The sequence below is a fragment of the Marinomonas arctica genome, assembly GCF_003259225.1.
Taxonomy (GTDB): Bacteria; Pseudomonadota; Gammaproteobacteria; order Pseudomonadales; family Marinomonadaceae; genus Marinomonas; species Marinomonas arctica.
On the sequence record NZ_QHJF01000025.1, the window covers coordinates 57,672 to 106,409 of the forward strand.

At 44.4% G+C, this 48,738-nt stretch carries 51 protein-coding genes and 17 tRNA genes (1 of these 68 cut by a window edge); 54 read left to right on the forward strand and 14 right to left on the reverse strand.

Annotated elements, in window-relative coordinates:
- From DK187_RS14780 to DK187_RS14860, 17 genes are all read left to right on the forward strand, one after another.
- Positions 1–493 carry the 3' end of a polysaccharide deacetylase family protein gene (locus DK187_RS14780; RefSeq protein WP_111608123.1) on the forward strand. Its footprint begins 578 nt before the window's first position, so only the last 493 of its 1,071 coding nucleotides appear in the window; the start codon falls outside the window, past its left edge; it ends in the stop codon at positions 491–493.
- A 62-nt stretch (positions 494–555) separates the two neighbouring features.
- Positions 556–646 (forward strand) — tRNA-Ser (locus DK187_RS14785).
- 41 nt (positions 647–687) lie between these two features.
- A tRNA-Asn gene (locus DK187_RS14790) sits at positions 688–763 on the forward strand.
- A gap of 1 nt (position 764) precedes the next feature.
- A tRNA-Pro gene (locus tag DK187_RS14795) sits at positions 765–841 on the forward strand.
- A 27-nt stretch (positions 842–868) separates the two neighbouring features.
- A tRNA-His gene (locus tag DK187_RS14800) sits at positions 869–944 on the forward strand.
- Positions 945–957: 13 nt separating this feature from the next.
- Positions 958–1,033: transfer RNA gene (locus DK187_RS14805), tRNA-Lys, on the forward strand.
- A gap of 41 nt (positions 1,034–1,074) precedes the next feature.
- Positions 1,075–1,150, forward strand: a tRNA-Asn gene (locus tag DK187_RS14810).
- A gap of 1 nt (position 1,151) precedes the next feature.
- Positions 1,152–1,228, forward strand: a tRNA-Pro gene (locus DK187_RS14815).
- Positions 1,229–1,255: 27 nt separating this feature from the next.
- Positions 1,256–1,331 (forward strand) — tRNA-His (locus DK187_RS14820).
- A 13-nt stretch (positions 1,332–1,344) separates the two neighbouring features.
- Positions 1,345–1,420, forward strand: a tRNA-Lys gene (locus DK187_RS14825).
- Positions 1,421–1,461: 41 nt separating this feature from the next.
- Positions 1,462–1,537: transfer RNA gene (locus tag DK187_RS14830), tRNA-Asn, on the forward strand.
- 1 nt (position 1,538) lies between these two features.
- Positions 1,539–1,615, forward strand: a tRNA-Pro gene (locus DK187_RS14835).
- 27 nt (positions 1,616–1,642) lie between these two features.
- Positions 1,643–1,718: transfer RNA gene (locus DK187_RS14840), tRNA-His, on the forward strand.
- Positions 1,719–1,731: 13 nt separating this feature from the next.
- Positions 1,732–1,807 (forward strand) — tRNA-Lys (locus DK187_RS14845).
- A 41-nt stretch (positions 1,808–1,848) separates the two neighbouring features.
- Positions 1,849–1,924, forward strand: a tRNA-Asn gene (locus DK187_RS14850).
- A gap of 1 nt (position 1,925) precedes the next feature.
- Positions 1,926–2,002, forward strand: a tRNA-Pro gene (locus tag DK187_RS14855).
- 28 nt (positions 2,003–2,030) lie between these two features.
- Positions 2,031–2,106, forward strand: a tRNA-Lys gene (locus tag DK187_RS14860).
- A gap of 56 nt (positions 2,107–2,162) precedes the next feature.
- Here the strand turns inward: DK187_RS14860 and DK187_RS21120 are convergent.
- The 7 genes from DK187_RS21120 to DK187_RS14895 all read right to left on the reverse strand — a co-directional run bounded on the left by DK187_RS21120 (position 2,163) and on the right by DK187_RS14895 (position 6,994).
- Positions 2,163–2,771 carry a hypothetical protein gene (locus DK187_RS21120; protein ID WP_162623529.1) on the reverse strand — a complete coding sequence of 203 codons (609 nt, stop codon included), beginning with the start codon at positions 2,769–2,771 and terminating at the stop codon, positions 2,163–2,165.
- Between the two features lie 322 nt (positions 2,772–3,093).
- Positions 3,094–3,177, reverse strand: a tRNA-Tyr gene (locus tag DK187_RS14870).
- Positions 3,178–3,230: 53 nt separating this feature from the next.
- Positions 3,231–4,205: a ProQ/FINO family protein gene (locus DK187_RS14875; RefSeq protein WP_111608125.1), complete on the reverse strand. Its 975-nt coding sequence runs from the start codon at positions 4,203–4,205 to the stop codon at positions 3,231–3,233.
- Between the two features lie 207 nt (positions 4,206–4,412).
- Complete coding sequence (locus tag DK187_RS14880; protein ID WP_111608126.1) at positions 4,413–4,886, reverse strand: hypothetical protein; 474 nt, start codon at positions 4,884–4,886, stop codon at positions 4,413–4,415.
- Positions 4,883–5,113: a cell division protein ZapB gene (locus DK187_RS14885; protein WP_111608127.1), complete on the reverse strand. Its 231-nt coding sequence runs from the start codon at positions 5,111–5,113 to the stop codon at positions 4,883–4,885. The genes DK187_RS14880 and DK187_RS14885 overlap by 4 nt, the downstream gene beginning before the upstream one ends.
- A 60-nt stretch (positions 5,114–5,173) precedes the next feature.
- Entirely contained in the window at positions 5,174–6,364 is a 1,191-nt protein-coding gene (locus DK187_RS14890; protein WP_111608128.1) for a flagellar assembly protein T N-terminal domain-containing protein, read from the reverse strand.
- A gap of 3 nt (positions 6,365–6,367) precedes the next feature.
- Positions 6,368–6,994 carry an LPP20 family lipoprotein gene (locus DK187_RS14895; protein ID WP_111608129.1) on the reverse strand — a complete coding sequence of 209 codons (627 nt, stop codon included), beginning with the start codon at positions 6,992–6,994 and terminating at the stop codon, positions 6,368–6,370.
- Positions 6,995–7,380: 386 nt separating this feature from the next.
- Here DK187_RS14895 and dinB point away from each other — a divergent pair, with 386 nt between their 5' ends.
- The 10 genes from dinB to DK187_RS14945 all read left to right on the forward strand — a co-directional run bounded on the left by dinB (position 7,381) and on the right by DK187_RS14945 (position 14,845).
- Complete coding sequence (gene dinB / locus DK187_RS14900) at positions 7,381–8,442, forward strand: DNA polymerase IV (protein ID WP_111608130.1); 1,062 nt, start codon at positions 7,381–7,383, stop codon at positions 8,440–8,442.
- 74 nt (positions 8,443–8,516) lie between these two features.
- Positions 8,517–9,497 carry a hypothetical protein gene (locus tag DK187_RS14905; RefSeq protein WP_111608131.1) on the forward strand — a complete coding sequence of 327 codons (981 nt, stop codon included), beginning with the start codon at positions 8,517–8,519 and terminating at the stop codon, positions 9,495–9,497.
- A 108-nt stretch (positions 9,498–9,605) separates the two neighbouring features.
- Positions 9,606–10,274, forward strand: a complete 669-nt coding sequence (locus DK187_RS14910) for an alpha/beta hydrolase (protein ID WP_111608132.1) — start codon at positions 9,606–9,608, stop codon at positions 10,272–10,274.
- Positions 10,275–10,305: 31 nt separating this feature from the next.
- Positions 10,306–11,118, forward strand: a complete 813-nt coding sequence (locus DK187_RS14915; protein ID WP_111608133.1) for an inositol monophosphatase family protein — start codon at positions 10,306–10,308, stop codon at positions 11,116–11,118.
- Between the two features lie 159 nt (positions 11,119–11,277).
- Positions 11,278–11,736, forward strand: coding sequence for a DUF2489 domain-containing protein (locus tag DK187_RS14920; RefSeq protein ID WP_111608134.1), 459 nt, complete (start codon positions 11,278–11,280; stop codon positions 11,734–11,736).
- Positions 11,736–12,107 carry a hypothetical protein gene (locus DK187_RS14925; protein WP_111608135.1) on the forward strand — a complete coding sequence of 124 codons (372 nt, stop codon included), beginning with the start codon at positions 11,736–11,738 and terminating at the stop codon, positions 12,105–12,107. The genes DK187_RS14920 and DK187_RS14925 overlap by 1 nt, the downstream gene beginning before the upstream one ends.
- Before the next feature lie 69 nt (positions 12,108–12,176).
- Positions 12,177–13,007, forward strand: a complete 831-nt coding sequence (locus DK187_RS14930) for a mechanosensitive ion channel family protein (protein WP_111608136.1) — start codon at positions 12,177–12,179, stop codon at positions 13,005–13,007.
- A 111-nt stretch (positions 13,008–13,118) separates the two neighbouring features.
- Entirely contained in the window at positions 13,119–13,628 is a 510-nt protein-coding gene (gene greB / locus DK187_RS14935; protein ID WP_111608137.1) for a transcription elongation factor GreB, read from the forward strand.
- Positions 13,625–14,488: a DUF72 domain-containing protein gene (locus tag DK187_RS14940; RefSeq protein WP_111608138.1), complete on the forward strand. Its 864-nt coding sequence runs from the start codon at positions 13,625–13,627 to the stop codon at positions 14,486–14,488. Before greB ends, DK187_RS14940 begins: the two co-directional genes overlap by 4 nt.
- A gap of 48 nt (positions 14,489–14,536) precedes the next feature.
- Positions 14,537–14,845, forward strand: a complete 309-nt coding sequence (locus DK187_RS14945; RefSeq protein WP_111608139.1) for a YqfO family protein — start codon at positions 14,537–14,539, stop codon at positions 14,843–14,845.
- Here the strand turns inward: DK187_RS14945 and DK187_RS14950 are convergent.
- The 3 genes from DK187_RS14950 to DK187_RS14960 all read right to left on the reverse strand — a co-directional run bounded on the left by DK187_RS14950 (position 14,826) and on the right by DK187_RS14960 (position 17,488).
- A complete protein-coding gene (locus DK187_RS14950) occupies positions 14,826–15,371 on the reverse strand; it encodes an NUDIX hydrolase (RefSeq protein ID WP_111608140.1) in 546 nt (181 codons plus the stop codon). The two genes, DK187_RS14945 and DK187_RS14950, sit on opposite strands and share 20 nt — an antisense overlap.
- A 10-nt stretch (positions 15,372–15,381) precedes the next feature.
- Positions 15,382–16,638, reverse strand: a complete 1,257-nt coding sequence (locus tag DK187_RS14955; protein WP_111608141.1) for an HlyC/CorC family transporter — start codon at positions 16,636–16,638, stop codon at positions 15,382–15,384.
- A gap of 82 nt (positions 16,639–16,720) precedes the next feature.
- Entirely contained in the window at positions 16,721–17,488 is a 768-nt protein-coding gene (locus tag DK187_RS14960; protein WP_111608142.1) for a cytochrome C assembly family protein, read from the reverse strand.
- Between the two features lie 130 nt (positions 17,489–17,618).
- Here DK187_RS14960 and ffh point away from each other — a divergent pair, with 130 nt between their 5' ends.
- From ffh to DK187_RS15010, 10 genes are all read left to right on the forward strand, one after another.
- Positions 17,619–18,995, forward strand: coding sequence for a signal recognition particle protein (gene ffh, locus DK187_RS14965; RefSeq protein WP_111608143.1), 1,377 nt, complete (start codon positions 17,619–17,621; stop codon positions 18,993–18,995).
- Positions 18,996–19,177: 182 nt separating this feature from the next.
- Complete coding sequence (rpsP, locus tag DK187_RS14970) at positions 19,178–19,426, forward strand: 30S ribosomal protein S16 (RefSeq protein ID WP_111608144.1); 249 nt, start codon at positions 19,178–19,180, stop codon at positions 19,424–19,426.
- 15 nt (positions 19,427–19,441) lie between these two features.
- Entirely contained in the window at positions 19,442–19,987 is a 546-nt protein-coding gene (gene rimM / locus DK187_RS14975) for a ribosome maturation factor RimM (RefSeq protein ID WP_111608145.1), read from the forward strand.
- Positions 19,988–20,009: 22 nt separating this feature from the next.
- A complete protein-coding gene (gene trmD / locus DK187_RS14980; protein WP_111608146.1) occupies positions 20,010–20,762 on the forward strand; it encodes a tRNA (guanosine(37)-N1)-methyltransferase TrmD in 753 nt (250 codons plus the stop codon).
- A gap of 69 nt (positions 20,763–20,831) precedes the next feature.
- A complete protein-coding gene (rplS, locus tag DK187_RS14985) occupies positions 20,832–21,194 on the forward strand; it encodes a 50S ribosomal protein L19 (RefSeq protein ID WP_111608147.1) in 363 nt (120 codons plus the stop codon).
- Positions 21,195–21,298: 104 nt separating this feature from the next.
- A complete protein-coding gene (locus DK187_RS14990; protein ID WP_223232239.1) occupies positions 21,299–22,018 on the forward strand; it encodes a thioredoxin fold domain-containing protein in 720 nt (239 codons plus the stop codon).
- A gap of 173 nt (positions 22,019–22,191) precedes the next feature.
- Positions 22,192–23,493 carry a homoserine dehydrogenase gene (locus DK187_RS14995; RefSeq protein WP_111608148.1) on the forward strand — a complete coding sequence of 434 codons (1,302 nt, stop codon included), beginning with the start codon at positions 22,192–22,194 and terminating at the stop codon, positions 23,491–23,493.
- A gap of 12 nt (positions 23,494–23,505) precedes the next feature.
- A complete protein-coding gene (gene thrC / locus DK187_RS15000) occupies positions 23,506–24,891 on the forward strand; it encodes a threonine synthase (RefSeq protein ID WP_111608149.1) in 1,386 nt (461 codons plus the stop codon).
- 106 nt (positions 24,892–24,997) lie between these two features.
- Complete coding sequence (locus DK187_RS15005) at positions 24,998–25,717, forward strand: 16S rRNA (uracil(1498)-N(3))-methyltransferase (protein ID WP_111608150.1); 720 nt, start codon at positions 24,998–25,000, stop codon at positions 25,715–25,717.
- Positions 25,718–25,837: 120 nt separating this feature from the next.
- Complete coding sequence (locus tag DK187_RS15010) at positions 25,838–26,944, forward strand: GGDEF domain-containing protein (protein ID WP_111608151.1); 1,107 nt, start codon at positions 25,838–25,840, stop codon at positions 26,942–26,944.
- A 75-nt stretch (positions 26,945–27,019) separates the two neighbouring features.
- On the opposite strand, the gene DK187_RS15015 is transcribed toward DK187_RS15010, so the two are convergent.
- Positions 27,020–28,252 carry a sugar MFS transporter gene (locus tag DK187_RS15015; protein ID WP_111608152.1) on the reverse strand — a complete coding sequence of 411 codons (1,233 nt, stop codon included), beginning with the start codon at positions 28,250–28,252 and terminating at the stop codon, positions 27,020–27,022.
- A gap of 362 nt (positions 28,253–28,614) precedes the next feature.
- On the opposite strand from DK187_RS15015, the gene recJ reads away from it, so the two are divergent.
- The 9 genes from recJ (at position 28,615) to DK187_RS15060 (ending at position 39,677) form a co-directional block, all read left to right on the forward strand.
- Positions 28,615–30,342, forward strand: coding sequence for a single-stranded-DNA-specific exonuclease RecJ (gene recJ, locus DK187_RS15020; RefSeq protein WP_111608153.1), 1,728 nt, complete (start codon positions 28,615–28,617; stop codon positions 30,340–30,342).
- Positions 30,343–30,464: 122 nt separating this feature from the next.
- On the forward strand, positions 30,465–31,307 hold the full coding sequence (gene folD, locus DK187_RS15025; RefSeq protein ID WP_111608154.1) for a bifunctional methylenetetrahydrofolate dehydrogenase/methenyltetrahydrofolate cyclohydrolase FolD: 843 nt from the start codon (positions 30,465–30,467) through the stop codon (positions 31,305–31,307).
- 79 nt (positions 31,308–31,386) lie between these two features.
- On the forward strand, positions 31,387–31,977 hold the full coding sequence (locus tag DK187_RS15030; RefSeq protein ID WP_111608155.1) for a UPF0149 family protein: 591 nt from the start codon (positions 31,387–31,389) through the stop codon (positions 31,975–31,977).
- Between the two features lie 65 nt (positions 31,978–32,042).
- Entirely contained in the window at positions 32,043–33,350 is a 1,308-nt protein-coding gene (locus DK187_RS15035) for an aminopeptidase P N-terminal domain-containing protein (RefSeq protein ID WP_111608156.1), read from the forward strand.
- A 45-nt stretch (positions 33,351–33,395) separates the two neighbouring features.
- Complete coding sequence (locus DK187_RS15040) at positions 33,396–34,601, forward strand: UbiH/UbiF/VisC/COQ6 family ubiquinone biosynthesis hydroxylase (RefSeq protein WP_111608157.1); 1,206 nt, start codon at positions 33,396–33,398, stop codon at positions 34,599–34,601.
- Positions 34,602–34,776: 175 nt separating this feature from the next.
- Complete coding sequence (locus DK187_RS15045) at positions 34,777–35,604, forward strand: HDOD domain-containing protein (RefSeq protein WP_111608158.1); 828 nt, start codon at positions 34,777–34,779, stop codon at positions 35,602–35,604.
- A gap of 286 nt (positions 35,605–35,890) precedes the next feature.
- Positions 35,891–36,886 carry a Fe(3+) ABC transporter substrate-binding protein gene (locus tag DK187_RS15050; protein WP_373289539.1) on the forward strand — a complete coding sequence of 332 codons (996 nt, stop codon included), beginning with the start codon at positions 35,891–35,893 and terminating at the stop codon, positions 36,884–36,886.
- Positions 36,887–36,933: 47 nt separating this feature from the next.
- Positions 36,934–38,598: an ABC transporter permease gene (locus tag DK187_RS15055; RefSeq protein WP_111608160.1), complete on the forward strand. Its 1,665-nt coding sequence runs from the start codon at positions 36,934–36,936 to the stop codon at positions 38,596–38,598.
- 8 nt (positions 38,599–38,606) lie between these two features.
- The gene (locus DK187_RS15060; protein WP_111608161.1) at positions 38,607–39,677 is read left to right on the forward strand and encodes an ABC transporter ATP-binding protein; all 1,071 of its coding nucleotides are present in this window, start codon (positions 38,607–38,609) and stop codon (positions 39,675–39,677) included.
- Positions 39,678–39,721: 44 nt separating this feature from the next.
- Here DK187_RS15060 and DK187_RS15065 read toward each other — a convergent pair whose 3' ends face one another.
- Positions 39,722–40,588: an HDOD domain-containing protein gene (locus DK187_RS15065; protein WP_111608162.1), complete on the reverse strand. Its 867-nt coding sequence runs from the start codon at positions 40,586–40,588 to the stop codon at positions 39,722–39,724.
- Positions 40,589–40,692: 104 nt separating this feature from the next.
- Here DK187_RS15065 and DK187_RS15070 point away from each other — a divergent pair, with 104 nt between their 5' ends.
- Positions 40,693–41,889: a class I SAM-dependent rRNA methyltransferase gene (locus DK187_RS15070; protein ID WP_111608175.1), complete on the forward strand. Its 1,197-nt coding sequence runs from the start codon at positions 40,693–40,695 to the stop codon at positions 41,887–41,889.
- Positions 41,890–41,952: 63 nt separating this feature from the next.
- On the opposite strand, the gene DK187_RS15075 is transcribed toward DK187_RS15070, so the two are convergent.
- Positions 41,953–42,609 (reverse strand): histidinol-phosphatase, encoded by a 657-nt coding sequence (locus tag DK187_RS15075; protein ID WP_111608163.1) that lies wholly within the window; start codon positions 42,607–42,609, stop codon positions 41,953–41,955.
- 145 nt (positions 42,610–42,754) lie between these two features.
- Between DK187_RS15075 and DK187_RS15080 the strand changes: the two genes are divergently transcribed.
- From DK187_RS15080 to DK187_RS15110, 7 genes are all read left to right on the forward strand, one after another.
- The gene (locus DK187_RS15080; protein ID WP_111608164.1) at positions 42,755–43,258 is read left to right on the forward strand and encodes an RNA pyrophosphohydrolase; all 504 of its coding nucleotides are present in this window, start codon (positions 42,755–42,757) and stop codon (positions 43,256–43,258) included.
- Positions 43,259–43,290: 32 nt separating this feature from the next.
- The gene (gene ptsP, locus DK187_RS15085; RefSeq protein WP_111608165.1) at positions 43,291–45,579 is read left to right on the forward strand and encodes a phosphoenolpyruvate--protein phosphotransferase; all 2,289 of its coding nucleotides are present in this window, start codon (positions 43,291–43,293) and stop codon (positions 45,577–45,579) included.
- 27 nt (positions 45,580–45,606) lie between these two features.
- Positions 45,607–46,416, forward strand: coding sequence for a prolipoprotein diacylglyceryl transferase (gene lgt, locus DK187_RS15090; protein WP_111608166.1), 810 nt, complete (start codon positions 45,607–45,609; stop codon positions 46,414–46,416).
- Positions 46,417–46,569: 153 nt separating this feature from the next.
- Positions 46,570–46,875: a type II toxin-antitoxin system RelE/ParE family toxin gene (locus DK187_RS15095; protein ID WP_111608167.1), complete on the forward strand. Its 306-nt coding sequence runs from the start codon at positions 46,570–46,572 to the stop codon at positions 46,873–46,875.
- Positions 46,872–47,156, forward strand: a complete 285-nt coding sequence (locus DK187_RS15100; RefSeq protein WP_111608168.1) for an addiction module antidote protein — start codon at positions 46,872–46,874, stop codon at positions 47,154–47,156. The genes DK187_RS15095 and DK187_RS15100 overlap by 4 nt, the downstream gene beginning before the upstream one ends.
- A 16-nt stretch (positions 47,157–47,172) precedes the next feature.
- Entirely contained in the window at positions 47,173–47,685 is a 513-nt protein-coding gene (locus DK187_RS15105; protein WP_229676495.1) for a GNAT family N-acetyltransferase, read from the forward strand.
- Positions 47,669–48,169: a GNAT family N-acetyltransferase gene (locus DK187_RS15110; protein ID WP_111608170.1), complete on the forward strand. Its 501-nt coding sequence runs from the start codon at positions 47,669–47,671 to the stop codon at positions 48,167–48,169. Before DK187_RS15105 ends, DK187_RS15110 begins: the two co-directional genes overlap by 17 nt.
- Positions 48,170–48,247: 78 nt before the next feature.
- Here DK187_RS15110 and DK187_RS15115 read toward each other — a convergent pair.
- On the reverse strand, positions 48,248–48,738 hold a 491-nt coding region (locus tag DK187_RS15115; RefSeq protein ID WP_239494818.1), incomplete at its 5' end, for a thymidylate synthase.

A 48,738-nucleotide genomic window follows, 5' to 3' on the forward strand; every position in this document is an offset into this window, starting at 1 on the left:
TTACCCTTATGGCGAATCAGATCGTCAAATTCGCACCATGATGAAGGAAAAAGACATTATTGCTTTTGGGCAGCAATCTGGCGTCGTTAGCGCGGATTCTGATTTTGAAAACTTGCCTCGTTTTCCGGCTGCTGGCTCCTATGCTAATTTATCGACATTAAAAACTAAGTTAGACGCAAAGCCGATGCCTTTACTGTCAGAGAAGACGGGAGGGGATTATGCAACCGATCAGCCTGTTTCTATTCAGTTAACTTTCAAGGAAGGGAAATATCGTTTTAAGGATTTAACCTGTTACGTGTCTGGACAGGGTAAGGCGACATTAGATTGGGTTTCAGATGTTGAGGTGGTTGCCACTGCTGATAAGCCGTTTGGCGTGGGCAGAGGCCGTATTAACTGCACTATGCCGGATGAATCAGGACAGCATTACTACTGGTATTCTAATGTTTGGATACGTTCTTCCCCTGAACAAGGCTACGTAAGTGAAAAAAGTTAAACTTTTTTAAAAAAAATGTTGCACTGAAATTTCAAATCAGTATTATACACCTCGCTCGCAACGGAGGGGTGGCAGAGCGGTTTAATGCACCGGTCTTGAAAACCGGCGTAGGTTAGTAGCCTACCGAGAGTTCGAATCTCTCCTCCTCCGCCATCTTCCTTCGGGAAGTATGTTGCAGCAAAGATAAAATTAGTTCCTCGATAGCTCAGTTGGTAGAGCAAATGACTGTTAATCATTGGGTCACTGGTTCGAGTCCAGTTCGAGGAGCCATCGGAGTATAGCGCAGTCTGGTAGCGCGCCTGCTTTGGGAGCAGGATGTCGGGGGTTCGAATCCCTCTACTCCGACCATTAATTTTATCATCACCATTAGTAATGGTGGGCGTAGCTCAGTTGGTAGAGCTCCGGATTGTGATTCCGGCGGTCGTGGGTTCAAGCCCCATCGTCCACCCCATTACTTGATAGTTGGGTCGTTAGCTCAGTTGGTAGAGCAGTTGACTTTTAATCAATTGGTCACTGGTTCGAATCCAGTACGACCCACCAACTATCTCACAAAGCTTTTATTCTGTACTAGCCTGATTAATTCCTCGATAGCTCAGTTGGTAGAGCAAATGACTGTTAATCATTGGGTCACTGGTTCGAGTCCAGTTCGAGGAGCCATCGGAGTATAGCGCAGTCTGGTAGCGCGCCTGCTTTGGGAGCAGGATGTCGGGGGTTCGAATCCCTCTACTCCGACCATCAATTTTATCATCACCATTAGTAATGGTGGGCGTAGCTCAGTTGGTAGAGCTCCGGATTGTGATTCCGGCGGTCGTGGGTTCAAGCCCCATCGTCCACCCCATTACTTGATAGTTGGGTCGTTAGCTCAGTTGGTAGAGCAGTTGACTTTTAATCAATTGGTCACTGGTTCGAATCCAGTACGACCCACCAACTATCTCACAAAGCTTTTATTCTGTACTAGCCTGATTAATTCCTCGATAGCTCAGTTGGTAGAGCAAATGACTGTTAATCATTGGGTCACTGGTTCGAGTCCAGTTCGAGGAGCCATCGGAGTATAGCGCAGTCTGGTAGCGCGCCTGCTTTGGGAGCAGGATGTCGGGGGTTCGAATCCCTCTACTCCGACCATCAGTTTTATCATCACCATTAGTAATGGTGGGCGTAGCTCAGTTGGTAGAGCTCCGGATTGTGATTCCGGCGGTCGTGGGTTCAAGCCCCATCGTCCACCCCATTACTTGATAGTTGGGTCGTTAGCTCAGTTGGTAGAGCAGTTGACTTTTAATCAATTGGTCACTGGTTCGAATCCAGTACGACCCACCAACTATCTCACAAAGCTTTTATTCTGTACTAGCCTGATTAATTCCTCGATAGCTCAGTTGGTAGAGCAAATGACTGTTAATCATTGGGTCACTGGTTCGAGTCCAGTTCGAGGAGCCATCGGAGTATAGCGCAGTCTGGTAGCGCGCCTGCTTTGGGAGCAGGATGTCGGGGGTTCGAATCCCTCTACTCCGACCATCAGTAAATAAAGAATTCTTCATAGAGCGGGTCGTTAGCTCAGTTGGTAGAGCAGTTGACTTTTAATCAATTGGTCACTGGTTCGAATCCAGTACGACCCACCATTCTATTTTATCTATTCTCTTTGTTTTGTCTTTACACCTCTCGTTTTCTCTGTATTTTAAAACTTGCCTTGCCTTGCCTTGCCTTGCCTTGCCTTGCCTTGCCTTGCCTTGCCTTGCCTTGCCTTGCCTTGCCTTGCCTTGCCTTGCCTTGCCTTGCCTTGCCTTGCCTTGCCTTGCCTTGCCTTGCCTTGCCTTGCCTTGCCTTGCCTTGCCTTGCCTTGCCTTGCCTTGCCTTGCCTTGCCTTGCCTTGCCTTGCCTTGCCTTGCCTTGCCTTGCCTTGCCTTGCCTTGCCTTGCCTTGCCTTGCCTTGCCTTGCCTTGCCTTGCCTTGCCTTGCCTTGCCTTGCCTTGCCTTGCCTTGCCTTGCCTTGCCTTGCCTTGCCTTGCCTTGCCTTGCCTTGCCTTGCCTTGCCTTGCCTTGCCTTGCCTTGCCTTGCCTTGCCTTGCCTTGCCTTGCCTTGCCTTGCCTTGCCTTGCCTTGCCTTGCCTTGCCTTGCCTTGCCTTGCCTTGCCTTGCCTTGCCTTGCCTTGCCTTGCCTTGCCTTGCCTTGCTGTTCTTTGTTGTGCCTCGTTAAAAAATCAAACTTTGTATTTGTGGTTTTGAGTTGGGTGCGGGCTCGCCTCTGGCTTCTTGTGTTGCCCTGATTGTTGAGTGGGTAAGCCATTGTTAGTAGCCTCTAGGGTGTTCAGGTGGTCTGCTACAGCGTTTGATCGTGCTTTGTCAGATCGTTAGCTTGCTGTCTTTGGCGGGATTCTTCTTGGGGAGTCTACAGGTGTGGTTTTGCTTGGATGGTATGCAGATATCTTGTTTTGTGGGAGTGGTTTATTGTCTTTTGCTTGTGTGTATTTTTTGGGTGTTGATTTTTGATGTGGTGGTTTTGTGTTGTTTGTGTTTTTTCTGGATGTGGTTAAAGGCTGATGTCTTGAGGATTTTTATTGCAGTATGATTTTATAGATAAAAGATTGATCTATAAAGGAAAGAATTTATGGTGGAGGGAGGTGGATTCGAACCACCGAAACTTTCGTGGCAGATTTACAATCTGCTCCCTTTGGCCACTCGGGAACCCCTCCACAGCAGCGCGGCAAATAATATATGCCGCGCTTCTATCTGTAAACACTTTTTTCTATTTTTTTAATAATTTTTCCAGTTTTGCTTTCATGCGCTCTTCTGGCGATAAATTATCATAGGCTTCATCTTCACGGCTTTTTATTGGCTGTGATTTTTGCGACGGTTTGCCTTTTGGAGATGGGGTGCTTTGAGGTTTTTTATTGTGGGCAGGGCGGTCCGCTTTAGGTCGATCGGTTGTTTTGGGGCGATCGGCTGTCTTAGGGCGGTTGAATGGCTTTTTCTCTTTCTTGGGTATCATGGACTCAGGAAGAGCGGGCTCATCATTTACTGCGATGCCTTCAAGATCAACACGAGGCTGTCCTGATAGTAGACACTTCTTATAGCGATCAGAGCGTGTGTAAGCGGCTAGGGCGCGTTTTTGTTTGCTGGCATTGAAGTCGTCGTCCAATGTCATGTCTTTGTCTATACCAACTTTTAGTGGCTTAGGTTGATTCCAGTCGAACGCTTTAGGATAACGGTCTTCAAGCATTTTTATTAGACGGCGATTATTCTTTTGATTTTTTTGACGCTTTTTTTGCTCTGGCGTCAGAGCCGCAGTCTCTGTAGTGCTGTCACTTGCTTGTTGTACGCTAATGTCGCTATCGACTAGTGTGTCGTCTTCTTGCAAGCCGTTAAGCTCTGTTTGTTGTGTGGTCATGTAATCAATCTGTTCTATTGTCGTGGTTGTGGTGCTGTTATCAGCATGCTCGTGCAATAAATCAAAACTCAGTTGTTGTTCAACTGTATTTGTTTGTATTGCTTGCTCAGGGGTCGATAAGACACCTAAAAGATCAAGAGAGTCTTCGATATAGAGCTGTAGTTGATCTTCAGGTGAGCGATCGGCCATATGTTGCAATAAATCCATTGAGGCGCTGTACTCAATGGGAAGGTCGTTCTTTTCCTTTAGTTTTTGTATTTCCTCGTTTGCATTTTCTAGCTGTTTTGTCAGCCAGTTAATTTTTGCTTCGAGTTTGGCAATAAGTTGTTCCATAAAGACACAAGGCTCAATTTTGTATTGGAGTCAGCGGAATACTGGGGGTATTGCTTGTGCCAATCATCTCTTTTCGCTGATCGTCGCTTGGTAGCGTAACGGTAATAGTTCTATCATTTTGCCACCAAATATAAGTTGTTACGATCACAAAACTTGCGACGAAAATGGGTGTTAATTTCATCTTTTTGGGGTCTTATCTTTATTTAATTAAAAGGTTAACCCCGCGCCAACCATAACATGCTTGTCATAAGTGTCACTGCTACTGTTGAGTACTTTTACAAATACATCCAGTCGAGATGCGTCTGATATGCCGATGCGAAAGCCTGCCTCTGGATAATAGACCGTTTCATCTAAGAATGAGACGCCGCCACCAATAAACGACCACATAGGGATACCAGGTAGGATCTGTAATGCAGGCGTGGCGCTGTAGTAGCGAGAGCCTAAGGTGATGGCGTTTTCGAATTCCTCTCCAATGACAAAAGACAGACCACCATAAAAAGAAATATTTTCTGGTAGAGTGTATTCCATATTGGCTCCGATGATGGAGGTAACGTTTGTTTCTCCATCCGGTGTGGTTGGGCGTGCAGCGGCAGATTCAAAATTTATTAAACTCGCAATTTGACCTTCTGCTGATGCGTTTGCACTGACGAGAACTAAAGCTGCAAGTAAGAGTGGTCTCATTGTTTGTTATCCATTTGGTTTAGGCGATTCAGCATTTGAGAAAGAGAAGATTCCCAATTCGATTGCTGTTCTTTGGTTTGGTTTAGAGAGTTTTGAATCTCACTTTTTTCTTCGCTAAGTTCGTAGTTCTGCATTTCTAATTCTGAAATACGTTTGCGTAGTGAACCAATTTCTTCAACGGCTTCGTTAATACGTTGTTCTAGGTGGTGTAATAGTTCGTTATTCATTGTATCTGTCCTAAAAATAAAAAATCGCCATTTAGTGTGTAGGCGTATCGTTGTGTAAAGTTACCAGGCAATCACGACGTCTTGTTGTTGCACGTTAAGTATATGAGAGTCAACAACGAGCTCTCCAACAGAGAAGTTGGGTTGTACCTGTTTGATTGTAACACTGATATTGGCATTATTCAGCTGTGTTTGGGTAGACTGTAACTGATTAGATACCTCATAGCGGCGATAAATATTGAACTTATCTCCTTGTTTTATACCCGCCAGTGACCCTGCTGATATGTGTATTCTATTGCCTTCTGTGCGGAAAATATTGGCAATAAAAGGCTGGCACCTCAGTTGTTCACTTGCATCTAAGGCGCTTTCTTTTAGAGCTTGCTGAACCACTTTGCCATAATGTACTGACCAAAATTTTGCGCTGCCAAAGCCAATTCTCGCGTGGTCAGATATGTCCCAGTTGCCGATTTCATTGTATCTGTGTTCAAACAAAAGTGCGCCACTAAAACCATCATAAATGTAGATATCGACCACGAAATTTCTTTCTTTATCGATTTCTTCAGAATCGTCTTTTGCATTTTTATCATTAGGGTGTCTAAGATAGACTTCACTAATGTCTCTAATGACACCACTAATGATGTATTGAACACCAAGTTGTTCACTGATTCTAGTGAGGTTGGTCAGTGAGCCATCGTTGTTCGTTGAAGACGGCGCGTTAATAAGATCCGGGTAGATGGCAATGTTAGTGGCCGTTAAGGCTTTTAAGTAGCCTTGTCTGTTTATTTCATCGGCTAATTTCTTGGGCAGCTCTCTTGGGATATTACTAAGCTCACCTAATGCGGCCTGCTGTGGAACTTGCAGCTCAAACCCAGTGACGCCCACAGTTTTTTTGTAATACCGTGTTGGCCCCGAACTGCATTGAGAGTCTGCGGTCACGTCAACACGAGCAATCACTCGAAGAAAGTCACCGTTTTGTTCTTCTGAGAGAATACGTGCTTTTTGAACATAGCCAGAACTGCGTATTTCTAAGTTCGATTCTACTTCGCCGTTGTAGAGTTCGTCTTTCACGTTCACTCTAGAGCCAGACTCTAAAACGGCTTGTTTGATGGCTTGTTGGGTGGCTCTGTAACGAGCATCGGCGATATCATTATCATAAATAATGGCTTCACCAACAGCATCAATGCTTTTGGCAAAAGTGGCAACTGGTAAGATGAGGAATAAGGCGGTAATGAATGCGCGTTTTAAAGTAAACATCGGTTATTCAATACTGTAAAAATTAGTAGTTGGGGTGGCGTTTTGAACATTGATAGCGCGTGACCCCGATTGAACTTTACAATTTGGGTCTGCTTGTACATTGTTTGAGCTTACGCATTGACGAAAGTTTTCTTGCAGTGCCATTTCTACCACCGTTTCAAATGTGCCATCTTCATGCTCTCTTTGGGAAACGACTTTTGCCCCCACTAGATAAGCATCCACATAGGTTCTTAGCTCGTCATTTTGCATGACCATGTTGCTCAAAGAGCTTGAACCATCGATTTTTAGACCATAAACCCGTTCCGATAAATTTCTGTAGGCATCTAACATTGAGCTACGCATGGTCATAATACGAGCTTGAGATTGTGTTAGGCGCTTACTTGTCATCATGGCGGCATAGCCTGTTGCTGTGACAATAATAGGTTCTTGCTTAACAACGATAACCGTATTGTTGGTGTTGGGTGAACCAGTTTGGGTGTATGGGGAGGATGGGCTTCCAACAACATTTCCATTACAAGGCGCAACGGTGGTACAAGGCTGTCCGGTGGCGCTTTGTTGGTTAAGGTTTTGACAACCAGCAAGCGTTATTGCACCTATGGCGATTAAAAGAATGTTAAATGGTCGTGTCATGGTGTGCCCTTTGCCTTTGAGTGTAAGCCTTACGAGACTTTTATCTTTTGTTGAAAAAGCCGATATTTTATTCCCCGGCTCTCACTGGGTAACGTCTTATCGCAAGTAACAATGTACTGGAACGTTTTTCGGCTTTTCAATATGGTTCGTTTAATCAACAAAATGTAAACCATTTTAGGCTCTAGCGTCCATGTTTGCTTGCCTAAAAAGTGTTTTTTATTGGTTTTAAATGGCGAATTTGTTTTTTTGTTGTGTCTATTTCGGTTATATCGAGGATTTTACGTTGAGGAGGTTTTTTCGAGAAGAATCTTTACATGCTTATTTGCTGGATGAATGATAAGCCAAGATAGAATATACTGTTTTTTTGTACAGTAAAATTTGGTGTTATGTCATCGAATCGCAAGATTATTCATATTGATGCCGATTGTTTTTACGCCGCAATAGAGATGCGAGACAACCCTAAGTTGCGTGATATTCCTATTGCAATCGGTGGTGCAGCCAGTGGTCGCGGTGTATTGTCAACGGCGAATTACATTGCCCGTGGTTACGGGGTGCGTTCTGCTATGCCAACATCGGTGGCAATGCGATTATGTCCTACATTGCTTGTTCTTCCTGGTGATATGAATAAATATCGAGAAGCGTCTTCTCAAATGCAGGCTATTTTTCGAGAGTTTACCTCTATTATTGAACCGTTATCGTTAGATGAAGCCTATCTTGATGTGACTGATTCCGACTGTTTCCAAGGAAGTGCAACACGAATAGCTGAGAAAATACGCAGCAGAGTATTAAAAGAGATAGGCATTACCGTGTCTGCTGGAGTGGCGACAAATAAGTTCATTGCAAAGGTGGCCAGTGATTGGGATAAACCGGATGGCTTAACCGTTGTGACGCCAGAAAAACAGTTCGAATTTGTTTCCTCGATTCCGGTTAAGTTTATTTCTGGAATAGGTCGTGTTGCTCAAGATAAGTTGGCGTCGTTAGATGTGTTTACATGCGCTGATCTACAGAAACTGGATTTCGTTGTATTGCAAAAGCATTTTGGCAGCATGGCATTTCGACTGTCTCAATTCGCCTTAGGGATTGATAATCGACCGGTTATGACATCAAGAGAAAGGAAAAGTATCTCTGTAGAGCATACATTTTCGGCTGATTTGCTTGATCTCGCCGCATGCCAAGCCGTTATGCCTGAGCTTTTGGTGGCGCTAGAAAAGCGTATGGCAGGACGACACTTTGAAGCTCAGTTAAGCAAATATTATTTAAAGATAAAGTTTGATAACTTTAAGCAAACTACGATAGAGCTGCCGATAAAAAATAAATTATCTAATGCGATCTTTTTGACCCTTTTAGAGCAAGCTTATGCTCGCTTCCGTCGCCCTGTTCGCTTGATTGGAGTGGGATATCGTTTATCTCCCCCAGAGCCTCATCAACTGCTTTTACCTTTTGTTTGATTGGTTGTGTAAATTATGATCAATTGTCTACTGCTTTACTATACTGAATTTAAGAACAGTACGGAGGGGGCGTTATGTTTAAACAAGAGGGTAAGTTTAACGAAGTAAACCTAAATGTGCCGGGGCCTTTATCTCAGAGATTGCGCTTTGAGGTGGAGCAAACTTTGGGGCGTTTGTATGCTGATCCATCGTTAGTCGATCAATTAGATCGTCTGTATTTGCCTTTTGCGAGTTGGCTAAGTGAGAAGGCTCGTGTTGGGCGCGGACCATTGGTTGTGGGGCTTGGTGGTGCTCAAGGCTGTGGAAAAACGACTTTTTGCAATGTGATAAGTCGAATATTGAATAAAGGCTTTGAGTTAAATTGTATTGTGCTCAGTTTGGATGACTTGTACAGCACTCGTCATGAACGACTTAAATTTGCCAGTCAAACGACTCCTATGTTTTCTGTTCGAGGCGTCCCAGGTACGCACGATGTGAGTCTGGCACTATTGCTTTTTGAAAGATTGAAAAATCTGAAAGATGGCGAAGTAATGAAGTTTCCTTGCTTTGATAAGTCTGTCGATGACCGAAAGCCTGTCCATTTATGGCAGGAAGTTCAGGGTCCAGTGGATGTTGTGTTGTTTGAGGGGTGGTGTGTTGGTGCGCCGCCAATGCGAGGAAATATACAGCATCCAATCAATGCGCTTGAAGCGAATATGGATGCCGATTGCTTGTGGCGCAATAAGGTTAATCAGCTTTTAAAAGACGACTATAAAAAGTTGTTTGCGAAGATAGATCTGATGGTTTGGATGCAAGCGCCGAGTTACGATGTGGTTTATGGTTGGCGAAACAAACAAGAGCGAGTTTTAGAAAGCCATCTCCACGATATACATGGTGTATTATTGGATACCATTGATTTAAAAGTGATGTCATCGGATGAGTTGAAGGAGTTTATGCAGTATTACGAAAGGCTAACTCGACATATGTTAGCGGTCATGCCTGAGCGAGCTGATGTGTTGCTTCGATTAAACAGAGAGCAAGGTGTTGTGGAAATACGTTTTCCTGTAGAGCATTAGGTTTGGCGGTTGAAGGCGATGATTAAGTTCAGATGACAGTCGAGCGATAAATGGCAATATGATAGGCTATGGCAAACTGCGATAGCCTATTTTTTTGGAGTGTTAAAAATGACTGAATTATTGCCATCTGTTCTTGTTGAAACGAGCGATAAACCTGATGCCGCTGTTATTTGGTTACATGGCCTTGGGTCGGATGGTCATGATTTTGAGTCTTTGGTTCCCGCCTTGTCTTTGTTGCCGACGCTGAAGGTTCGTTTTGTGTTTCCTCATGCGCCGCGTCGTCCTGTAACGGTCAACGGAGGGATGATGATGCGAGCTTGGTATGACATTTACGAAATGACATTAGATCGAAAAGTAGATCTGGCTAATATTGCAGAATCCAGTTACCAGATTGAGCAATTGATACAGAATCAAATGGATCAAGGTATCGCCCCAAATCGTATTGTGTTGGCGGGCTTTTCTCAGGGAGGCGTCATTGCTTATCAGACGGCACTTCAATCTAAGCATGTATTGGCAGGTGTTTTAGCATTATCGACTTACTTGGTGAATGCTAATGAGGTAGTTGAAGCGGATATTTGTCCTAATGGTCATACCCCCATTCTCATTCATCACGGTTTGCAAGATCCCGTGGTTGCGCCTGTTTTAGCGGTGCAAGCAAAAGATTGCCTGTTATCCAAGGGGTATTCAGTGTCATATCAGACTTATAATATGCCTCATTCAGTTTGCCCTGAGCAGGTGCAAGATATCTCGCACTGGCTAAATACTGTATTGGCTTAGCGTTCTAAGTAAAAAACGTTAGGAGTTCTTTGTGTCCAGCAACGATACTGAATGGTTAGAGTTTGCGAAAAACCTTGCGATAAAAGCGGGTGATATGATTACGGAAGCGCGTACGAACTCAAGTTTCGTGCGTGATTATAAAATGGATCATGAGTTAGTGACTTCGACCGACATTGCGGTAGATCAGTTTATTTGCGGTCGTATTCGTGAACATTACCCTAAGCATTTTATTTTATCAGAAGAGTCATCTCCTCATATGGATCTTAGCACCATTGCTGACGATGTGCCTGTGTGGGTGATTGACCCCATTGATGGCACGGTGAATTTTGCTCATGGGCATCACCACGTCGCGGTTTCAATTGGTCTTTATGTCGGCAGGGAGCGTATTTTAGGGGTTGTGAATGCGCCATTTTTAGGCGAATGCTTCTGGGCGTTAAAAGGTTCGGGTGCCTTTTGCAATGGCAAGCCTTTGGCTGTTTCAGGTGCAAAACAATTAAGGAATGCGTTGGTCGCAACGGGATTTCCTTATCAAAAAACAGCGTTACTGCCGATTATAGATCGTGTGTCACGTATTCTGCATCATTGTCAGGATATTCGTCGCAATGGCTCAGCGGCTCTGGATTTGTGTTGGGTAGCGGCCGGACGTTTAGACGCTTATTTTGAAAGTGTGAAGCCTTGGGATATGGCAGCGGGTGTCTTGATAGCAGAAGAGGCTGGGGCCACTGTGGGGCATTATTTGTCAGCAACCTCGGCTTGGCCTGAAGTGGTTAATGGGGAAGGGTTGATCGTGTCGACGCCTGATTTGTTTAAAGAGCTTCTGGTCTTGATGCATTGTGAGAAATAGACTGGGGCTTTGAGGGTTTTATGCTTATTAATATGCTGCAAAAAAACAAGTTTACAATACGAGTCTATGTCTGAAGAGCGTGGATGATGAGTTGTATTAATCGCAACTCGGTATGCTTAAGTGTTTGTTTGATTACCATTTATTTTGATTGGATTGATTATGTCTTTTACTGCTTTTTTGATTATGTTGCTGTGCTCATTGCTTGTTATCGTGGCTTCGCTTTGGTTTATTCGGCATCAGCTTAAATTAAATAAAATACGAGAAGAGAAGGTTCAAGCAGGAGAAGACCGCTTTCTTGAAGAGCGTCAGAAAAGGATTGATAGCATCAGAGTGTTGTTGAGTGTGGCGGGGACTGATGAGGTTAATTGGATTGAAGCCAGTATTCGAATCAAAAATTTATTGGATCAGTTGAGTGAAGATTTATCGGAACATGACGATATTTCCGCTTTTTATATTATGGCAGAAAAAACACAACACATTCCAACCCACGAGCAGTGGGGGAGTTTGCCAAAATCTGCGAAAATGAAATTTCGACGAGAAATGGATGGATATGAGGCAGAATACGCTGAGCATTTGCTGCGGGCGAAAACATCGCTAATGGCTCATGATTTCAAATAATGCTCATTCAGCTGCTGGTTTCTATTGTTTTCTTATTTTTGTTGCTGATTTTGTTGGTGTTGTTTTTTATTCGTCATCAATCGAAAGTACCTTATTATAGGTTAACGCAAGAGCAGTGCGTTACTTTGCTTAAAAGGGCGATACAGGGTGTTTTGCCTGAATATGAATGGCATGCCTTTCTTGGTATGACAGTGAGAGACGATGATGCGCTGGATGAATTAAGAGAGCGGTGCTTGCTGATTGGTGAGTTTGGAATAAAAGGGACGCAATTAATAAATGGTCAGTTGTGTATTTCTTTTAACAAAAAAGGGCTATCACAGCTGGAATTGTTACTTGATGAGTGGCAGCATAAATTACACTATTTAGTCTGAGGCCATTGGCACGGTTGTCGTGAAAAAGGTCTAAATTTTAAAAATGGAAGAGCATAGGGTTTAAACATTATGAATGAGTTAGAGGCGTTGTTTGAACAGGGATCTGAGTGGATGCCTTGGTTAGTTGATACAGTGATTAATTTATCGATTGGTCTCATTGTTTTTTTTGTGGGCAAATTGGTTGCCGCCAAAGTGTCTCATTGGTGTGAAAAGCGCTTGCTCAAAGCGTCTGTTGATCAAGCGGTGGCGGGCTTCGCATCGAGTATTTTATATGCCTTGATGTTTGCCGGTGTGGCGTTAATGGCGCTGGGGCAAATTGGCGTTGAAACGACCTCTTTTATTGCCATTCTTGGTGCGGCCGGTTTGGCTGTGGGTTTGGCGTTGCAAGGTTCCTTGTCTAACTTTGCGTCGGGTGTGCTGATTATTTTATTACGTCCGTTTCGCTCAGGTGACTTTATTGATGCTGGCGGTCAAATGGGCACAGTGAATCGTATAGAGTTATTTCATACCTATCTTAAAACACCAGATAATCGCGTTATTATCATGCCAAATTCGTCGATCATGGACGGTTCAATTGTGAACTTTTCACGTGAAGCCACTCGTCGTCTCGACCTTGTAATTGGGATCAGTTATGACGCAGATATCCGTTTGGCAAAACAGATTATGGAAGACATCGTGAGTGCTGACGAGCGTATCTTAAAAGAGCCTTCTTGTTTAATTGCTGTGTCTGAATTGGCTGACAGTTCAGTCAACTTCTTCTTGCGACCTTGGGTGGCTTCTGGCGATTATTGGGCTGTGCGCGCCGATCTCTTAGAGAAAATTAAATACGCTTTTGATGAGCGTGGTGTCGGTATCCCATACCCTCAAATGGATGTTCACGTGCACAAGCAAGAATCTTAAGCTTATATCGTGTAATTTCTTAGCGCTATAACGCTCGTAATGCCGCCAAGTAACCGCTGGCGGCATTTTTGTTTTTACTGTTATTTTTAATCTTTGAAAAGGTGGCTATTAATGAGTCGATATCGTCCCCCTTCACCACCAAAATCTGCTTACATTACTCAAGAAGGCGCTCAGGCTCTGTTGGCAGAACTAAAATATTTGTGGAAAGAGAAGCGTCCTGCTGTGACTGAAACCGTACGGGAGGCTGCTGCACAAGGTGATCGTTCAGAAAATGCCGAATATATTTATGGTAAAAAACAGCTTCGTGAAATTGACCGTCGCGTACGTTATTTAGAAAAGCGTTTAGACGTTTGTACGGTTGTTGATCGCTTTCCTAGCGATCAAGAGCGAGTGTTTTTTGGTGCTTGGGTGACACTGGAAGATGAAGCGGGAAACATGAAAGAGTACCGAATTGTTGGGCCAGATGAGCTGGATCATAATCCAAACTATATCAGTATTGATTCTCCGGTGGCCCGGGCTTTACTCAAAAAGCAAGAAGGGGATGAAGTGGTTATTCGCCTTGCCGGTGGAGAGAAAACCTATCTTATTGACTCGGTTGAGTATCGACAAGTAACAACATGACTATTTATTACGGCATGGCGCAATGGCAACATCCTGCTTGGGTGAATTGGCTTTATCCTGCTTCTTTAGCTGCAGGAGAGAGAATTAGTCGATATTCTCAAGTGTTTTCAACGGTTGAAGTAGGCAGCACCTTTTACACTAAGGTTGATGATGCTCAGTTATTACGCTGGTATAACTCTGTTGGCGAGGGGTTTAAATTTAGCTTTAAAGCACCACAAACAGTGACGCATCGATTATTAGAGCGTCCGTGGCTTGATGTTCAACGTGATTGGTTGGCTTTTATGCTTTCTTTGCAGCCATTTCAAGCTAAGCTTGGGCCGACGATGCTGCAGTTTCCTGCACTATGTGATGAGCGGGCTTTAGACACTATTTTGGCTTTGTGTGATATGTGGACACTCTCCACACCTTTGTCTGTCGAAGTGCGAAACCTTGTCTATTTTGATAAGGCACAGACAGAATCGAGTTTTTTGGCTGAGTTGTCGGTACGTAATGTGAATCGAGTGGTGATGGATTCAAGACCGGTTTTCTCCACAGAGGCTTATTGTGAAAGCCTAGTCGAGGCGCAAAAGAAAAAGCCGAGGGTGCCTTGCCATCCTGTAGCTACTGCCAATCATCCCGTTGTACGTTTCATTGGTCATCCAGAGTTGCCTCGTAATGATGTTTGGTTGGATCAGTGGGCGGCTAAGCTGTCGCAGTGGTTGTCCGCTGGGTTAGTGCCCAGTGTTTTTGTTCATTCGTCTGATAACATTGCCGCGCCTACGTTGGCGGCTCGGTTGGATGAAAAGATACAAGTTCTAATGCCAGACTATCAGTCGCCGTTGCCGCTTCCGCAAAGTCAGGAGCAGGTCAGTCTTTGGTGATCCAAGGCTGCGAGCTGTCAGCTTGTTAGTGTCATTGAAGGAGAGCAAATGTATTCATTGGTTTTTTATGTTCCAGAAACCCACCTAGAGCAAGTTAAGCAGGCGGTATTCTTGGCGGGTGCTGGAGCAATGGGGGATTATGATTCTTGTTGTTGGCAAGTCAAAGGGCAAGGGCAATTTCGTCCGATAGATGGCGCGTCTCCTTTTCTGGGTAAGGTCGGAGAGCTTGAGTATGTTGATGAGTATCGGGTTGAAATGGTGTTGGCAGACGGAGTGAAGTCGGAAGTCATATCGGCTTTGTTGTCAGCGCACCCCTATGAAGAGGTGGCTTATCACCTTATTCCGATACTGTATTAAAGTGAATAGTGTCTTCATGGAAGCCGTATTGGCCTTTTTTGTGGTCTTCGATGAAAAATTCGAGCGTTTTGCTGACGCTACTAAAGGCCAATTCATCCCATGGAATGTCTGTTAAGTCAAAAAGTGCGACTTCTGAACTTTCTTCGGTGGCATGAAAATCATCTTTTTCCAATTCAGCCAGATAAAATAGATGAATTTGGTTAATCCTTGGGATGCTGATCATGCTGAAGGCTTGTTTGCAGATTGCCGAAGAACCGCTTTCTTCTAGTGTTTCACGCAGAGCACCTTCGCGGGTGGTTTCTTGGTTTTCCATAAATCCGGCAGGTAAGGTCCAGAAGCCAAGGCGCGGTTCTATATTGCGTCGACACAATAGGACTTTGCCGTCAAAGATGGGTATTGTTCCTGTTATTAGCCTAGGATTGTCATAATCGATATGCTCGCAATTTGGGCACACCGCTCTGATGCGATTATCACCAGATGGAATGGTCATGTTAACGGAATGACCACATTGCGGGCAGTATCTCATGAGTTTTTCCTTAACGCTTTAATTGGAGTTTTGCGTATTTGACGACTTTGTCTTCAATTTCCTGGATTTCAATCATGTAATGTCCGACCCATAGGCTAATAGGGTGCTCAGGGATAAATTCCAGCGTCTCAATGATAAGGCCATTTAATGTTTTTGGCCCATCAGTTGGTAAGTGCCAATTAAGCGTTTTATTGATTTCTCGAATATGGGTTGAACCTTCTATTCTAAAAGACCCATCATCGAGAGTTTGTATTTCTTCTTCCTCGTCTTGCATTGGTGGGGTGAATTCACCAACGATTTCCTCCAACACGTCTTCTAAGGCAGCGATACCTTGCACGTCTCCATACTCATCTACCACGATGCCCATTTGCTGGTGGTCTTTTTGGAAGTTAAGTAGCACCGTGTTTAATGATGTGCTTTCTGGGATAAAATAAGGTTCAACCGTTGCTTTCAACAAAGCGGCTTTAGACGGCGTTGGGTCGCGTAAAAACATGGCTGCATGTCGTGCGTGCAGGATACCGATTATTTTATTGATTTCGCCATTGTAGACAGGCATGCGCGTGTGTCTGCTTTGACAAATTTGTTCAATGATTTCTTCTATCGAGTCTTCAAGGTCAATGCCGATAACTTCGTTTTTAGGAATCATGATGTCTTCAACAGAGACTTTTTCCAAATCTAAAATAGACAACAGCATTTCTTGGTGCGCGGCCGGTATTAGGCCGCTTGCCTCGTTCACGACTGTCCTTAATTCCTCAGAATCTAAAGTGTCATGATTAGACTGAGAAGCATGGACACCAATTAGACGTAGTAAACCATTTGATAGGAAGTTTACTAGCAATACCAATGGATATAATACTTTTAGAATGATGGCTAATACCCATGATGCTGGGAAAGCGATTTTTTCTGGGTGTATGGCGGCCAGTGTTTTGGGTGTGACCTCAGCAAAAATCAGAATCACCATGGTGAGTGCTCCGGTTGCTATGGCAACACCAGCATCACCCCAAAGACGAACGGCGATAATTGTGGCAATGGCAGAAGATAGGATGTTTACAAAATTGTTACCAATTAATATAACACCAATGAGTCTGTCGGGGCGCTCTAGTAAAGTGCTTACTTTCATCGCGGAACGGTTCTTGCTCTTCACTAGATGTTTTAGTCGATATTTGTTTAACGACAACATCCCAGTTTCGGAACTCGAAAAAAAAGCGGACAGTATGATTAGACAAAAAAGTATTCCACCAAGAACACTTAAGGGGATATCGTTCAAAAAGGGATCGCCTCAGTTATGTAGATAATAGGATTATTCGTATTTAGGATCTTAGTGTCAAATGACTTTGTGTCTTTGTTTATCATGACAATAAAATTTGCAGCACTATTTGGCTGCCAAAATAGCCGAGCATCAATAGAAAAAAGCCACTCAACGTTAGCTTGACAGCTAATTGACCGCGCCAGCCAGCGATGTATCTTCCTAATAATAGCCCTGCAAACACAAACCAAGAAGCGATAGTAAAAAATGTTTTGTGAACAAGGTGTTGGGCAAACATGTCTTCAATAAAATAAAAACCGGTTGCTATTGTGATAGTCAATAAAATGAAAGCAGCCCAAATGAATTCAAACATTAAGCGTTCTAGTACTTGCAGTGGTGGTACTCTGAGTAGTTGCTTTAATTTGTGATGCTTCAATTGATATTCTTGCATGGCAAGTAAAATGCCGACACCGCAAGCGGTCGTAAATAAGCTGTAAGCCACAGATGCGATCAGAATGTGAGCGCTTGTCCCCCAGGAGTTACTGTGTAAGGGGGTTAGGCTCCAGGGTTCGATGGCATTTAGTGCAATAATGATCGAACCGAGGGGGAAGGCCGCGCCAAGCAGCAAAGACAAATCTTTGTCACGATTACTAAACCAAAGTAAGCTATTTCCGATTAATGCAATCAGTAGTCCAATGGTCAAGAAGGTAAAGCCATCTCTACTCAGCAATAATTGTGTGAGTGAGAGGGCGTGCATTGCGATGGCAATCGCCCCAATATATTGAGTGGCACGGTTTCTTGGACGTAGGTAATACGCTGTGCCAGCAATTAAACAAGCGATACAAGCAAGCCAAAGCGATAATTGAGTCATGAAACTAAAGGTTCCGCAGGGTAAAGGTATAGGGTGATAATCATTTATCCGTTATAATAGAGACAATTTCACCTTGGATAAACTGAAACCGTAGGTTTTTTCCATTCAGAGCCAAAATTTGAGGGCAAATATGTTCGACAATTTATCGAATCGCTTAACTTCCTCGCTTGATCGTATTCGAGGTCGAGCAAAATTAACCGAAGACAACATACAAGAAGTGTTGCGCGAAGTGCGCATGGCGCTACTTGAAGCGGATGTTGCGCTGCCAGTTGTTAAAGATTTTATTGCAGCTGTTAAGGCGCGCGCGATAGGGACGGAAGTCTCAAAAAGCTTGAGCCCTGGGCAAGTCTTCCTAAAAATCGTTAAGCAGGAACTTGAGAGCGTCATGGGGCAAGCCAATGATGGTCTTAACCTTCGTGTGGCGCGCCCCGCTATTATTTTGCTAGCGGGTTTGCAAGGGGCGGGTAAAACCACGTCCGCGGCAAAGTTAGCAAAATACTTAAAAGAGCGTGAGAAAAAATCGGTTTCGGTAGTGAGTGCGGATATTTATCGTCCAGCCGCTATTAAGCAGCTCGAAACACTGGCTGGTGAAGTGGGTGTTGATTTCATTCCAAGTGACTTATCGCAGAAACCGATTGATATCGTTAATAATGCGATCGATTATGCCAAAAAAGCCCATAAAGATGTTTTGATCATCGATACCGCGGGGCGTCTCGCGATAGATGATGAGATGATGGCGGAAATTAAGGCCTTGCATGCGGCTGTAAATCCCATAGAAACCTTGTTCGTCGTCGATGCGATGACAGGTCAAGATGCGGCGAACACAGCAAAGGCATTTGGTGATGTGTTACCGCTAACTGGGGTGATATTAACTAAGACCGACGGTGACGCGCGTGGTGGTGCGGCTTTATCGGTTCGTCACATTACAGGTAAACCGATTAAGTTTTTGGGTGTAGGTGAAAAAACCGATGCTCTAGAACCTTTCCACCCTGATCGTTTGGCCTCTCGTATTCTTGGTATGGGGGATATGCTTTCTTTAATAGAGGAAGCAGAGCAAAAGATTGATAAAGACAAAGCTGAGAAGCTTGCCGGCAAGCTGAAAAAAGGCAAAGGCTTTGATCTGGAAGATTTCAAAGAGCAGCTTCAGCAGATGAAAAACATGGGTGGCATGAGTTCCATGCTGGATAAACTGCCGGGTATGGGGCAGTTAGGAAACATCCAAGATAAGGTCAATGACAAGATGTTCGTTCAAATGGAGGCGCTTATTAACTCTATGACGCCCGCTGAACGACGTAACCCAGATGTCATTAATGGTTCTCGTAAAAAGCGCATTTCTACGGGAGCAGGATTGCAAATACAAGACCTGAATCGTTTGTTGAAGCAGCATAAGCAGATGCAAAAGATGATGAAAAAGTTTAGCGCCAAGGGCGGTATGCAAAAAATGATGCGCGGATTAGGTGGAATGATGCCTGGCGGCTTCCCGGGTGGCGGTGGTTTTCCGAAATAATCAACGTTATTTCGTTGTTTTTATTGGAGGTTGTTAAAAAACTTTCAATTAAAGTGTTGGGGCGAGTAAATCGCCCTTTTGTTTTTCTAGTTTATCGACTAGAATATGCCGCCTTCTTGTAGTATGAGTCAAAAATTCGACTCGGCAAGGGGTGTTTCGTTAAGCAATAAGGAACCAATCATATGGTAACTATTCGTCTTTCTCGTGGTGGCTCTAAAAAGCGCCCATTCTATCATTTGAACGTGGCTGATAGCCGTCGTGCTCGTGATGGTCGTTATATCGAGCGTTTGGGTTTCTTTAACCCTGTTGCTCGTGGTCAAGAAGAACGTTTACGTGTTGATCTAGAGCGCGTAAATCATTGGGTTAGCCAAGGCGCTCAACTTTCTGATCGTGCAGCTCAGCTTGTTAAAGAAGCTGGTAAAAACGCTTAATACTGAGGTAGTGCTATGTCTGAATTAAAACAAGCGGCCGCTCCAGAGCAAGCCCTTGTGGTTGGACGCATTACATCAGTTTATGGTGTTAAAGGGTGGGTGAAGTTATATTCGCACACCGATCCAATGCAAGGGATCTTTGATTACAAGCATTGGTGGTTGAAAACTCCTAGTGGGTGGAAGACCGTAGAATTAAGCCAAGGTCGTTTGCAAGGACGGGGCTTGGTGGCATCAGTAAAGGGTTATAACGACAGAGATCAAGTAAAAGATATCTGCGGTATGGACATTTATATAGATGCAGCAGAACTGCCAGAATTGGAAGAAGGTGATTATTACTGGAGCCAACTGGAAGGACTGAGGGTTATTACCAAAGAGGGTATCCTCTTAGGGAAGGTTTCTCAACTTATGGAAACTGGTGCGAATGATGTTCTCGTTGTCCGCGCGTGTGAAGGTAGCTTTGATCGTGAAGAGCGATTGATTCCTTATGCCCCAGGTACTTATGTTCTAAACATTGATTTAGAGCAGCAGGAAATGGTGGTTGATTGGGATCCAGAATTTTAAACCGATAAGCTGAGGTCACAACGTGAAGGTTAGCGTTATATCGCTCTTTCCGGAGATGTTTCAGGCCATTACCCAATACGGAGTAACAGGCAGAGCCATTAAGTCTGGGTTAGTTGAGGTGGATTTTTTTAATCCCCGTGACTTTACGCATGACAAACATAAGACTGTTGATGATCGTCCTTATGGTGGTGGTCCAGGGATGCTGATGAAAGTTCAGCCTCTCAAAGATGCGATTGCGAGTGCCAAGTTATCGGTACCCAATGCAAAAGTTATTTATCTATCCCCTCAAGGGCGTACGCTAACGCAAGAAGGCGTGCAACAACTTGCTAAACAAGCAGAATTTATTCTGGTAGCAGGTCGTTATGAAGGCGTTGATGAGCGTTTGATTCAATCTGAGATTGATGAAGAATGGTCAATTGGCGACTTTGTCCTAAGTGGTGGTGAGTTGCCGGCAATGGTGCTCATGGATGCCGTATTTCGTATGGTGCCAGGGGTGCTGGGAAAACAAGCGTCTGCGGATGAAGATTCATTCTCTGACGGTTTGTTGGACTGTCCGCATTATACTCGCCCAGAAGTGCTTAATGGTGAACCTGTGCCATCGGTGCTACTTAGTGGCAACCACGAGGAGATTAGACGCTGGCGTTTAAAGCAAAAGCTCGGAAGAACTTTTCAGCGCCGGCCAGACCTTCTGCAGAACCTTGAGTTGGACAAGGAACAGCAGTTGCTGTTAGAAGAGTTTATTCGCGAAACTGAAGATTCAACCTCGGCAGAGTAGGAATTGCGAGCTTATCAGAAAGAAGAACCTTCATGCTGATAAGAAACCATATCATTAGGAGTCACATCCATGAGTAATAAAACTAAACTGATTCAGCAGTTAGAAGCTGAACAAATGACAAAAGAAGTCCCAGCCTTCGGTCCTGGTGACACTATTGTTGTTCAAGTTAAAGTTAAAGAAGGTTCACGCGAGCGTCTACAGGCCTATGAAGGCATTGTAATCTCTAAGCGTAACCGTGGTCTTAACTCAGCATTTACCGTTCGTAAAATTTCTAGCGGTGTTGGTGTTGAGCGTGCTTTCCAAACGTACAGCCCTTTGGTTGAAAGCATCGAAGTTAAACGCCGCGGTGACGTGCGTCAAGCTAAGATCTACTACCTACGCGAGCGTTCTGGTAAATCTGCACGTATCAAAGAAAAATTGGCTAAGCGTTAATTTTTCTTATTTAAAAAAGGCGACGCGAGTCGCCTTTTTTTATGGAACTAACCCACCTAGGTATGGCCTAATAGAGACTATTTATCATGTCTTTGAGGTTTTCCATGACGAAGTCTTCTCGTACGTCTTTTCTCGTTACTGCAATGAGTGTATTTTGGTTTTCATTATCAAATACAGTGTTGGCAGATCAATCAGCGGTTTTATCCACGGTACAGGCAGCTTTACCTCAATATGAGATTGAAAGTGCGGAATTGCACCAAGGTGCAGGTTTGTATGTGGTTGTTTTAAAAAATGGTCCTACATTGCATGTGACTCAAGACGGAAAGTATTTTGTTGCGGGAGATCTTTATCGCATAGATGGTACCAAGCTTGAGAACATGACAGAAAAAGCAAAGTTAGCCAAGATTGAAGCGCTTCCTGAATCTCAAATGATCGTCTATAAGGCTAAGAATGAGAAAGCGCATATCACCGTTTTCACCGACGTTGATTGTGGTTACTGCCGAATGTTGCACAAAGAAGTGCCAAAGTTAAATGACGCAGGAGTAACGGTTCGTTATTTGGCCTACCCAAGAGCGGGGGTCGGTTCTGAGGCGTATCGTAAGATGGTGAGTATTTGGTGTTCAGCAGATCCTGAAGAGTGGCTCACTAAGGTTAAACTGGGGGCTGAAATTCCTGAAAACAAGTGTGTTAACCCTGTCGCGGATCAGTATAAACTGGGTAATGAAGTGGGGGTACGAGGTACGCCAAGTATAGTGTTAGATAACGGCGCCTTTTTGCCAGGATATTTGCCTGCCGCCGAGTTGGTAAAAGAGCTTGGTTTATAGTCTTATCGCGAAATATTTCACTAAACATGAGTGTTCTTCAGCTGTTTCTACGTTGGGTTTGAAAATGACAGGCGTTATAATAAATCAGTTTGTTACTTAAGCAGGCACGAACACCTTTCTTTGCGTCAACTAAGTGTTCTATAAAAATTAAATTATCTCTGTGGGGTATTGTTTTGAAACCGGTAAAAGTCGGAATTTGTGGGCTGGGGACAGTGGGATCCGGTAGTTTTAATATTTTGCGTAATAATGCAGAAGAAATTACACGACGCGTTGGCCGCAGCATTGTTATCGAACAGGTTGGTGCACGCCGCGATAATGACGTATGTGATACCACTGGTATAAAAGTCACCCGTGATATTTTCGATGTGGTCAACAACCCAGAGATTGATATTGTTCTTGAGCTGATTGGCGGAACCTCTGTTGCGAAAGAGCTGGTGCTTACCGCCATTGCAAATGGTAAGCATGTTGTGACGGCAAACAAGGCGTTAATCGCAGAGCACGGTAATGAGATTTTTGCCAAGGCCCAAGAGAAAGGCGTTATTGTCGCATTTGAAGCGGCTGTTGCAGGCGGTATCCCGATTATTAAGACATTGCGTGAGGGCTTATCCGCTAATCGCATCGAATGGTTGGCGGGCATCATCAATGGCACAGGGAATTTCATCTTAACGGAGATGAGTGAAAAAAATCGAAACTTTGGTGAAGTGTTAGCTGAAGCACAAGCGCTTGGTTACGCAGAAGCAGACCCTACCTTTGATATTGAAGGAATAGACGCGGCACATAAGCTGACTATTCTGGCTTCCATTGCGTTTGGCATTCCATTGCAGTTTGAAAAAACCTATACCGAAGGTATCAGTCGTATTACCTCTGAAGACATAGAATTCGCTCATCAGCTTGGCTATGCCATTAAGCATCTTGGCATTGCGCGTCGTACCAAGGCGGGTATTGAACTTCGCGTTCACCCTACGCTGATTTCTCGCAAGCAGCTACTTGCTAATGTGAATGGTGTGATGAATGCCATTATGGTTCAAGGTGATGTGGTGGGCCCAACCTTGACCTATGGTGCTGGTGCTGGCGCATTGCCGACCGGCTCGTCAGTGGTTGCTGATGTGATCGATGTTGCTCGTGCCTTGACGGCGGATCCAACTAATCGAGTGCCTCACTTAGCCTTTCAAGCAGACTCTTTGTCTAACATGCAAATTTTGCCAGTAGAGGAAATTGAATGCGGTTTCTTCCTGAATATGACGATTAAAGACCGCGCTGGTGTGTTGGCCAATATTACTCAGATTTTGTCGACGAACGACATTAGTATCGAGTCTCTGATTCAACGTGAACGTGAAGGCAGTGAGTTAGTCCCCTTAGTGGTGATGACGCATGATGTCAAAGAACGCAACATGAATGCTGCAATAGCAGCGATTGAAGCCTTGCCGGATGTTGCGGGAACCGTGCAAAGAATCCGTGTTGAAAACTTGGCGTAAGAGAGAGCAAATATGAAATACATTTCTACTCGTGGTAAAGCGCCAGCGCTTTCTTTTGGTGATGTTTTATTAGCTGGTTTGGCAAATGACGGTGGCTTGTATGTGCCAGAAACTTTGCCTCATTACAGTAAAGAAGAGATCGCTTCTTGGGCGAAGCTAAGCTACCAAGAGCTTGCCTTTAAGGTGATGTGGCCTTTTGTGGAAGGTGATATTCCGGCGGATGCTTTTAAAACCATGATCAATGATGCTTACGCAGGTTTTAATCACAGCGCCATTGCACCCATGGTTCAAGTGGGTAATAACGAATGGATTCTGGAATTATTCCGTGGCCCAACTTTAGCGTTTAAAGATTTTGCCCTGCAGTTACTGGGTCGTCTGATGGATTATGTTCTGTCTGAGCGCAAAGAAAAGCTGGTTATACTAGGCGCCACATCTGGTGACACTGGTTCGGCTGCGATTGAAGGCTGCCGTCATTCAGAGCATCTGAATATTTTTATCTTGCACCCTTACCAGCGTGTTTCAGAAGTACAACGTCGTCAGATGACCACGGTGATTGACGATAATGTATTTAATATCGCAGTAAAAGGTAACTTTGATGATTGTCAAAGTATGGTGAAATCCAGCTTTGCCTATCAGTCTTTCTTGAAAGGTGCTAAATTAGGGGCGGTTAACTCAATTAACTGGGCTCGTATCATGGCTCAGATCGTTTACTACTTCTCTTCTGCCTTGGCTGTGGGCGCGCCGCATCGTAAAGTGTCTTTTTCTGTGCCTACGGGTAATTTTGGCGACATTTTTGCGGGTTATTTGGCGAAGAAAATGGGCTTGCCCATTGATCAGTTAGTGGTTGCAACCAACCAAAACGACATTTTGCATCGTGTGATTGCTGAAAATGACATGAGTCGCCAGTCTTTAAATGTCACCTTGTCTCCAAGTATGGATATCATGGTGTCTAGTAACTTTGAGCGTTTGTTGTTTGATGCTCATGGTCGTGATGGCGCGGCAATTGATGATTTGATGGCGCGTTTTAATAAAGGCGATGTGTCGTTAAACGATCAAGCTTGGTCTTTTGTAAAAGCGAATTTTGACAGTTACAAAGTCGATGATCAGAAAACCTGCGAAGTGATTGCCGATGTGTTTGCTAAGACACAATACCTTCTTGATCCGCATACCGCGATTGGTCTTGAAGCGGCTCGTCATTGCTGGAAAGATCAGTCTGTCCCTATGATTACTTTAGCGACGGCTCATCCAGTGAAATTCCCAGAAGCGGTTGAAAAAGCTGGTTGCGAAACACCAATGTTGCCTGAGCATATGAAAGATCTTTTCGAGCGAGAGGAATCTTATGCCGTGCTAGATAATAGCTTGAGCGATGTTCAGGCCTTTGTTGCGGAAAAAATCTAGTTATAGACAGTAAACTGTCTATAATCTATTTAGATGAAAAACGGCCAATCAAAGATTGGCCGTTTCTTTTTGTTTTGCTTTCATTTTCTCTTTTTGTGCCTTTCCTATGAATATTATTTTACTTGATTCTAACAATACTCTTGCCGACGGTTTCTATGGTCTGACTCCGCGTCAACAAACTCATATTTCAAATGTGATCAAAGCGAAGCAAGGTGATATTTTGCGAGTGGGTATTTTGAATGGAAAGATGGGAGAGGGGGTTTATGAGCCACCAAGCGAAGATCAGGCTGGCTACATTCATTCGTTATCTCTTTCTATGCTCCCGCCAGAGCCTCTTCCTATGGTGTTGGTGATGGCATTACCCAGGCCGAATATGTTGAAGCGTACATTGCAAAATATTACCGCAATGGGCGTAAAACATTTATATTTAATTCACTCGGCAAAAGTGGAAAAGAGTTACTGGCAAAGCCCTGTGTTAGCAACCGAGTCGATCCAGCAATGTTTATTAGAAGGCTTAGAACAAGCAAAAGATACGGTAATGCCTAATTGGTCTTTGATTCCCCGTTTTCGACCTTTTGTTGAAGATCAGTTGCCTGATTTATTAAGAGACAAAGTGGGTTTGTTGGCCCACCCTTACCTAGCGAAGTCTTGTCCTGTTGATATTCAAGAGCCTTGTGTTTTGGCGTTGGGGCCCGAAGGCGGATGGAATGAATTTGAAGTGAGTAAGTGGTTGGAAGCAGGTATGGAATCCGTTCATTTGGGGGAGCGTATTTTGAAAGTAGAGACGGTTGTGCCAGTTTTATTATCACGCTTGTATCCTGCTTGATAATGGAATGTTGTTATTTGTAAAGAGTAGATATTATTAGGGGAGCTATTTAACACTTTGGTGTAGGATTGAGGCATATTAGCCATATACGACTTAGTGCCGCTGGGTCGGAGAGTATGCATGACGAATAATTTAGATGAATTGAAAGCGGAAAATACGCTTAAAAATAAAGCCAAATCGTCTTGGCTGACTTCTTTTTATGTAGGGATGACAGACGATGTTTTTTCGGAAGATATTCGTCGGGTGTTTATTATTAACCTGTTCGCCTCGGTGGGCGTGCTTTTTACCCTTCCTTTGGGTCTCGTCTCCTTGTTCGAGGGAAAGCTTGTATTAGGCTGTTTTTTATTGCTGATTGCCCTGTTGTATGCAGTGAATCATATTTACTTACGTCGAACACATAATCACGCCTTATCTGGTAATTTCGTCATTTATCCTTTGTATGTTTTGATGATTTATCTTGTGTATACTGGTGGTGTAAAGGGAACGGGGCATGTTTGGATTTATTGTGTTCCTGCGGTTTCTTTGTTCTTGCATGGGATGAAAAGAGGCTTGATTGAACTGGCTTTTTTTACTCTTGCTCTGATTGTTACTATGTTTTTCACCAATAGCCATTTTGAAGAATTTGGTTATGACCCTAATTTAAAGTCCAGAATTTTGTTTTCGTTTATCGTGGTGGTTTTTTTGTCTGGAATATATGAATACTCCATGTCTCGTTTTAATCAAGAATTAAAAGAAACCTCTGCTAAGTTAAAGTTGGTAGCCTATAGAGACCCAGTCACTGAATTGTTGAATCGTAGAGGTATGCTGCAGCGTTTGGAGGCGAGTTCTTATGCTAGCTTTCATCTTCTACTAGCCGATGTGGATTTCTTTAAACGTATTAACGATGAATATGGTCATGAAGTAGGGGATTATGCACTGGTTGAGTTAGCGAATCTTATCCAGACGTCACTTCCTGAAAAGGGCCTAGCATCCCGTTGGGGAGGAGAAGAATTTTTGATCGCTGTGTGTGATTGCAATGAATCTGATGCCTACGCCTTGGCGGAATTAATACGACATAAAGTAGAAAAACATGAATTCGTTTATCTAGATCATAGGTTTCATATGACTCTTAGTTTTGGCGTCGCCACTATGAATGAATTAACTTCTCTTCGTGAAGCGATGACGCTTGCAGATGGGCGTCTGTACCATGCAAAAAGAGCAGGGCGCAATCAAACTAGAAGGAACTAGGGATATGTTATGACGTGATTTAAGGGTATAACCCCTTTTTAGATTGCCACTAAAAAAGGGTTATGATTGTGGGGCTTATTTTACTTTTGGCTTAGAGCCCATAGCGCCATAGTAGGCCACATACACATAACAAAGTATTGGTATGATAAAGGATATTTGAAGGCCGATAGAGTCTGCCATGTACCCTTGTAGAACCGGTAATATAGCGCCACCAACAATGGCTAGGCAAAGTAAACCGGAGCCGCGACTGGTTTGTGGGCCGAGATCTTTTAATGCAAGGCTAAAGATCGTTGGGAACATGATTGAGTTAAATAGGCCAACCAATAGAATAGACCACATAGCAATATAGCCGTCGTTTAGAATGGCGCTCGCGATTAACGCTATTGCCGCGACAGCATTAAAGGATAGCAGAGCCCCGGCAGAGATGCGTTGCATGAGTGCTGCGCCAATAAAGCGTCCCACCATGGCGCCACCCCAGTAATAGGCAACGTAATGGGCAGCATCCATTTCCGCAAGTCCCGCAATATTCTCAAGTCCAAAGAAATTAACCAATAAACTGCCGATGGCCACTTCGGCACCAACGTACATGAATATGGCAATAGCACCCAAAGTAAGGTGGCGGTGTTTGAGAATACTAGCGCTTGGGGCCTCTGTTGTGTCTTCTTCTATGTTAGACGGTGTTGGAAGGCTAATTCTGGTGAAAATAGCCGCTAACAGCACAAGCAAAATGGCCAAAGCGATATAAGGAATAATAACGCTTTCGGCTTCTTGGGCTTTGGTCTCATATTGTCCGGCAACAGTAAACAGTAGGGCGCCACCAATGATTGGGGCTACGGTTGTACCTAGTGCATTAAAGGCTTGAGAAAGCGTTAGGCGACTGGATGCTGTTTCCGTTGGCCCCATCACCGTAACCAGCGGGTTGGCAGCCACCTGAAGAATGGTAATACCTGCTGCTAATACAAACAGTGCGGTTAAAAATATACCGTATTGTTGTGCTTTTGCGGCTGCAATAAAAAGTAGGCAGCCAGCCGCGGCAATCATTAAGCCTATGCCTATTCCGCGCTGGAAACCGACTTTTTTCACCAGGTTTCCTGCTGGGAGTGAGACGATAAAATACGCACCGAAGAAGCACATTTGTATCATCATAGCTTGTGTGTAGCTAAGGTCGAATACCGCTTTTAAGTGAGGGATCAAGATATCATTTAGAGAGGTGATGAATCCCCACATAAAAAAGAGTGACGTTAGAGCAATGAGTGCAAACCTTTGGTTTGACTGTGGCTTATTGGCCTTGGATGCGTAGTTGTTCATGTTTTTTTCCGATAAGTGAAAACGAGTACAGCTCAATTTTTATCTTTAGAAGAGTTATCCAAATCAAAAAAGTGCGGCATCATAGCACCGAATATCTTAACTTTATGGTCAGTCTCCCGCTCAGGAGGCGGATAGTCTAAAACATTCCTTTTTTGCGTGAGTTTTGTAAGAAAGTCTCTCTTTTTAGTGGCGAATGTAACAAAGCCTAATGGTTTTATGGGGTTGATTTTTAAGCGTTTTATTTTTTTAATGACGCGGTCGTGCGATGTAAGCGTCTTTGCTCTAGAGACGGCAAGTCGCGCGTGAGCGGCTATTTTCGTGTTATTCTTAGGGAATCTGCTAATCCCGATTTTGAGATAAATATGCGTATTGAACGCCGAGTGGTACCAGCCACCACGCCAAATGACTTTCCTTCGACTATGTCTGCGACATTACAGCGAGTCTTTTTGTCTCGTGATGTGATGTCTGTCGCTCAGTTGGACTATCGTTTACCACACTTGTTAAGACCGGACTCTTTGTTTGATTTAACCGCTGCCGCGAAAATTTTGGCCGATGCTATTATGGCGGGTCAGAAAATTTTGATTGTTGGTGACTTCGATGCTGATGGGGCGACCAGCACCAGTTTAGGCATATTGGCTTTAGAAGCGATGGGGGCCATGGCGCCTGAATACTTGGTGCCGAACCGCTTTGAATTTGGCTACGGTCTCACGCCTGAAATTGTTGAGGTGGCACAAGCGCGATCCCCCGATGTTTTGGTGACAGTTGATAATGGTATTGCCAGTATTGAAGGTGTGTTGGCGGCAAAAAATTACGGCATGAAAGTGGTGGTGACGGATCATCATTTGCCAGGTGACGCTTTGCCAAATGCGGATGCGATTGTCAATCCCAATCATCCTAATTGCGGTTTTCCAAGTAAGAACTTAGCGGGCGTTGGGGTTATTTTCTATGTGATGTCGGCACTGAGGGCAGAGTTAAAACGTCGAAATTGGTTTGTCGAGCAGCATATACCCGAACCCAAAATGGCCGATTATTTGGATCTCGTGGCGCTTGGAACCGTGGCTGACGTGGTGCCTTTGGACGCTAATAATCGCATTCTTGTTCAGCAAGGCATCAAGCGTATTCAAGCGGGTTTGGCACGCCCCGGCATTCTTGCTTTATTAGAAGTAGGGCGTCGTGATTATACTCAGTTAAAAGCATCGGATTTAGGTTTTGTTGTTGGTCCGAGACTGAATGCAGCAGGTCGTCTGGATGACATGTCGATTGGCATTGAGTGTTTGTTGGCGGTGCATCCGCATCAGGCGCGTGATTATGCACAGCAGTTGGATCAGTTTAACCGCGAGCGTAAAGCCATTGAATCAGACATGAAAGAGCAGGCAGAGTTGGTGTTGTCATCCTTGTTGGATGAGGAACAAGACATGCCAAACGGCATGTGTTTTTACGATGCAGATTGGCATCAGGGCGTGATTGGTATCTTGGCATCAAGGATGAAGGATAAATGTCATCGTCCTGTGATTGCGTTTGCTCGTGTTGGAGAGGATGAGTTAAAGGGGTCAGCGCGCTCTATTCCTGGCGTGCATATTCGCGATGCGTTGGATTTATTGGCCAAACGCTATCCACAGTTGCTTAGTAAGTTTGGTGGTCACGCCATGGCGGCCGGCATGTCTATCAAAGAATCCCATTACGAGGCGTTTCGCTTGGCATTTGATGCCATTATTACGGAATGGGTGACACCAGAGCAATTAGAGGCGACATTGTTGACCGATGGTCCGTTGGCGCCGGAAGATTTCAGTCTGAGCTTTGCTGAACAGGTGCGCTTATCTGGTCCTTGGGGACAGATGTTTCCGGAACCTTGCTTTGATGGTGTGTTTGATATCTTACAGCAGCGCATTGTAGGGGAAAAACATCTGAAACTCATGGTGCGTGAACCGGGTAGCGGGCTCTTGTTAGATGCGATTAGTTTTTTTGTCGATCTAGACCAATGGCCTAACGACAAAGCGACACAAGCACGTTTGGTTTATAAGTTGGATGTGAATGAGTTTCGTGGACAGCGCAATTTACAGTTGCTGATAGACTATTTAGAACCTGCCTAGCTGAAAAGAAGGGATTCGCGCTTTTGCCGAACAAATTGGCTTTGGCACTGCGTATCAGGGCAAAAGTTGAGGTATAATGCGCCTCCCTCATACATCACTGTTTTATTTACTGGAGCTCATTCATGACTGCACTGGTTCTTGACGGCAAACTTTGCGCCAAAGAAACTGAAAATCGCCTACAGGCTCAAGTTACCGAGCTTAAAGAGCGCACCGGTTGCACACCAATTTTAGCGACAATTTTAGTGGGCGCAGATCCAGCATCTGCCACTTATGTGAAGATGAAAGGCAATGCCTGTCGTCGAGTTGGGATGGACTCTATGGCCATTGAATTATCCGACACGACGACCACGCAGCAGCTGCTAGATAAGATTAATGAGCTGAATAACAACCCAGATGTACACGGCATTTTGTTGCAACACCCCGTGCCGGAGCAAATTGATGAGCGCCTATGCTTCGATGCGATTGCGGCTCATAAAGACGTTGATGGTGTCACTTGTCTTGGTTTTGGTCGCATGGCAATGCAAGAGCCTGCTTACGGTGCTGCCACGCCAGCCGGTATTATGCGTTTGCTTAAAGCGTACGATGTGAACCTTGAAGGTAAACATGTTGTGGTCGTAGGTCGTAGTCCGATTCTTGGCAAACCTATGGCGATGATGATGTTGAACGCCAATGCGACCGTGACGATTTGCCATTCTCGCACGCAGAATTTGTCTGAGTTTGTGAAACAAGCTGACGTCATTGTGGGAGCGGTAGGTAAGCCTGAGTTCATCAAAGCGGAATGGATTAAAGACGGCGCTGTGGTCGTTGATGCCGGTTATCACCCAGGCGGTGTTGGCGATATTGAACTTGCTCCTTTGATGGATCGTGTTGCGGCTTATACCCCCGTTCCCGGTGGCGTTGGTCCGATGACCATCAATACCTTGATTTTGCAAACCTTGGAATCTGGTCTTAAACAATTAGGCTAAGATTCAATTGTCATAGAAAAGCCGCGCCATTCGGTGCGGCTTCTTTTTTAAGAATAGAACAGTAATAGGGTGACATGTTATGTCCACAGAAATGTTAAAAGACGCATTGGACTTCGATTTGATCGCGGATGTATTTGTTACCGAATCCATCACGGCGTCACCGTCAGAGTTACACGGTCAGCTATGTGGCTATTTAGCGTCTGGTGTGACGTTGCCGTTGGAAGATTGGCTAACCATGGTGGTGGAATTTTGTGACATCGAAGGCTGGAAAGAAGAAGCCAGTCGCGCGGTCATTATTGAACTCTATACAGCAACGCTTACTTTGCTTCAAAATGGTGAGTTTGCGCTTGTGCCCAGTATTTCTGATGACGATGCGGAATTATGTGAACGAGGTGTTACCTTGTCTCAATGGGCCCACGGATTTTTAGCCGGTTATGGTTTATCAGGTCAAAAAAATCATTTGTCTGATGAAACCAAGCAAGTTTTGCGTGATTTTGCCAATATTTCTGGCATGCAAGCAGAAATGCGCGCTTTGGAAGATAATAATGACAATGAAGCGGATTTAACGGAATTGGTTGAATACGTGAGATTGTCAGCGATGATGCTGTACACAGAACACCACGATATCAATCCTGATGTTGACCACACAAAACAAAATTCCTTGCACTAGATTGATGATAGCAATATTTCATCGCTATTATTGCATGGAATGACAATGACTAAGTGAGACTTTCTATGAAAATCGATACTCAAATTTATCAGGCTCGCCGTGAGCGTTTGATGCAATCTTTACCAGAAAACAGTGTGGTTATCATACGTACTGGTGAGTTGTCGACTCGCAATAATGATTGTGAGTATGAGTTTCGGCCTCATAGTAGTTTTTTCTACTTAACAGGATTTCCTGAACCAAGTGCGTACGCCATTATTCAGGGGCGTGGTGAGATGACCTTGGTGACTTTACCAAAAGATCCTGAGCGTGAGCAGTGGGATGGTTTTCGTTTTGGTAGCGAAGGGGCGATAGCTCATTTTGGCGCGACAAAAGCGGCCGTATTGGCGGAATTAGACAGTGTGACTTTTGCGGCTTTAGATGGTGCCGCGCACGTGGTTTATTTGTTCAACGACACTATTCTGCGTGAAAAAATAGCCAGCTGGCGTGATGCGATTGCGGCAAAGGTCAGAATGGGGGCGTCTGCCCCAACAAGCTTTATGGATCTCACCCCTGTTGTTTCTGAAATGCGCTTGCGAAAAGGGGCTGAAGAAGTAGCCATCATGGAGGTGGCCGCGCAAATCAGCGTTGAGGCCCACAAACAGGCGATGCGTGCTGTTCGTCCAGGGATGAGAGAGTATCAGCTAGAAGCCGAATTGAATTATGTTTTTATGAGATCCGGTGCGCGCCAGCCTGCGTACAACAATATTGTGGCGTCAGGCCATAATGCTTGTGTTTTGCACTACATAAAAAATGATGAGGTGATCGACGATGGCGATCTGATCCTTATCGATGCTGGCGCAGAGCTTGGGTGTTATGCTGCTGATATTACACGTACTTTTCCTGCCAATGGTAAATTTAGTGAGCCACAAGCGGCTTTGTATCAAGTGGTGCTGGATGCTTACCACGCGGGTATGAAAGAGCTGACGGTGGGAACACCCTATGAGGCCTGCCATAATGCCGCGGTTCGAACGTTAACCGAAGGTTTGGTCGCTCATGGATTATTGGTTGGGGATGTGAATTTCCTGATCGAGAGCAAGGCATACAGAGACTTTTATATGCACAATACTGGACACTGGTTAGGTTTGGATGTGCATGATTGTGGCGCCTATAAAATCGCCGGTGAGTCTCGCTTGTTAGAAGAAGGCATGGTGCTGACCATAGAGCCTGGACTGTATGTTTCAGCAGACAATCAGGCTGTAGATGCTAAATGGCGAGGTATTGGTATTCGTATCGAAGATGATGTGTTGATTCGTGCCGATGGTCCTTATGTTTTGACCCATGGCCTGCCAAAAGAAATAAAAGACATTGAGGCTTTAATGGCGGAAAGTCGCTAGGACTGATGTCGATAATCACCAGAGTGATAAAACGGGGTAAATGAAATGGCTAAGTCGTATGATTTGATTATTGTGGGCGCTGGTATGGTAGGTGCTTTGTCTGCGATCTTGTTGGCTAAGTCTTCTTTGCGAATAGCCCTGATTGATCAACACGATGGTGAGTACTTATTGTCTGTTCCACCTGCTTATGATGCACGCGTCAGCGCGATTTCTAGTCAGTCTAAAGCCTTGCTTGAAAGCGCTGGAGTTTGGCAGGGCATATCTCGTGACCGAATTGCGTCTTATGACAATATGGTGGTATGGGATGGTCTTGGTGAGGGTTTTATCGACTTTAATGCTCAGGTAACGGCGATGCCTGAACTTGGTCATCTGGTTGAAAATGCGGTATTAAATCAGCAATTGATGAAGCAAGTTCGTGCTCTAAAGAGCATTGATCTGTATTTAGGCGACACGCTTGAATCTCATGAATTAAGTGAATCTGGGGTTAGAGCTGAGCTGTCTTCGGGTCAAGTATTAGAAGCGCAAGCCATTATTGCTGCCGACGGTGCTGTATCAAAACTGCGCACTGAAAACGCGTTTGATACACTCGAATGGGATTATGGACATCATGCGATTGTAACCACCATAGAAATCGCTCAATCCCATGAAAATACGGCGTGGCAGAGCTTTGGAGAAGAAGGCATTTTGGCCTTCCTTCCACTTCCGTCTGTCGCGCAAAAGCATTACGTGTCGATTGTGTGGTCTGTGCCGCCCAACGAGGCTAAATCTTTGATGGCGCTTGATGAGCACGCTTTTTGTCGTCGTTTGCATTACGCAATGAACAGGCGTTTTGATGTATTAGGACTGACACAAACTCGCCAGGCGATTCCATTGCGGCAGCGTCATGCCAAACAATACGTCAAGGCTGGATTGGCGTTAATTGGCGATGCAGCGCATACGATTCACCCTCTTGCTGGACAAGGTGCGAACTTAGGTTTTTCAGATGTTAAGGCATTGGTCGAAGTGCTCATTAAGTCCCATCACCGAGGCGAGTGTTTAGGGGCCAGTAAGGTATTAAGACGGTATCAACGTGCTCGCATGTTGGATAACATTGCCATGGCGGCAGGTATGGAAGCGTTTAAACGCCTATTTTCAACTCAGCAGCCTTTGGTGGTGCAGTTGCGAAATTTGGGTATGAAACAATTTCATCGCAATACAGCATTAAAGAAAAAACTCATCGCTCGTGCAGCAGGATTATCGTCATTTTCTTAGCTTTTACTGAGTGATGTTTTTTTATATTTCGTCGTTTTTTGAGTGTTTAGTTACTGTTTTCGTACAAAGAATCTGCTTGTAAACAAGCGGTTACAAAGAAGTGGTTGCAAAAAATGCTCGCTGCCATATTCTGCATAAACTCGATGTACACGACGAATGAAAAAGGCAGAGTGGTATGCAAATCCAAGATCTTTTGAAGCAAACCGATAAACTTCCCAATGTTCCCGATATTGTCCGTGAATTGATTCAGCTTCTCAGTGACCCTAATGCGAAATATTCCGATATAAGTGAACGTGTTTCCCATGACCAGACGATCTCGTTAAAAGTATTGCGGGTGGTGAATTCTGCTTATTTTGGTTTGTCGAGAAAAATATCATCCATTGATGAAGCGACGGTATTGCTTGGTACTGATAGATTGAAAACCCTCGTCATTGCGTCTGGTTTTTCGAATTCTGTGATGAAGGTGGAGGGATTAAAATTAACGGATTTTTGGGCCGACTCTTTTCGTGTTGCCGAGCTTGCACAATGGTTTGCCAAACGCACCCCTCTAGTCGAGGCAGATGAAGCCTTTACGGTGGGCATTGTGCACAATATTGGTCGGTTATTATTACACCTTACCGCGCCTAGCATAGCGCAAGAAATTCAGACCTTGGTGGCAAACCGTAAAGCGGGCAGGGTGAAAGCTGAGCAAGACTTATTGGGCTTTACCTCTCAAGATGCGGGGCGGGCTTTGATGGATTTATGGAAGTTCCCTGCTGGTTTAGGTTATGCCGTACAGCATCATAAGCGGCCTTTTTCGAATGGTGAGCCAGATCCATTGTCTTGTGCATTAAATTTAGCCTGTTACTTGAATGCGTGTATCCGAACAGAGCGCGATTCAGACTTGATTCGAGAAGGTTTTCCTTATGCTGTGGCAAAAGCGGCAGGGCTGCCAGAAGGGATTGTTTATGAGTTGGATGACGCTTTGATTATTAATGATGGACTGAATCAGTTACTTCATTAAGTATTTCTACGTGTGTTTATTCGCTTTAAACGACGGCTTTCATTGTTAAATAAATGAGAATCGCTAGTGTTCACCATAGTGTTGTGCTAATTTCTTGTCTCATTTTTTTATGGTTTTTTATGGTGCTGTTGGAGGTTGAATCATTGTCCTTTTAACAAGGTTCCTCCTTTTAAATCATGGAAACGAGCCTACTTAGAAGGTGAATATGTCGGTGCTGTTACGTAATGTGCTTGAAAAGCCGCAGGAGAAAAAATTGCGCCTACATTGTCTTGGTGTGGTTGCCCTAATGTCGTCTTTGCTGTTGTCCGTGGGGGCACAGGCAAAAGGCGAAGTGAACATTTATTCCGCTCGCCAAGAGTCGCTTATTAAGCCGGTTCTAGACACTTTCTCAGCAGAAAATGATGTCGTAGTGAATCTAATCACTGGGTCTGCTGATGCACTATTAAGCCGCTTAAAAGCCGAAGGCGACGCCAGTCCTGCGGACATTTTTATCACGGTTGATGCTGGGCGCTTACATCGTGCTAAAGCCGCAGGTGTGTTGCAATCCATCAATAGCGATGTGTTAAACGCTAACATTCCGAGTCATTTACGTGATAGTGAAGGCTACTGGTTTGGCTTGTCCCAGCGTGCTAGGGTGATTTTTTATAATCCAGAAAAAGTATCAGCAAAAGATTTGTCGTCTTACGAAGATCTTGCTAATCCGAAGTGGAAAGGTCGAATCTGTGTGCGTTCCTCTGCCAATGTTTACAATCAATCTTTGGTTGCGTCTATGTTAGAAGCGGATGGCCAGGAAAAAACACAGGCTTGGATTAAAGGGCTGGTGTCGAATTTGGCTCGCCCGCCTTTTGGTGGCGATGTCGATCTATTGAAAGCCGTTGCCGCTGGTGTTTGCGATTTAACTTTAGCGAACACTTACTATTATGGCCGTCTTGGTCAAAGCGATAAAGCCGAAGAGAGAGACGTGTACCAGCGGGTGAAGTTATTTTGGCCTAACCAAGGTGAAGGCGAACGTGGTGCCCATGTTAACGTAAGCGGTGCTGGTGTAACGGCGGCGGCGACCAACATAGAGAATGCAACATTGTTGCTGGAGTTTTTGAGTAATCATGCGTCGCAAGAGTGGTATGCTCATGTGAATAATGAATACCCTGTTGTACCCGGTGTTGGTGCTCCAGAGATGTTAGTGCCTTTTGGGGCGTTTCGTGCGGATACGATTTCGTTGAGTCAGCTGGGAGAGAACAATCGTCAAGCCGTTGAGCTGATGGACATTGCTGGCTGGAAATAAAAAGTATTTGTAAACTGTATCCTTTTTTACTTGGTTTTTGATTTTTAATGGCAGATCTACCTCGCTCGAGTTCGGTAAGTAAATCCCAGTGGAATGGTTTAAAAATAGCGGCAATATTGATTGCCGCTGTTTTAGCTTTGCCTATATTGGTTGTTCTGATCAACGTTTTAATCGCCGATGGTGAGGTCTGGCGCCATCTCTATCAGACCGTGTTGGCTGAGTACATTTCGAATTCACTTCTTTTGATGCTAGGCGTAGGCATAGGGGTTTTGGTGATCGGTATCCCTTGTGCTTGGCTGACTAGCATGTGTGATTTTCCCGGTCGATCATTCTTATCCTGGGCGTTGCTTTTGCCTATGGCCATGCCTGCCTACATTATTGCCTACACCTATACTGGTGTATTGGATTTTGCTGGACCTGTGCAAGCCTTTATTCGCGAGCTTACTGGTTGGCGCTACGGAGAATATTGGTTTTTCGAAATACGCTCTCTTGGTGGTGCGATAGTGATGCTAACTTTGGTGCTTTATCCATATGTGTATCTGATGAGCCGCGCTGCTTTCTTAGAGCAGTCTGAGAACACCTTAGAGGTTAGCCGTACTTTGGGCTATTCTGGTCGTCGGATGTTCTTCCGTTTGGCGCTGCCTCTCGCTCGTCCTGCCATTGTGACGGGTCTTACTTTGGCGTTAATGGAGACCTTGGCTGACTATGGTACTGTGCAATATTTTAGTGTGAATACTTTTACCACGGGCATTTTGCGGACTTTTTATGGTTTTGGGGATGTCTCAGCGGCATCTCAATTAGCGGGCGTGTTGCTGATGTTTGTGGCCATGTTAATTTTATTAGAACGCTATTCTCGACACCGTATCCGCTATCACTCATCAGGTCTAAAAAAAGCCAGCAATCGGCGTATGGTATTAAAAGGTGGGATGGGCTCAATAGCATGTTGTTTTTGTCTATTGCCCATTCTCGTTGGCTTTTTTATACCGGTGAGTGTTTTGGCCTATTGGGCGATGTTTAAAGCGGAAAACCCCGGTGCAAACTTTATTCAGTTGGCATGGAACTCCTTTTATCTTGCGGCTATTGCCTCTTTAATTGTGGTCAGTTTGGCGTTGGTGTTGAGTTATGCCATACGCTTAAATCCGACTCGTAGTGTGACAGCATCGGTGGGTATTGCGGGGTTAGGTTATGCTCTACCAGGGACGATTATTGCCATCGGTACTATTGTGCCGTTGGCTTGGCTGGATCATAGATTGATTGATTTTGTCCGTCATTACACGGGGGATAGCGTCGGATTGATTTTTTCCGGTACGCTCGTGGCGCTTCTTTTTGCCTATACGGTTCGTTTTATGGCGGTGTCTTTGGGGGCCGTGCAAAACGGCCTTGGAAAGATTAAACCTAGCATGGACATGGCAGGGCGCTCACTGGGTATGTCACCTTATAAAGTTTTAATAGGCATCCATGTGCCGTTGTTAAAAGGCTCTGTGTTGACCGCTATGTTGATTGTTTTTGTGGATGTGTTGAAAGAGTTACCAGCCACTTTAGTTCTGCGGCCTTTTAACTTTAATACCTTGGCGGTTCGGGCTTTTGAGCTGGCATCAGATGAGCGCTTAGTGGATGCTGCGCCGGCTTCGTTAATGATCGTACTGGTGGGGTTAATCCCCGTTATCTTGTTGAGCCGCTCTATCGCCTCGCACATCGGCAGCTCAAAATAGGATTGTATATGACCTTGTTATCTTCTCATTCCATGTTAAAAGAACTGACATTGACCAATGTTTCAGTGGGCTACGATGGTGGCGCGGTAGTCAAAAATGCGTCTTTTCAGTTGATGGAAGGGCAAATTGGCTGCCTGCTCGGACCAAGTGGTTGTGGTAAGTCTACTTTGTTACGTGCAATTGCTGGCTTTGAGTCTTTGATGACCGGAGAAATATGCGTCGACGATCAGGTGATATCCAGTCAAACCATTAGTGTTAATCCAGAACATCGACACATAGGCATGGTGTTTCAAGATATTGCGTTGTTCCCTCATCTTACTATTGCGCAAAATATTGCTTTTGGCTTGTCGGCTTGGCCGAAAGAGGTTGCTCAGCAACGGGTCATGTATTTACTCGATTTGGTTGGCTTAACAGGATTTCAGGCGCGTTATCCGCATTCACTGTCTGGTGGTCAGCAGCAACGTGTTGCTCTCGCTCGCGCCATTGCGCCGAAGCCGAAACTGCTACTGATGGATGAACCTTTTTCTGGTCTAGATGCTAAGTTAAGAGAAGAGTTGGTGCCGGATATACGGGCCATCTTACAACACGAAAAAATGAGCGCGCTTTTGGTCACGCATGATCAGATGGAAGCCTTCGCCATGGCTGATCAAGTCTCCGTTATGGATGCTGGTGTGATTCATCAAACAGGGTCTCCCTATCAAATTTACCATCGGCCGGAGACTCGATTTGTCGCCAGTTTTATAGGTCATGGGGATTTTTTACCCGCGACGGTTTGTGGACCCGATTGTGTACATTCTGATTTGGGCAATATTCGTGGTGAGTTGCACCATGGTTTCGCAGATCATGCTTTAGTGGATTTATTGGTTCGTCCCGATGATATTTTGCATGACGACGACAGCGAATTTGTTGGTGTGATTGTCAGTAAGTGGTTTCGAGGCTCGCACTTTTTGTATCGCGTAAAGTTGTCTTCTGGAAAGGTGGTGTATTGTTTCGCCTCTTCTCATCACAACCATGCGGTGGGTCAAGAAATTGGTTTGAGTGTGCATTTAGATCATTTGGTCATGTTTCAGCGCCAATGAATAAAATGCCAATCGGCATTTTATTCAAGCGAGCCGCTATCAAGCTAAATGGTTCCAATGCCTTGTTCGTGGCAGACTTCGATCATTCCTTCAAATTCGTATTCGCTGAGTTCTAAATGATCCAGCGCAAGATGCCCAATCTTTTGCCATTCATAATCTTCTTTAGCATTGCCTATGTGTCGATAGGTCGATCCTATATGCTCCGCCATTTTTAGAATGGCGGCGAAGGTTAGACTTATGCTGTCGCCAGGCACTCGATGGGTGAATAGATAGTCGACACGGTGATGTTTAGCAATAACGGCACAACAGCTCTTAGGCAATCCCCATGACTTTGCTAAGTAATAGCCCACCACAGAATGATTGGTTTTGAAGGCTTGGTTTTCGAGGTCCGTTAAGTTGAAGTCTGGATCTTGGTAGCCTTTTTCTAGTACGTCTTGGTAACCTTTAAAGCGCTTTAGCATGAGTGGAATGCCCGCGTTATGGAAAAGGCCTAGGGCATAGCATTCATTGTGATATTTAAATTTTAACTGGAGGGCTAAGCTTGAGCAAATCGCTGCGACGTCGGAAGCTGTGTCCCAAAAACTGTGAAGGGATTTTATTGCGTCGTCTGACAGTTCACTTTTTACGGCTAGGCCATTGACTATGTTGGTGATGCTATTTGTTCCCAGTATCATGACGGCTTGTTGGATTGATGCTATTTTTCTGGGTAAATTAAAAGCCGCGGAATTGACGAGTTTGAGCACCGCAGCAGACAGGCCCACATCCTGTGAAATAATGTCTGATATACGTGCTATATCAGGATCCGGCATGGCTTGTTCCATGTGCAGATCCACCATGATTTGTGGTTGAGGTGGAATGCTGATGCCTTGTAAAATGAGTTTTAGCTGATTTTCGTTTAATGTAGATGACATGGACACACTTCTTTAAGGCAAGTAACTTTACCGCTACGTAATTCGTAGCAATTGAATCTAGAGTCTTTATAATAGCGTCTTTTTAAATATACTGGGTGAAAATTTTGAGTGTTATTCGACTAAAAGGCCAAGCTGATCGCCGTCTAAGAGCTGGGCATCAATGGATTTACAGCAATGAGGTAGATACCGCTGCGACGCCATTAAAGCAATTTACTCCAGGGGATCAGGTTGTTGTCGAAACAGCACAAGGTAAACCTCTTGGTATTGCGACAATTAATCCTAATACATTGATCTGTGGTCGTTTAATGAGCCGCAGTACGGATACCTTTTTAAACAAATCGACTTTGGTTCATCGCATAAAGATAGCGTTATCTTTGCGTGAACTTACCTATGCTGCGCCTTATTATCGCCTTGTGTTTGGTGATTCGGATGGTTTGTCTGGCTTAGTCGTGGATCGTTTTGCCGATATTTTGGTCGTACAAATATCCACCGCAGGCATGGAGCGTGTGAAAGACGAGATAGTTGAAGCACTTCAAGATGTCGTGAAACCATCGGCCATTTTGATGAAAAATGACGGCAAGATGCGTCAGATTGAAGGCCTTGAAACCTATGTGGAAGAAGCGTTCGGTACCGTTCCGGAATTGGTTTTCTTGCAAGAGAACGGTGTGTTATTCCAAGCGCCAGTATGGGATGGTCAAAAAACCGGTTGGTTCTATGATCACCGTGAAAACCGTAAAACCATGCAAGGTTTTTGTGATGGTAAACGGGTGTTAGATGTTTTCTCTTACATTGGTGGCTGGGGTGTTCAAGCGGCGTCCGCAGGGGCGACCGACGTAACTTTCATTGATGCGTCTGAAAGTGCTTTGAGTCACGTTGATGAAAACCTGAAGTTGAACCAATACGAAGGCGTTTCTAACTTGATGCACGGTGATGCCTTTGAAGCCATGCAGTCTTTGATCGAAGACAAAGAACGTTTTGATGTGGTTGTTATGGATCCGCCTGCCTTCATTGCTCGTCGTAAAGACATTAAAGCAGGTGAGGGGGCTTATCACCGAGCAAACCAGTTAGCGATGCGTTTGGTTGCGAAAGGGGGTATTTTGGTTTCAGGTTCGTGCTCTATGCACTTAGAGACGGGTCGTTTACACGATATTATTCGCAGTAACAGTCGTCAACTAGAGCGTTTTTCACAATTAATATACCGTGGGACGCAAGCACCAGATCATCCGGTGCATCCAGCGATTGAAGAGACAGAATACCTAAAAGCCTTGTTTTACCGTATCCATAACAATATGGGTTTGTAAGCACAGGTGTCTTAAAAATAAAAAAGCACGGTCAGATGTGGCCGTGCTTTTTAATGTCTACATCTAATCTCTTAAAGAGATATGTTGCCAACCGCGCTCTTGTGCGATGTTTGTAAGTGTTTCATCCGCATCCACTGCAACTGGGTGTGTCACTAGCTCTAATAAGGGCAAATCATTACGAGAGTCACTGTAAAAATAGCTGCCTTCCATACTATGGCCTGTTTCGGCTAGCCAATCATTTAAGCGTGTGACTTTACCCGCTTGGAAGCTTGGAATTCCGACAACTCTACCCGTATATTGGTCGTTAACGATTTCAGGCACGGGCGCGATAATGTGATCCATGCCTAAGGCTTCGCCAATCGGTCCTGTAACGAACTGATTGGTGGCGGTAATCATTAACAAAAAATGGCCTTGGTCTTTATGATGCTTTAATAGCTCGCTGGCTTTTTTCTGCATCATGGGTTGGATTTTTTCCTGCATGAAGGTTTGGTGAAGCGCAGTCAGTTCGGCTTTGGAGAATTGGGTAAGTGGCGCCAAACTGAAAGCGAGATATTCAAAAATGTCTAAGGTGCCAGATTGATACTGTTTAAAGAACTTGTCGTTGGCTTCTTTATACACTTGCGTATCGACTAAGCCTTTTTCTACTAGAAATTGTCCCCAAGTGTAATCACTGTCACCATTTAATAAGGTGCCATCTAAGTCAAATATTGCGAGTGTCACAGTTTTCCCTCAATTCTTTTAAAATCTTCTAAAGTGCGCAAAGTATAGCCTTGCAGACAATAAATAACAGCAGTCTTAATTGTGCGAATGGGCGAATTATGGAACAATGAATCCAATTTATTCTTACATTAGAAGGTGATGGCTCGTGATTGATGCAGACGGATACAGACCGAATGTGGGCATCATACTGATGAACGAGCGTGGCCAGCTTCTTTGGGCGAGACGTGTTGGGCAGAATGCTTGGCAGTTTCCCCAAGGAGGCATAAAACCTGACGAGACACCTGAAGAAGCGTTATATCGAGAGTTAAAAGAGGAAGTGGGTTTAGACCCGCATCAGGTGGAAATTATCGGTAAAACAAGAGGTTGGCTGCGTTATCGTCTTCCTAAACGCATGCTAAGACACAATAGTAAGCCTTTATGTATCGGACAGAAACAGAAGTGGTTTCTTCTGTCTATTCGTTGTCCTGATGCTTCTGTGTGCGTGGATGGAACAGAAAGTCCTGAATTTGATGGTTGGCGTTGGGTCAGTTATTGGTACCCACTCGGCCAAGTTGTAGCGTTTAAAAAAGATGTTTACCGGCGAGCTTTAAAAGAGCTTATTCCTAGCGCACACCGTCGACTAGAAAAAGTGGTAAACTCAACAGCTTAATGTTGACGGATATGTAGAGCGATGGGAGAGTTATGCTAAGTTTGCTGAGGCGTATTACACAAGAGGTGACTGCCGCGCAGTCTTTGTCTGCCGCATTGGATATTATTGTCCGACGTGTTCGTCGTGCCATGCGTGCAGAGGTTTGTTCTATTTATTTAGTGGATACCAATACCTCAGATTATGTCTTGATGGCCACTCGTGGTTTGAACGCTGACGTCGCTGGGAGTGTTAGTTTAAAGTCCGATGAAGGTCTTGTAAGTTTGGTGGGGCGAAGAGCTGAGCCGGTCAACCTTGAAGACGCGCATATACATCCATCATTTCATTATTTGAAAGGCACTGGAGAGGAGCGCTATCGCTCTTTTTTGGGTGTGCCGATTATTCATCATCGTCAAGTGCTAGGTGTGCTGGTGGTACAGCATGAAGACAAGCGTCGCTTTGATGAGGGTGAAGAAGCTTTTCTGATTACCTTATCAGCCCAATTGGCAGGCGTTATTGCTCATGCCGAAGCCACGGGTGCGATTACTAATCTAAACGCCAATGCCATACCAAATGGGGCCGATTTTCGTTACAAAGGCGTACCAGGTAGTTCTGGGGTGGCGATTGGTCGGGGGGTTGTTGTGTTTCCGCCAGCTGATCTCGATGTTATTCCAGATCGTCATAGCACAGACTCCGATCAAGAAATCCAAGACTTTTATCAGGCGCTTGATGCCGTTAGGCACGATATTCGTCGAGCAAGTAACCGCATTAGCCAACATCTTTCTGAAGATGAAAAAGCATTATTTGATGTCTATCTTAAAATTCTTGATGATAACTCAATCGCTGGTGAAATCGTTCGGAAAATCAAAGAAGGCAATTGGGCTCAAGGTGCATTAAGGCAAGTTATCCAGGCGCACATTAGTCAATTTAACCGCATGGATGATCCCTATCTGCGGGAGCGAGCGTCGGATCTGCGTGATCTTGGTCGCCGTATATTGTCTCATTTGCAGGAAAAAGCGCCTAATATCGCTGAACGTTTTAGCGAACCTTCCATCATTATTGGAGAAGAATTAACCGCCTCCATGTTGGGCGAGATTCCTATTGATAAGATCAAAGGACTTGTTTCAGTTATGGGCTCCGGTAACTCTCATGTGGCTATTTTAGCCAGAGCCATGGGGATACCGACCGTAATGGGAGCGTTGGATCTCCCCTATGCCCAGCTGGATAAAGTTAACCTGATTGTTGATGGTTATTTGGGAAAAATTTTCACCTATCCTTCCGATGCGCTGATTGAAAACTATCAACAAATTGTTGATGAAGAACGTCTGTTAGAAGAAGAATACGAAACCCTCAGAGATTTACCCTGTGAAACGCTAGACGGTCATCGTTTGTCTTTGTTTGTTAATACCGGCTTATCGGCTGACATTGCTCGCTCGCTGGATCGTGGGGCTGAAGGCATTGGTTTGTATCGAACAGAAGTGCCTTTTATGGTGCGAGATCGTTTTCCAACCGAAGCGGAACAGGTGGTGATTTATCGCCAGCAACTCGAAGGCTTCGCGCCTGCGCCAGTGACCGTGCGTACCTTGGATATAGGTGGTGATAAAGCGCTGCCGTATTTTCCAATTAACGAGGCAAACCCCTTCCTAGGATGGCGTGGTATTCGGGTGACTTTGGACCATTTGGAAATTTTCATGGCGCAAATTCGTGCCATGATCAAAGCCAGTGCCGATTTGCATAATCTTAAAATTATGCTACCAATGATATCGAATGTGGCTGAAGTGGAAGAGGCGCTGGCGCTGATTCGCCGTGGCTATGCAGAGGTTAAAGAAGAAGGTTATGACGTGAAAATGCCCCAAGTTGGCGTCATGATTGAGATTCCCGCTGCGGTTTATCAAGTTAAAGAGTTGGCGGAGCTGGTGGATTTTCTATCCGTGGGCAGTAATGACCTGACTCAGTATTTGTTAGCCGTAGACCGAAATAATCCTCGAGTTGCGGATTTATATAATTCTTTTCACCCTTCTGTTCTGCGTGCACTGTACAGCATTGTTGACCAAGTCAAAGACGAAGGTGTGGGATTAAGTGTGTGTGGTGAAATGGCCGGTGATCCAATGGGGGCTATTTTGCTAATGGCTATGGGCTATGATGTGTTGTCCATGAGCTCGACGAGTTTACCGAAAGTGAAAGCGGTGATTCGTAATATTACCTTAGCACAAGCTCAGTACATGTTAAGCGAAGTGATGAAACTGTCTCATGCTGAAGCCGTCACACAAACCATGACGCGATTAATGCGTGAAGCCAATATTGAGCGATTAATTCGACCATCCAAAACCACAAATGTGGCTTAATACCGACCAGAGGCGTTCTTTTTTATTATGATTTCTTACCCAGATATAGACCCCATCGCTGTCTCCATCGGGCCAGTTGCTGTGCACTGGTATGGCATTATGTACTTGATAGGCTTTGCTGGCGCTTATTTAGGGGGGATGTACCGTGCCAAACGTTCTAACGGACTTTGGACGCCAGAAATGGTCAGTGATGCGATTTTTTATGGCGCACTTGGTGTCATCTTAGGTGGCCGAGTTGGCTATATTTTGTTTTATCAGTTTCCAGCCTTTGTTGAAGACCCGCTGATTATCGTGCGTATTTGGGAGGGCGGTATGTCTTTCCATGGGGGCTTGTTGGGCGTGATTGCCGCTATGTTTTTCTTTTCACGCCGTTACAAAAAACATCTTGTTGATGTAACAGACTTTTTAGCGCCGTTTGTGCCGATTGGTTTAGGCGCAGGACGGTTAGGGAACTTTATCGGTGGCGAGCTGTGGGGCAAGCCAACAGACGTGTCTTGGGCAATGATTTTTCCAAATGACCCACTCCAACTTGCTCGTCATCCGTCTCAGCTTTACCAGTTTGCTTTAGAAGGCGTGGTGTTATTTTGCATCTTGTGGTTTTTTTCGCAAAAAACCAAGCCTCGTTACTGTGTCTCAGGCATGTTCCTACTTTTCTATGGCATTTTCCGAATTTTAGTCGAATTTGTCCGCGAGCCAGATGCACAAATTGGTTATCTTGCTTTTGGTTGGGTAACACAAGGGCAACTCTTGTCTTTGCCAATGGTGATCATCGGCGCTGGTTTAATTATTGCTGGCTTCAAGCTTAATACATTTCCAAAAGCGAATGCTTCAAAATAGCTAAAAAAGGTTTAGCGTTAGATTAAAACCAGCCACACGGCTGGTTTTTTTTTGGACGGATAAAGCTAATTGTGATTTCTGTGTATTTTTTCCAAGATATAAAATAGCAGATTAAAATTGCATCAATGTAGCCTAAGGGCTACAATTATTCTTATGAAGTATGAAATCAAGAAAACGGATGTTTTTGATCAATGGCTGTCTAAACTAAAGGATAGAAAAGCTCTTTTGGCGATAAACATGCGAATTATTAGGGCGATTAACGGTAACTTTGGTGATAGCAAAGTGATTTCGAATAATCTCTTGGAGATGCGTGTTTTTGTGGGAAAAGGCTATCGAGTTTATTACAGCGTACGTAATAACGACATTATCTTGCTCATTAATGGTGGCCATAAAGGCACACAGAGCAAAGATATAGAGAAAGCTAAGATCTTGCTTAGTGAATGGGAGCAACCATCATGACATTAAAGACAAGCGATTTTAATCCGTTTGATTATATTGAAACACAGGAAGAGGTGCAGGCTTTCTTACAAGAATGTTTGGCTGACGATGACCCAAATACCTTTATTGAAGCATTGGGATTATTGGTTAAAAAACATGGCGTAACCGATATTGCTTTAGCATCTGGATTGAACAGAGAAAGCTTATATAAAACCATCAGTGGTAAAACAAAGCCGCGCTTCGACACGATTTTTAAAATCATGCAGGCACTAAATTTTCGCTTCACCACACACTCAGCTTGAAATGGAACTGCGTTTATTGTCTCGACTTGATTCTCGAGCTTTATTGCTTTTTGAAACAGAAAACCGAGCATGGTTTGAATCACATATCAATCCGCGGGAAGTTAGCTTTTACAGTGATGATGGTGTAAAAAAACACATTGAAGAATGTCTTTCTCAACATCAAAGAAAAGCCATGCTGCCGATGATTATTGTTGACGACAGTGGCGAGATTGCTGGACGTATTAATCTAACTGATATTAACCTCGTTCGGCGTGAGGCGTATTTAGGTTACCGGATAGGTGAAAAATTTGCCGGACGTGGCATTGCCAAGCGTGCTGTTGAAAAAATAATTCGACTGGCTAACGAGCTTAATCTACAAACCTTAATCGCCTTTGCTTCAGTAGATAATATTGCCTCGCAGAAAGTGCTGACATACAACGGATTTGTAGACGTAAAGCAGCATGCAAATTTTGCTGAAGTGCAAGGTAAAAACATTAATTGTATTGAATACCAACAAATTGTTAAGGAAAAACATGACACTCTTGGTTAGAGAAGCACAAACCAAAGATGCACAAGGCATAGTTAATATTTTGAATCCCATTATCGAGGAAGGCCTTTTTACCGTACTCGATATTACTTTTTCGGTAGAAGAGGAAAAGCAATTTATTCAAGATTTCCCTAAGCGCGGTGTGTTTCATGTGGCATTAAATGAAGAGGGTTCAAACGTTGTTGGCTTTCAAAATGTAGAGCCGTTTGCTGCCTATACTCACGCTTTTGATCATGTTGGTATTATCGGCACTTTTGTTGATGCTAGCTGCAGAAGACAAGGCGTTGCATCCAGCTTATTTGCCGCAACATTCAATCTAGCAAGATCAAAAGGCTATGAGAAGTTATTTGCCTACGTTAGAGAGGATAATCCAAACGCTATAGCGACGTATTTAAAACAAGGCTTTGAAGTGATAGGAACTGCGAAAAAGCACGCTAAAGTTCGTGACACATATATTGATGAGATTTTGATAGAAAAGTTCTTATAGGAAAAATCTATCCACAAAGATGACTTCAATAAAAAACGGCGAACCATAATTAGTTCGCCGTTTTTGCTTTTAGGCTGGTTAAACTGAGAATGGGTAGGCGATAGGGTCGTGGAATTGATAGCCTTCTACGGCAAAGTCGTCCATGGTGACCCAGGTTTCTATGTCTTTTAAAGATTTGATCTCTGGGTTTATTTTCAGTGTTGGTAATGGATATGGCTCACGCTTAAGCTGTACGTCACGCATCAGTTCTAGTTGGTCTTCATAGATGTGAGCGTTCACTATCTTATGAAAGGCTTTGCCTGGTTTTTTACCTGTGATTTGCGCAACGATAGCAAGTAAGACATACACTTGAACCATGTTGAAGTTTAATCCAAGTGGCACATCGCAGCTGCGCTGCGTGCTATTTAAATAAAGCGTGTCACCAAGCAATGAAAAGTGATGGCTGTACATGCAAGGGCGAAGACAAGCCATGTGAAACGCGCCAGGGTGATAAAAAGTGAGGATTTCCCCACGGTTATCCACCCCACGGCTGAGATCCTCGATAATGTGTTGTAATAGGTCGATATGGC

Excerpts from the sequence above, each read along its gene's own strand:
- DK187_RS15005 (WP_111608150.1), top strand. The coding sequence starts at position 24,998 with ATGAATATTATTTTACTTGATTCTAACAATACTCTTGCCGACGGTTTC.
- ffh (WP_111608143.1), top strand. The coding sequence starts at position 17,619 with ATGTTCGACAATTTATCGAATCGCTTAACTTCCTCGCTTGATCGTATT.
- dinB (WP_111608130.1), top strand. The coding sequence starts at position 7,381 with ATGTCATCGAATCGCAAGATTATTCATATTGATGCCGATTGTTTTTAC.
- DK187_RS14940 (WP_111608138.1), top strand. The coding sequence starts at position 13,625 with ATGACTATTTATTACGGCATGGCGCAATGGCAACATCCTGCTTGGGTG.
- DK187_RS14925 (WP_111608135.1), top strand. The coding sequence starts at position 11,736 with ATGCTCATTCAGCTGCTGGTTTCTATTGTTTTCTTATTTTTGTTGCTG.
- DK187_RS15030 (WP_111608155.1), top strand. The coding sequence starts at position 31,387 with ATGTCCACAGAAATGTTAAAAGACGCATTGGACTTCGATTTGATCGCG.
- DK187_RS15035 (WP_111608156.1), top strand. The coding sequence starts at position 32,043 with ATGAAAATCGATACTCAAATTTATCAGGCTCGCCGTGAGCGTTTGATG.
- DK187_RS14910 (WP_111608132.1), top strand. The coding sequence starts at position 9,606 with ATGACTGAATTATTGCCATCTGTTCTTGTTGAAACGAGCGATAAACCT.
- DK187_RS14885 (WP_111608127.1), bottom strand. The coding sequence starts at position 5,113 with ATGAATAACGAACTATTACACCACCTAGAACAACGTATTAACGAAGCC.
- DK187_RS15055 (WP_111608160.1), top strand. The coding sequence starts at position 36,934 with ATGGCAGATCTACCTCGCTCGAGTTCGGTAAGTAAATCCCAGTGGAAT.
- DK187_RS14895 (WP_111608129.1), bottom strand. The coding sequence starts at position 6,994 with ATGACACGACCATTTAACATTCTTTTAATCGCCATAGGTGCAATAACG.
- DK187_RS14930 (WP_111608136.1), top strand. The coding sequence starts at position 12,177 with ATGAATGAGTTAGAGGCGTTGTTTGAACAGGGATCTGAGTGGATGCCT.
- DK187_RS14905 (WP_111608131.1), top strand. The coding sequence starts at position 8,517 with ATGTTTAAACAAGAGGGTAAGTTTAACGAAGTAAACCTAAATGTGCCG.
- DK187_RS14950 (WP_111608140.1), bottom strand. The coding sequence starts at position 15,371 with ATGAGATACTGCCCGCAATGTGGTCATTCCGTTAACATGACCATTCCA.
- DK187_RS15050 (WP_373289539.1), top strand. The coding sequence starts at position 35,891 with ATGTCGTCTTTGCTGTTGTCCGTGGGGGCACAGGCAAAAGGCGAAGTG.
- DK187_RS14945 (WP_111608139.1), top strand. The coding sequence starts at position 14,537 with ATGTATTCATTGGTTTTTTATGTTCCAGAAACCCACCTAGAGCAAGTT.
- DK187_RS21120 (WP_162623529.1), bottom strand. The coding sequence starts at position 2,771 with ATGGCTTACCCACTCAACAATCAGGGCAACACAAGAAGCCAGAGGCGA.
- DK187_RS15065 (WP_111608162.1), bottom strand. The coding sequence starts at position 40,588 with ATGTCATCTACATTAAACGAAAATCAGCTAAAACTCATTTTACAAGGC.
- DK187_RS15060 (WP_111608161.1), top strand. The coding sequence starts at position 38,607 with ATGACCTTGTTATCTTCTCATTCCATGTTAAAAGAACTGACATTGACC.
- lgt (WP_111608166.1), top strand. The coding sequence starts at position 45,607 with ATGATTTCTTACCCAGATATAGACCCCATCGCTGTCTCCATCGGGCCA.
- rpsP (WP_111608144.1), top strand. The coding sequence starts at position 19,178 with ATGGTAACTATTCGTCTTTCTCGTGGTGGCTCTAAAAAGCGCCCATTC.
- thrC (WP_111608149.1), top strand. The coding sequence starts at position 23,506 with ATGAAATACATTTCTACTCGTGGTAAAGCGCCAGCGCTTTCTTTTGGT.
- recJ (WP_111608153.1), top strand. The coding sequence starts at position 28,615 with ATGCGTATTGAACGCCGAGTGGTACCAGCCACCACGCCAAATGACTTT.
- DK187_RS15110 (WP_111608170.1), top strand. The coding sequence starts at position 47,669 with ATGACACTCTTGGTTAGAGAAGCACAAACCAAAGATGCACAAGGCATA.
- ptsP (WP_111608165.1), top strand. The coding sequence starts at position 43,291 with ATGCTAAGTTTGCTGAGGCGTATTACACAAGAGGTGACTGCCGCGCAG.
- DK187_RS15040 (WP_111608157.1), top strand. The coding sequence starts at position 33,396 with ATGGCTAAGTCGTATGATTTGATTATTGTGGGCGCTGGTATGGTAGGT.
- DK187_RS14880 (WP_111608126.1), bottom strand. The coding sequence starts at position 4,886 with ATGAGACCACTCTTACTTGCAGCTTTAGTTCTCGTCAGTGCAAACGCA.
- DK187_RS15095 (WP_111608167.1), top strand. The coding sequence starts at position 46,570 with ATGAAGTATGAAATCAAGAAAACGGATGTTTTTGATCAATGGCTGTCT.
- DK187_RS15045 (WP_111608158.1), top strand. The coding sequence starts at position 34,777 with ATGCAAATCCAAGATCTTTTGAAGCAAACCGATAAACTTCCCAATGTT.
- rimM (WP_111608145.1), top strand. The coding sequence starts at position 19,442 with ATGTCTGAATTAAAACAAGCGGCCGCTCCAGAGCAAGCCCTTGTGGTT.
- DK187_RS14920 (WP_111608134.1), top strand. The coding sequence starts at position 11,278 with ATGTCTTTTACTGCTTTTTTGATTATGTTGCTGTGCTCATTGCTTGTT.
- DK187_RS15100 (WP_111608168.1), top strand. The coding sequence starts at position 46,872 with ATGACATTAAAGACAAGCGATTTTAATCCGTTTGATTATATTGAAACA.
- DK187_RS14890 (WP_111608128.1), bottom strand. The coding sequence starts at position 6,364 with ATGTTTACTTTAAAACGCGCATTCATTACCGCCTTATTCCTCATCTTA.
- folD (WP_111608154.1), top strand. The coding sequence starts at position 30,465 with ATGACTGCACTGGTTCTTGACGGCAAACTTTGCGCCAAAGAAACTGAA.
- rplS (WP_111608147.1), top strand. The coding sequence starts at position 20,832 with ATGAGTAATAAAACTAAACTGATTCAGCAGTTAGAAGCTGAACAAATG.
- DK187_RS14960 (WP_111608142.1), bottom strand. The coding sequence starts at position 17,488 with ATGACTCAATTATCGCTTTGGCTTGCTTGTATCGCTTGTTTAATTGCT.
- greB (WP_111608137.1), top strand. The coding sequence starts at position 13,119 with ATGAGTCGATATCGTCCCCCTTCACCACCAAAATCTGCTTACATTACT.
- DK187_RS14875 (WP_111608125.1), bottom strand. The coding sequence starts at position 4,205 with ATGGAACAACTTATTGCCAAACTCGAAGCAAAAATTAACTGGCTGACA.
- DK187_RS15010 (WP_111608151.1), top strand. The coding sequence starts at position 25,838 with ATGACGAATAATTTAGATGAATTGAAAGCGGAAAATACGCTTAAAAAT.
- DK187_RS14990 (WP_223232239.1), top strand. The coding sequence starts at position 21,299 with ATGACGAAGTCTTCTCGTACGTCTTTTCTCGTTACTGCAATGAGTGTA.
- DK187_RS15015 (WP_111608152.1), bottom strand. The coding sequence starts at position 28,252 with ATGAACAACTACGCATCCAAGGCCAATAAGCCACAGTCAAACCAAAGG.